The following is a 57,671-nucleotide window of genomic DNA, read 5'->3' as shown; positions in this document are numbered from 1 at the left end:
CGCCCTCACGGATCAACGTCTTGGTCAGGGCGAAGGCGAGGGTCGGGCCGTTGGCCAGACGCGTCGCCAGATCGAGGGTGCGGGCGTGCAGTTGATCGTCAGCGACCACTTCGCCCACCAGCCCTGCCGCCAGGGCGCGCTCGGCGCTCCACAGCTCGTCGAGGAACAGCAGCCGCTTGGCTTGTTCGTTGCCAATCAGGCGCGGCAAGTGCCAGCTGGCACCGGCGTCCGGGGAGTAGGCCATGCTGGTGTAGCCGGCCTTGAAGCGCGCCGCTTGGCCGGCGATGCGCAGGTCGCAACACAGGGTCAGGTCCATGCCGGCGCCGACGGCGGTGCCGTTGATCGCGGCAATCGTAGGTTTGTCGAGGGTGTACAGGCGGGTCATCAGGGCGTGGGCGGTTTCGGTCCAACCGTAGGTTTCCAGGGCGCCACGAGCATCTGCCTCGGCCCATTCGGCGAGGTCGGCGCCGGCGCAGAAGCTGCGACCGCTGCCGGTCAATACCACCGCGCGCACAGCCGGGTCGCGGTTGAAGCCGTCGAGCAAGGCCTGCAGGTATTTGAGCGTGGGGATATCCAATGCATTGCGCTGGGGACCCCGATTAAGGGTGATCCAGGCAATGCCGGCTTGCACTTGGGTGAGCACGGGCGCATCGGCAGTCATGGCTTCCTCGAATTATTTTAATTGGCTTGAGGGGTGCGACATGGGGCGATACTAAACGAGTGTTCAGCAAGGTTGCAATTGGCAGGCTGTAAAATTTTCCAAAGGCCAATACCCACCCGGACATTGCATCCAGGCGGCGCGAAAACTCAGGGTTTGAGCAGGTAGCGCTGGCGACCGGCGCCTTGCAGGCCGTCGACCCAGGCTTCACAGATCTGGATGCCCTGCTCCGGCGTGAAGGTGCCGGGGTTGAGCCCCGACTCCAGCCACAGCCCGTCAAGCAAGGCACTCAGGCCGATGGCCGCAAGGTCGGCGTCGAACGGCTCCCACCCCTCCTCCCGGGCCATGTCGGCCAGGGCTGAACGCATGATGGTGCGGTACTCGGCATAGGAATGTTCGTGGGCCAGGTTGATGGCCGGCGCAGTCTTGACCGCGCCCCAGAACACCAGCCAGGCGTCGAGCAATTGCGGGTCGAGCAGCTCAGCGGAAAACGAGCCACGGAACAACGCCGACAACCGCTCACGGGGGCTGGACGGGGCCTTGGCCATGGTCTCGCGCAGCAGGTCCATGACCTGGCCGGTGACGGTGCGGTAGGCCTCGGCCACCAACTCATCCTTGCCGGAGTAGTGATGGCTGATCAGCCCCACCGATACCCCGGCCTCGGCGCTGATCTTGCGGATCGAAGCGCCCTGGAAACCATCGCGCTTGAGACAGGTGAGCGTGGCCTGGACCAGATGGGCCTTGCGCAACTCCGGGTCCATCCGGGAGAAACGGGTTTCCTGGGTCATGGGGGTATCCTTCGGTTGAGTCGGCCGCACGACTCTACATCAGTCGCGGTAGCCCGGCGACAGCCGATCCAGCGTGCGCAGCAACGCCGCCCACGCTTGTCGCCCAGGGCCACGGCTCACGCCCTTGCCCAACCATCAACCGGAAATGCTGCATTCGTGACTTGCAGTCAAGACTCCTTTTCGGATTCAACGGTTTTTCCGAAGGAACGACGGGCGGATACTCGGCGCCATTGTTTACCCCCTTCAGGAGTCACTGATGTCTATCCCCACGCACACCGTACCCGCCTTCGGCCTCGGCACCTTCCGCCTGCAAGGCCAGGTGGTGATCGACTCGGTCAGCACCGGCCTTGAACTGGGCTATCGCGCCATCGACACCGCGCAAATCTACGAAAACGAAGCCGACGTCGGCCAGGCGATCGCCAACAGCGGCATCCCCCGTGAAGAGCTGTTCCTCACCAGCAAGATCTGGATCGCCAATTTCGCCGAAGGCCAGTTGATCCCGAGCCTCCAGGAGAGCCTGCGCAAGCTCAAGACCGATTATCTGGACCTGACATTGATCCACTGGCCATCGCCGGAAGACCAGGTACCCGTCACCGAATTCATGGGCCAGTTGCTGGAAGCCAAGCGCCTGGGCCTGACACGCCAGATCGGGATTTCCAACTTCACCATCGACTTGATGAAGCAGGCCATCGCGGCGGTCGGCGCCGACAACATCGCCACCAATCAAATTGAACTGCACCCCTACCTGCAAAACCGCAAGGTGGTGGCGTTCGCGACAGCCCAGGGTATCCCGCTCACCTCCTACATGACCCTGGCCTACGGCGAGGTGCTGAAAGACCCGGTGATCCAGCAGATCGCCGAACGCCACCATGCGACCCCGGCGCAAGTAACCCTGGCGTGGGCCATGCAGAGCGGCTATGCAGTGATCCCATCGTCGACCAAGCGCGCCAATCTGGAGAGCAACCTCAAGGCCCTGGAGCTGACCTTGAGCGATGCCGACATGGCACAGATTGCTGGGCTGGAGCGCGGCCATCGCCTGACCAGCCCCAAGGGCATCGCACCGAAGTGGGACTAGACCCCAGCCACCGGCACGCGGGACAACTCCCGCAGCCACGGCAATACCCGAAGGCCCGTAGTGGCCTCGGGTGGATCAATGATGTCCATGAAATGTTCAAGGTTGATGGGGTCCGGCACGCCGGGCAGGCGAACCAGCACCGCCGGTGTGGCGCCGGTCGGTTGGCCCAGGTCCTGGTGGTCGTAGACCAGCACATGGCGTACCTGGGGTTGCGGCTCGCTGGCATGGGCCGCCAGCCCCGCATTGATGATCAGCACATCAAAGGGCTCGGCCGGAATGGCGGTGAGAATCTTGACTTCTTCGAAGGTCTGCACCGGAACGATCCGGTGGTACCCCAGCTGATTGAGCATTTTTTCGATGTATAGGCGTTGCAGGTGCTGTTCATCGGCAATAAGGATAGTCAGTGCTTTATTCGGCATGGCGAACCCCTGGCAGTCAGTCAGTGCTCGTCAGTGAGCGCCGCCCATTTTCCAGACATATCCCGAAGACAAAATCAGGCATATTCCCTCTTCACGTAGGATTTCTCCCAAACCCACCGAGTGGCACTCAACCCCAGTCAAGGCTGATTGCAATAACGGCTCAGATGCTGATGCAAATCACCGATCGCTTCCCCGACCGCTTGCGTCGCCGCCTCCAGTGCAGTGTGATCGCGCTGCTCACACACCCTCTCCAGCGTCTCGCAGACCTCGATCAGCGCCTGTGCCTTGACCATCCGCGCGCCACCCTTGGCGCGGTGCGCAAGGTCGTGCAGCCCGGAAAAGTCAGCCTGGTGCTGCAGGGACGACAACCGTGCACGATCGGTTTCCAAACTCTCGAGTAACGGTATCAATAGCTCTTTCAGGGCGGCGTGATCATCGCCCGTCAAGGCGATCAGCGCGCTCAGATCAAACAGGGGTTCAGCCTCCGGCGGGGAAAAGCTGGCGCTGCGCACGGCCAACGCCGCGCGCAGATCTTCCAGGCCGGTGGGCTTGAACAGGCATCCGTCCATGCCCGCCTGGCGACAACGCTCGACCTCCTCAGGCTGGGCATTGGCGGTAAACCCCAGCAGCAGGCACGGCACCAACCCACGCTCACGCTCTTGCGCACGAATATCCCGCGCCAATGTGTAACCGTCCTTCAGGGGCATATTGCAATCGGTGATCACTCCGTCGAAGTGACCGGTCTGCCACAGCGCAAGCCCCTGTACGCCGTCTTCCGCCGTGGTAATGCGATGCCCGAGGAAACTCAATTGCCGAGTCAGCAGCACGCGATTGGCCGGGTAGTCATCCACCACCAGGATGCTCAAGGCACACGCCGGCGGCAGGTGCGCGGCGGGTGCCAATCCCGGGGCCGGCATGGCGTCGGTGGTGACCAGTGGCAGGCTCACATCCACCCGTGTGCCCTGCCCCAGCACGCTGGTCAAGTGCAATTGCCCCCCCATCATTTCGCACAAGTTACGGCTGATCACCAACCCCAGGCCAGACCCGCTGCGCGCCGATTGCTCAGTGTTGCTACCTTGGATAAACGGGTTGAACAAGCGCTGCTGGTCTTCGGCACTGATACCGATACCGGTGTCCTGCACCCAGAGTTTGAGGGTCAGTTGCTCGCCCGCTAACAGCCCTTGAGCGCCGAGCTGCACCTGGCCTTGGGCGGTGAACTTGATGGCATTGCTCAACAGGTTCGACACCACCTGCTTGAAGCGCAGCGGGTCGATCAGCACCGGGCGATCGAGCGCCGGATCGAGCTCCACTTTCAACGCCAGGCCCTTGGCTCGCGCCAGCCCTTCGAACACCCGCGCCACCGACGCCAGCAACTCATGCAGGTTGGCCGGCGCCTGGTCCAGGGACAGATGGCCGGACTCGATGCGGGCAATATCGAGAATGTCGCCAATCAACTCCAACATGCCGCGCGACGCCACCGACGCCACCTCCAGCGCATCACGGTCGGCCCGGCCCTGCTCAGCGTTTTTCAGGGCCAGCTCGATCATGCCGATCACTGCATTCATCGGCGTGCGGATCTCATGGCTCATCGTTGCCAGGAAGGTGGTCTTGGCGCGGTTGGCGGCGTCGGCTTCGTCCTTGGCTTCCTGCAACTGGCCGAGCAGGCGCTGGCGTTCGCTCACGTCCACCCAGCCGGCGATCATGCCCACCACATGGTCGTCGCCATCACGATACGGCAACATCCATTGATAAATGGTCAGGACCTCACCACTGGGCACCCGGAGTATGCGGTCATGAATCTGCGGCTCGCCCCGCGCCATCAGCCGCAGGTAATCGTCATGATAGGACTGGGCTTGCGGCCGATTACCCGTATCGGTTTCCACCACGGTCTTGCCGATCACGTCTTCCAGCTTGAAGCCGAATACCTCGAGGTAGGCGTTATTGCAGGCCATCAACCGCCCCTGGCGATCGCGCACATAAATCGGATGGGGCGTACCGTCGATCAATACACTCATAAAGCGCATCTGGTCGCTCAACGCCCGTTCGGCCTGGACCCGCTTGCGAATCAGATTGCGCAGGTACATGGCCCAGCCCAGGGTGACCAGCAACAACAATGCGGCCAGCCCGAACCCCTGGATGATTGCATTGCGATGGCGCAGCCAATAGCTGTCTTCGATGATCACTTCACTGCGCCAATGGTTGGTCAGTTCGTCCATTTCCTCGGGCGTGATGCTCAACAACGCCTTGTCGAGGATCGAGTACAGCTCCAACTGGCTACGGTTCACGCCAAAGGTGATGCGTGCCGGTTCGGCGCCGACCGTGCTGGTCACCCGCAGGCGGTCGCGGTAATAGCGCGCGATCATGTAGCGCGCGCTGATCAATGACAGCACGGTCGCGTCGGCGGCGCCGCTGGCCACCATCGCCATGGCTTGTTCAGGGTTCTCGGTGTCGACGAACTCGACGCGCGGGAAGTCGCGGGCAATACGCTCGCCCAGCGTATTGCCTCCGATAAAGGCCAGGCGTTTTCCAGCCATGTCCTCCAGGGTGAGCGGGCTTTTTCCATCAAGACGGCTGACCAGCACATAGGGATTGGTCAGGTAAGGTCGGGTAAAACGGACCTTTTCGGCGCGCTCATTGCTGGGGGTGATCACCGCGATCATATCCACGTCGCCCATGCTGGCCGCGTCGATCTGGCGAGGCAGCGAACTGCCTTTCACCACATCGAATTTCAAGCCGGTGCGCAGGCTGATCCGCGACAGCACTTCGGCGCTCAACCCCTCGAATTCGCCCTTGGCATTGAAAAACGACAGGGGCAGGAACTTGTCGAGCACCGCGACTTTCACTCGGGGATGTTTCTCCAGCCAGCGTTGCTCACCCCGGCTCAGGCGCAGCCGGTCGGCCTCCAGGAAACCACTGCTGCCCGCACTCCAGCGGCGCAGGATCTCCAGCTGCGTATTGACGGGGATGGTCGCCAGTGCCGCATTGAGGATGCGCAGCAATCGATCATCGCCCCTGGCCACGGCAAACGCGAACGGGTTGACCTCCAGGGCGGAAAAATCCGCCATGCGCACATTGTTGAGGTGGTTCTTGCTGATCAGATACCGGGTGCTGATGGCATCGCCCAGGTACACATCCGCTTGCTCGAAGGCCACGGCGCCAATGGCTTCGAAGGTCGAGGCAAACAGCTGCAGGTGGGCCCGAGGGTAAAACGCCTGCACGGCGGCGGGCTGCATGTAGTGATAGAGCATGGCCACGCGCTTGCCGGCCAGGTCGGCACTCAGGGCCTGGCTGTCCCCGGTACGCGTGACCAGGGTCGGCTGATCATTGGCATAGGAGCGCGACAGCACCAGTTGCGGGTCTGCGGCCTCGTAACCATTGGCCGAACCGAGGAAATCCACCTGACCTTGCTTAAGGGCTTCGATCACCTCATCGCGCGTGTCATAGCGCCGTACCTCGACGGTGATATTCAGCGCCTGGGCCACCAGCGCCGCATAATCGGCGGTAATCCCCTCAAGCTCGTCATTATTGTTGCTCAGGTCGAACGGCGCGTAGTCCGGCGCGGAGACGCCCATCAACACGCTGCGCCGCTCGCGCAGCCAGCGCCAATCGGCTTCGTCCAGCTCAACGCCGGGGTTTTCAAGGTGGGAGTGGCCCAGCAGCCGCAACGGGTGCGCTTCATCCAGGGCCACCGCGAACAGGGGCAACAGGGCCGCCAACAGAATGGCCGCGAGTCGGGCAAACGCGGAGGCGATCATTTCAAATCAGATGATTGCGCTGGGCAAATTTGGACAGATGCACCACCGATGACATACGCAGTTTCTCCTTGAGACGCGTCTTGTAGGTGCTTATGGTCTTGTGGCTCAGCAGCATGTCTTCGGCGATTTCCTTGTTGCCCAGGCCCAGGGCCAGTTTCTGCAACACCGTCAACTCACGATCCGAGAGCGCCTCCACCATTGCTTGCTCGGTAGATTGCAAATCATCGCGCCGTACCGAACTGGTGGGCAAGCTGGGGAAGCAGCTGTAGTTGGACATCACCGCCTTGATAGCCTTCTGCAGTTCGTCCAGCTCGCCGGTCTTGGCGACAAACCCCATGGCCCCGGCGCGCATGCAGCGGGTGGAAAAAAACACCGCCAGGTAGGAGGTCAGCACAAGGATCTTGCACGGCAGGCCAAGCGCCTTGATCCGAGCGATCACCTCCAGCCCGCCCAGCTTCGGCATTGCCAGGTCGAGGATCACCAGATCCGGGCGCCCTTCCCTGGCCTTCTGCACAGCATCTGCACCGTTGCCCGCCTCATCGATCTCAGTAAAGCCTTCCTGCTTCAACAGATACCGGACCGTGGCCCGGATAAATGGATGATCATCGACAATTAACGCTTTACTCATATAACTCCCCTGGGAGGACAAAGTACGCTGACACATCACACGGGACTCGGGTACCTGTGAGAAATGACAGTTCCGACAAGCGGTACTGCCTTTCCCCTAAGGACGCCAGCCAGGCAGTGCCTGGTCCCTTCAATTGAAAAACACCTTGACCCTATAAAGCCGTACCTTTGCCGCCGGCCAGCCGCAAGCGCGCAACCTTAGCAATGAGGTGGCGTATTATTTGAAGGGATACTCCTGACTGAATGTAGGACTTTTCCTCACAAAAAAGCATAGCCCCGTGGGCCTGGCTATGCCTGGCGGGGGGTCAGTCAGTGGTACTCGGGCTCCAGAAGGCCTGTACCACCAGCGTCGAGGTGGAAATGCGCGCAACCAGGGCATCCAGCTCGTCGCCGTCTACCGAGGTGGCCACCAGCGTGGCCTCGATTTCCACTTCGTCGCTGCCGAACGGCCGGACGTCGACGTCGCTGGCCGGGTAGTTGCAGCGCGCCAATTCGGCCTCCAGCAAAACCATGACTGCCTGCTGCTGGCTACGCCGCGCAATGACATAGAGGATATTGGTCACCTCCGCCGACACCACGTCCAACGGCTGGCGGTTGATGTTGTTCACGATCGGGCGCAGCAACGTGTTGGCCGCCAGTACAAACAGCGTCCCCAGCAGCGCTTCGAGGATCAGGTCGGCGCCGGCACATGCCCCCACCGCCGCCGAGGCCCAAAGCGTGGCGGCGGTGTTGAGCCCGCGCACATTGCCTTCTTCGCGCATGATCACGCCGGCACCCAGAAAGCCGATACCCGATACCACATACGCGACCACTCGCACCGCGCCCTCCGCGCCGCCCAGGCGGTTGGCCATGTCGACAAATATCGCTGCGCCCACCGCCACCAGCACATTGGTGCGTAAACCCGCCGTACGCTGGCGATATTGGCGCTCGAAGCCGATCAGCCCACCGAGGATAAACGCGGCGGTGAGGCTGACCAGGGTATCGATCAGGGAATTGAGGTTGATGTTGTTGATTGCCTGCATAAAAAACTCCATGAATGCCTGAGCAAATTGAAACCACCGTTGCTCCCGGTGGAGGCCCGTCAGCCGTCCCCCACAAGGGCCAGGGGTGGTCGATACAGCGTGTTACTGCCAGCCAAACTTACGGATGCGGCCCCCCTTTACTACCGGGGCCAGGCCCCTATACGCCAGCAGAATCAGCGGCAGGAACACAACGTACAGCGACGGCAGCACCTGTAATGCCAGGCGACGGAAGTGCCGGGCGATATGCCGGGTCTCGCAGGAAGTCGGCGAAAAACGCTTTCAACAGAGTGAGGTTCATGGTGTGACTCCTGCGTGAGGAAAAAACCGTCATGCAGGTACTGCCCATCCGCGCCACGCCTGTCAGACAGGCATAGCCGGCGGGGCCCGCCTGCCGTAACAGGCAGGCGCGTCCGTAGCATCCCGAGTCAACTCAGGTGCAGGTCAGCGTCGATGAGAGGGATCAGGCAGGCGCCAGGACTGGCTACTGCCGGGATGCCGCTTCTCGCTAGGTGGCGAGACAACGGCATCTGGAAAATGCGCGTTACCTTGCCAAGTATGGGCCGGTTACCGAGACCGGCTGACAACTGTCACTCGAACAAGTACCCACTGAGGGTCTCCGCTATTGATGAAAACGCGCGAAGCTTACGCGCCGATTACAGGAGAGTAAACCGTAGGAAATTTTCCGCATGGGGAATAAGAATATTCTTCAGGACGGGTTCAGGAAGCGATTTTCAACCCTCCCCAAAGCCCGCTCCCACAATGGAAGAGTGGACCACCATGGCTACTGCGCATCGGCCCGGTCCCGCGCCACGCGCCTCAAGTAATCATCGACCTGCCCACCGGCCAGGGCCTTCACCTGGATCGCCACGCGGTTCACCTGGCGCCCCATCCTGATCCCCTCCCGAGTCCGCACCGTCACGTACCCCAGCTTGGGCCAGAAGCGCTCAGCCTTGGCATTGCCAAGTACCACGGTCAGCCGTAGCCACTCGGCGCCCTGTGTCACCGCCCATGCCTCAAGATCCACATGCAGCCGCTGCGCCAGCCCTGTGCCGTGCAGGCGCGAGTCCACCAGCAGCAAACCGATATGCCACACGCCCAACGCGAGCAGGTCCGCAGCGATATTGACCACGGCGACGAGTTGGCCTTGCCCATCACGGTAGCCCAGCCAGTACATCCGGCGGCAACGCCAGCCTGGCGGCAACTGGCCCTGCAGTTCCTCGCGGGCCTCGTTGGGCGTGGCCGGTTCACCGTTGACCGCCAGGAAGTAATCCGGCGCCTGCGCAAAAAACCGTTGCAGCTCAGCCTCATCGCGGCCCTGCAATTCAACCACCCGAATGCCCTCGATGGAGCAACCCGGTAACGCCTGTGGATCAACGTCCCTGTTCATGGCCTTTCAATCATCGCGCGTCAGTACTTCCAGCAATTCAATCTCAAAGCGCAAATCGCTATGGGGTTTGATATGCGCGCCCATCGAGCGCTCGCCGTAGGCCAGGTGCGCCGGCACGAACAACTGGCGCACGCCCCCCACCTGCATGCCCATCAGGCCCTGGTCCCAGCCCTTGATCACCCGCCCGGTGCCAATCACGCACTGGAACGGCTTGCCGCGCGCCCAGGACGAATCGAACACCGTGCCATCGACCAGGGTGCCAGTGTATTGGGTGGTGATCAGCGCGCCCTTGACCACGGCCTTGCCGGTGCCTGGGCGGATATCGGTGACTTGGAGGGTGTCGTCGCTCATGGAGGCTCTCGTTGAATGCGCAAAGGCTGGGGTTTTCCCAGAATCAAACGCGTTTGGCAAGGCTGATCGCCAGCCGCCCACTGCGCGAACGATGCACCAGCAAGGTCTCCCGTGGATACATGCACGCGCTGTAAATGCAGCGGCCCCACGCGGGCGGGCTGCTTCGGCAACAGCGATGCTGCCTGCTCGAACAACTGTGGGCCGATCGCGCTCAGGTAACCCTCGACTTCACTGAACGAAGGCGCGGGGTCGATGGGTTGAACGTGCTCATGGCACTGGCTCCATGTTGATGAAAGAGGCATCAACATGGAGAGCGACAGAGGTTATTCGGTGTTAGACAGATAGCGTGGCAATGCGCCCTTCACGACACCAGACACTCCCCTCCTCAAGGCTCGAGCATGGCCAAAAAGGTCTTCGACTTTGCCAGCATCCCCAGGTCCTGCAGTACATCATTGACGGCATCGAGGGTCCCCAGGTCCTCTGGACTGCCGGCCCCATCGACCACATGTTTCAACGCGGTCAAAAACGCCACCCTGCCCGAATCCATGCGGTCTGACTTGGTCATCTTGGACGAGATTCGCTTACGGGCAGCAGCCATTTTTTCCTCAAGATGAACGCTAAACTCATTTTTTGTCACGGCCAGGCTCCTTACTCATCTATGCGGTGGACACATGCACCAGCCTACGGTGGGTGTAAGGGCTTGCCTACTGTCAGAGTTCACAGGTCCATACCAGTTGGTTTTTAGATACGTAGCGTCGTGAGCGACTACGTTAATTGATAATAACGTGTCGAACACATTCCGTTGTGGCAAGGAGGCTTACTATCAGGAGCATGTCACGCCAACTACCCTTAATTGAATGGCATGTTGGTGCAGTCCCTCATAACAAGGTGTAAATCCCACTCATAGCTTTGCTTCCCGACCGTGACTTTCAGATCAAGTAGTTTTCACCTACAAAACAACGCGACCTTCCTTAGCCAAAAATTACAACCTGCCTATTCCCGCCCCGCGAAATCACGTTCACGCTGTAAAAAGCCAATCAATTATTAATGGACAATACCAAAATGACTATCGGATCAGACTTCAATTACCCTGCAGACATCGCCACAAAACTCCATAGAAAAAAACGCTCTTCCAAAAGTAAGTGGACGGCAACCTTTCCAAACCCGCCAGATCTGTGTTTTGACTACCGCACTCTATTAGAACAAAAAAACGGAGTGGCACAAGCAACAGAGCCCCGTCATAAAATCTGTGTGATAGGCGCAGGAATTACAGGCCTAACAACCGCACGAGAATTACACAGGTGCGGGTTCACCCATATCACCCTGATTGAAAAATCAACGCGTATTGGCGGAAGACACCTTACCGCACTTGGAAGCAACAACACCAACACCCTTGGCAGACCCCCATTTGAAATGGGTGCAATGAGAATGCCTTTCTTCAACAAATCAAATGAACAACCAAAAGATGGGCGCTCGCTTATGGCGTATTACGCAAATGAGTTCGAACTGGCCCACTCAAATTTCCCGAACCCTGGTAGTCCATGGGTCCGATCAACTGGAATCTACCTCCAAGAAGGATGCATAGATGACAACGATCAACCAATAATGCTGATCTGGAAAAACACGGATGGAAGAACACCACCCCCAGGCAAGACCTTAGGGGTTGTCTTCGCAAAATGGACAGCATTCGCCGAGCACATGACATCAACAATCGCCCACTACTACGGCACTGACAAGTGGGAAGACTATTGGGCAGCTATCGTAAAGAGATACGAAGGCATTACATTTCGCGACCTTGTCAAAACACCAACGATTAACGCTTGGAACGCTAACGATCCTGGTAATTTTGGAGGTATGGGAATGACGGCAGAAGAATCAGCAATTTTTTACTCTATCGGAATCGGTGACGGTAGCTGGGGAGCATTCTATGACATATGTTCTCTTTATCCGATACGCACAGCCATATTCGGATTCAGCAGTCATCTCCAATTAATTCATGGGCGTGTAAATCCCGATGGCACGCCTATACCGTCCCCCTATTTGAATGCTCCTGAAGTTGTCGATTCAAAAGGACTAAAATTCAATAAGCCAAATTATATAGGCCTTGCATCTCTGGCAGAGTCTTTACTATTTATAAAACCGACCGAAACCCAGGAGTCTCTATACGAACACTTGATAAAACGAGAATCCGGATTACTCACCAGCAGTTCAGTAACGAAACTGGAAAAACTAAAAAACGGGCAAATCCGAGTTCACTACACCTGGCATCCCATTCAATCAAAAATCACAAACTCATATTTTATCGACTTCGACTCAGTGGTAATGACGCTACCTTCATGGATAATAGAGACGCAGATTCTTCTTGAAAACTTCAATCAGGACATGCTTCCACTTGAAATTATTGCAGCGTACAAAACCGCGCACTGGGAGACCAGTTGCAAGGTCTACGCCCCCCTCAAAAAAACGTTCCTATCAAATAACAAAAACATCCCACAAGCGATAGTTACCGACAGTTTCATACATGACGTATACACTTACCGCTACAACGAAAACAGCACCTATGATTGCATACTTCTCAGCTACACATGGGAAGACGACGCCACAAAATTGTCTTCATTCAGCGACAACGAACTCGTCGAAAAATGCATAGAAGAACTTGACAGAATCCTCCTGAAATCAACAAACATAAAAGAACGAATATCTCCCTACATAGGGCACAAACAAGCACTTGTTCAACGCTGGATGAAAGACAAGCACTCCTTGGGTTGCGCAAAACTCTATCGTGCGGGCACGTATTATGATGCTGTCAGCCTTATGAAATACAACAGAGACTTTTCATACACGTCGGGACTGTATCTTTGCGGCGAGTCATTTTCCGTTGACGCGGGCTGGACAGAGCCATGCTTCAGAGGCGCTATAGACACAGTGATAAATATTTGCAACAAAACCCACGCAAACTTCAACGGCGATTTCACAATGCAAGATTACCCCGAGTATATAAATAAAAATTAAAGACTCAACAGAATCAGACTACATCACGACAGGAATCATCTGACTTCCATTTAAACACTTCATCACTTCTTATAAACATTCAACCATCCCGGTTGCATAATAAGAGGTCACCCCCATGCAAGAACCGACAAGCCCTACCCGCGTTGCTGTTATTCAATTTGCTCCGCAAGTCGGCGTTTTCAATAGAGCCGAAAACCTGCGTCAGAGCCTCGAACTAGCAAACGAAGCAGTGAACGGTGGCGCCAACCTGATCGTTCTGCCCGAACTCTCCAACTGCGGGTATTTTTTCTGCAGTCGCAAAGACGCGTTCGATCACGCTGAAGCGATACCGGACGGGCCAAGCGTGCGGGCGTGGATTGATTTTGCATGCAGGCATCAGGTTTATCTGGTGGCAGGCCTGAGTGAGATTGAAGGGGTGCAGTTGTTCAACACTGCCGTGCTGTTGGGACCCGACGGATTCATAGGCAAATATCGGAAAGCACATTTGTGGAACCTGGAAAAGCTTTGGTTCACTCCTGGCGATACAGGCTTTCCGGTATTTGAAACCCCGATCGGCCGAATCGGTCTGCTGATTTGTTGGGATATCTGGTTCCCGGAGGTGCCGCGAATTCTCAGCCAACAGGGCGCCGATATCATTTGCAGCCTGAACAACTGGGTGTGGACGCCACCACCGCTTTTTGACGAGGCAGGCAAATGCATGGCGTCGTACCTGACCATGACTGCAGCCCATGTAAACAACGTGTTTATCGCCGCAGCCAGCCGCATCGGTGAAGAACGGGATGCTCGCTACCTCGGATGCTCGTTGATTGCTGGAACCAACGGTTGGCCGATTGGCGCCGTAGCTTCGGCCAATCGGCAGGAAATTCTGTTTGCCGACATTGACCTCACGAGTGCCCGTAGCGCCCCTATATGGAACAGCCTCAATGACCTGCAACGGGACCGGCGCAATGACTTATACGATCAGATGCTCGGGTATTCCCGACACCCAGCCCTGCCGCGCTGATCAGAGGGGACGTCATGGAAACTTCATTTACCAAGACAGCTCGCCCCCGTTCGTGGACAGATATAACAGTCCTTAGCCTCGCGTTGACCAGCATTCTATTGGTGATATGGGTTGTATTCAGTTATCGGGGGTCATGGCCTGGATACGATGAGATGGTCGTCAGCTTGCCGCATCCAGCAGCCTGGCTGCGCTGGGTGCTGGGAGATATCAGCGAGGTTGCCTTCTACAAGCATGAACTTGCTTCACTTGGTCTATTAGGCGGTGCTTACCTGGCTTGGTGGGCGAGCAAGCGCAATAAAGCCTGGCAGGGTTTTCCCATTTCCTATGGCACTGGATTGTGGCCTTGGCTTGTGACCAGCTCCCTGTTAGGGCTGCTGTTGAGCAATCTGCTATGGGGTTGGAGCATCACGGCAGAAACATGGCAACCGACGTTTGCAGCATTCGTTTCGTTGCCGGCAGCGATGGTGCTGATGTTTGGCGGTGGCTGGAAGGTCACACTCAACGCCGCGGTGCTTGGGGCATTGCTGGTTACGCCGATGTGCTTGTTGATCGTCAACTTTGTATGCGTGCCACTCGGCTTGCCGGTGGTCATCGGTAATGTGCTGGGCATGGCGGTGGGCAGCGTCATCGCGTTCATGCTGCTTCGCCGAGCCCCCTCAATAGTGCGCTCGGATTACGTCGCCCCGACCAAACCATTGCCGACCAGTCCACACCACTTATGGTGTCGTATGGAGTCTGCGCCGAGTACTAGCAGACTTCTCCGAAGCACCATTCTTTGGGAATGAACTTGCCAGTCTTGGTCTGTTGGCGGGAGTGTTGCTGGCCTATGCCCTGAACCCCATGAGCCCGGCGTACGGATCGGGACTGGTGTTGCACATGGTCGCCGCACAGGCTCTGACGTCAGCGCTGGGTGTAGTGATATGGAGGCATCAATGGATCAAGCAAGGCTGGTATCCGACTTACGTTCCACTGGTCTCGGTGGTGCCTGCAGCAGTATTGACCCACGGCGGTAGCGGCGCCGTGATTGCCTTAAGTGCAACACTGGGTGCGTTAATCGCACCGCCGTTGGCGTGTGCTATCACCCAGCGGTTACCTGGACACTTTCACCCCTATATCGGCAATGTAATTTCAATGGCGATCAGTACGCTATTGGTTGTGCCTCTGATCGGTAAATTAATCACATAAGCTTGAGTGGTGAGGGGGTTCTACACCCCCCTCCCCTGAAATGGCGTAGATCCCCCCTGTCAGCAACCGACAGACCTTTACCGACCACATTGCCGAAGGTCCTGCTCGATCCTTTCCGCGCAATTGATCATTTGAGCCTGGCGAACAGCGTGCACGTCGTCCTCGCAAAAATGCACCACCCCCTCTAGTGCATTCGCACTCCGTGACGGGCAATTGATCTGCACTATCTTTAAGCCCGAGTGTCGTACTTCCCATGCGCCCCTCCCCCGCCCGGGACACGGATCGCCAACCACGGAGAAACCATGAGCCAGGACGTCTTAGCCAAAGAAACCAACCGCCGCCAACTGCAGCAGATCATTTCCGGTCTGTCCGACGGTGTGATACTGGCCGAGGTCGACCAGACCATCCTCTGGGCCAATGAAGCCGCGCTGACCATGCACGGTGTCAGCGACGTCCTGGCGCTGGGCGCCAACACCGAGCAGTACGCCAAGCGCTTCGCCCTGCGTTATCGCAACAACCACCCGCTGCCGCTGGACAGCTACCCGCTGAGCCGTGTGGCAGCCGGTGAAGAGTTCAGTGATGTGGTGGTGGAAGTCACGCCCCTCGACGACGACCACCGCAGTTGGGTGCACCGCCTGCGCAGCCTGGTGCTGACCGACGCGCGCGGGGAGCCGGAGTTGCTGGTGCTGATCCTCAGCGATGCCACCGAATGGGCCAGCGCCGAACAACGCTTCGAGAAAACCTTCAACGCCAACCCGGCGCCCGCCGTAATCTGCCGCCTGAGCGACCTGCGCTATATCAAGGTCAATCAGGGGTTCCTGGAGATGACCGGCTACAACCGCGACCAGGTGATCGGCCGCTCGGTGTATGAACTGGATGTGCTGGAACAGGCCGAGCGCAAGGACCTGGCCATCCAACGCCTGAGCGAAGGGGCGACCATCCCGCAGATGCAAGCCGAACTGCGCCTGCCCGAAGGCGGCAGCAAGTTGGTGATCGTCGCTGGCCAGCCGTTGGACATGAATGAGGAAGACTGCATGCTGTTTTCCTTCACCGACCTGGAGCCACGACGCAAGGCGGAAATCGCCCTGCGCCAGAGTGAAGAACGCTTCGCCAAGTCGTTTCGACTGACCCCGGTGCCCACCCTGGTATGCAGCGCCGCCAACCGCCAGGTGGTGGATATCAACGAGGCGTTCATGAACATCACGGGCTACATCAGTGAAGAGTTGATCGGCAAGGCCATCGAAGACATCGACTTTATCGACAGCGCCCAGGCCTGCGCGCAGCTGTTCACTACCTTGGAAAAAGCCGGCAACCTCGATGGGCTGGACCTGAAGGTGCGCAAGAAAGGCGATGAGGTGATCGACTGCGTAGTCTCCGCCGACACCGTGATCATCCAGGACGTGCCCTGCTACCTGATGGTGTTGATGAACATCACCGAACGTAAACGCTCGGAGCTGGAACTGGTGGCGGCCATCGAAGAAGTGATGCAGGACGCTTCCTGGTTCAGCCAGACCCTGATCGAAAAACTGGCCAATGCCAAGAGCGTCAACAGCCCCAACCTGCCAAACGTTACCTTCACCGACCTCACTGCCCGCGAGCGCGATGTGCTCGGATTGATCTGCGAAGGCCTGGCCGACAAGGAGATCGCCTCACGCCTTAAACTGGCGCCGAATACCGTGCGTAACCATGTGGCGACGGTGTACTCCAAGCTGGGGGTGCACAGCCGTAGTGCAGCCATCGTCTGGGCCCGTGAACGCGGGTTGTTTGCCGGAGAAATGCGGGTCAAGAACAAGCGCTAAAAGTGCAAATGCACTAGTGAGGCTAGTGCGAATTCGCCTTATCGCGTGTCGTTGCAGTCCTTAACCTTTCAGGGTGAGCACAGGTCTTTGAACCTGTGCAGTCGCAAAACGACCCCCTTGAAGGAACCCACATGTTCACCCTCTCTCAACTGCGAAATTGCATCGAAGAAGGCCTGGCGCCGCTGACCTGCGAATTCACACTGTGCCGGGACGCATCGCTGACCCTCAAGGTCTACGACGCTCAAACCGGTCGGGTCGACCTGGTCGTGACCGGCATCAACACCAATCGGCTGCAGACCCCACAAGAAGTGGAAAAGATGGTCGAAGAGCTGCGCTACGAACTGCAAAGCAACAACATGGGCAAGCTCATGATCGATGACTTGCCTTCAACGACGAACCAATGAAATAGAACACCCCACCCGCGACGATAAACGCACCGAGCATGTAGAACATGTAGTGTGCCGGCAGGCTGGCCAGCACCAGCCCACACAATACCGGCCCCAGGGCGGCACCGAGGTTCGACAGGTTCTGCGCGCCGTAGTACATGCCCCGCAGGTGGTCCGGGGCAATCCGATCGATAAACATATACTCGGCCGGGAACACGATGATTTCCCCAATGGTGAACACCGCCATCGCCAGCACCCACCACCACACGCTGGTGGACAGCGCGAAACCGACCAAGCCCAGCATGAACATGCTCAGGCCGAAGATCAGCCAGCGGCTCAGGTGACGGTGGGAAATACGTCGGCCAATCACATACTGCAAGGCAATCACCAGCACGGCATTGGTGGTGAGTACGGCGCTGATCACGGTGTAGGTATATTCCGCCGTGGTGGTGGTCACCAGGTACTGCGACAGGTACGCGGTGAACTGGCCGAACACCACCGCACTGAGCAGGCCACCCAGGGTGAAGCACACCAGGCGATGGTCGCGCAGCAGCACGCCGCCAACGGCCAGGAATGACACCGGTTTTTGCATCGCATCGGCGGTAGCCAATGAGCGATCACCCCAGCGCCAGTACAGCAGGAAAAACCCCACCCCCAACAGGGCCGACAGAATGAACGGCAGGCTGATATCCAGCTTGGCCACCATCGCGCCAAACCACGGCCCCACCGCATAGCCGATATTGGTCAGGGTGTACTTGATGGAAAACACTTCACTGCGCGCCTCTTCCGGCAACAGGCTGGCGAAACCGGCCTTGACGGCAATGTCGATCACCGCATAAGCAATGTTGATCAGGATCAGGCAGCTGTAGAACGTCCAGATATTCTGCGCGAGTACCGTGCCGACAAAGCCCAGCGCAAATAGCACGCTCAACCCGAGCAGCAGCCGATAGCTGTTGATGCGATCGACCAGAAACCCGCCATAGACGCTGAGCAGCGAACCGACAATCAGCGAACTGCCGATGACCAGGCCGACCTGGCTGATGTCCAGTGCAAAGTGGCTGGTCAGGTAGATCACGAGGTAGGGGAAGGTGATGGCTTTGGCCAGCGTCAGCATCAAGGTAGCCGACAGCAGCAGGTTCACGGTGCGGGGGTAGTTTCTTATTGTGGCAAGCATCCTGCTCTTTTCCTTGAAGGTAACGCGACCATTTCAGCCGGTTACCTTAACCCAGGAATCTCGAAAAAAGCAGGTGCTGCCACCGGCTTATTTCTTGACTGGGGTGATCTCGAGAATGGTGCCGTTGGTGGTTTTGAGCAGCACGAACTTGTCACCCACCCGTGCCCACTGGCTGTCTTCTTCGGGTTGCTTGAGGCCGCGCTTTTTCCAGTCGCTGACGGCCGACTCCTTGCGCATCAGGATATCCGGAGCGCGGTCGCCCTCTTTCAAGTCGCGGGTGTTGATGTTGGACGGCTGCACAGTTTCCTGCGGGGTATCTCCAGCCTGCACGACAAAGCTGGCGGTGGACAGGCTGGCGGCGACCAGCAGGCAAGCAGCGAGTGTTCTGGACTTCATGGGGGCTCCTTCAATGAATGACACGTACCCAGGTTCCGACCGCAGGCACGGGGAATCATTCAGCCAGAAAACGAACTCTTGGCGCCGTCGAGGGCGAACAAACACCGCTCCGACTGCATGGGCATTGCCTGCGTGAAATTAATCCTGTAATTTTTCATGAAATTATTCGACATAAATTTCATGAGCCAACAAGAAGAACTCGCCACCCTGGCTGCGCTGATCCACGACCTGCGTAAGCACAAGAAGCTCACCCTCGCCCAATTGGCGCGAAAAATCGAGCGCTCGGTGGGCTTCCTGTCCCAGGTTGAGCGTGGCCTGTCGCGCCCGACCGTGGCGGATCTGACCGCCATCAGCCACGCCCTCGATGTGCCAACCACTTACTTCTACAGCCGGCCCAAACCCAAGGCCGTGGACTGGGTGACCCGCCCGAATGAGCGGCGCACGGTGTATTACGCCAACGGCATCACCGACATCCTCGTCTCGCCCAGCATGAACGGCGCGTTCTCGATGCTCGACAGCCTGCTGGCCCCCGGCGCCAACAGCGGCGAACAGAGCATGAGCGACCGCGCCGAGCAGGCCGGTTTTGTACTGGAAGGCGAGTTGACGCTGTGGGTGGAAGGCGAAGCCGAATCGGTGACCCTGGGCCCCGGCGACAGCTTCCACCTGGCCAGTTACGCCCATTGTCGCTATGCCAACCTGACCGATCTGCCCGCCCGCGTGCTGTGGGTCTACAACTAGGAGCAACACCCGTGAAAAGCCATGCCTCCACGTTACTGGCCGAAGTACGGACCTTTCGCCAGAACCATCCCGACGTGCGTTACGTCGACCTGATCGCCCTGGACATCCCCGGGCATTTCTACGGCAAGCGCTACCCGGTGGAGATGCTGGAAAAAGTCGCCGCCGGCGGCCCATTGAAATTGCCGCAAAATGCCGTGCTGCTGGGAACTCAGGGCGGGCTGTTCAAGATCGGCGACTACTGCTTCAACGACGGCGACCCCGACGCCAACCGCCGCCTGGTGCCAGGCACGCTCAAGCCAGTGAGCTGGGAGAGCCAGCCCCTGGGGCAGATGCTGATCACCTCGGACGGCACCGAGGCGCCCATCGAATTCGAGCCTCGGGAAGTGTTGGCCAAGGTGCTGGAGCGTCTGCACCACAAAGGCATTCACCCGGTGGTCGCGTTTGAGCTGGAGTTCTACCTGTTCGACCGCAAGCTCGACAATGGCCTGCCGCAATATGCCCGTGACCCGTTGAGCGACGACGCCGATGACCAGCCCAACCTGCATATCGAACGGCTGTCACGTTTCTCGCAAGTGCTCGACGATATGGCGCAAACCGCCAAGGACCAGGGCATCGACATCACGGTGATCACCGCCGAACTCGGCCCTGGCCAGTTCGAGATCAACTTCGGCCACTTGGACGATGGCCTGCGTGCCGCCGACTGGGCCGCCCTGTTCTGCCGCAGCACCCGTGGCGTCGCGCTCAAGCATGGCTACCGCGCCAGCTTCATGGCCAAGCCCTACCTGCAATTTCCCGGCAGCGGCATGCATGTGCATGTCAGCCTCTATGACGGCGCCGGCAATAACTTGCTCGCGGCGCACCAGCAGCAACCCCTGCGCCATGCCGTTGCCGGCTGCCTGGAGTTACTGCCGCACTGCATGCCGATATTCTCACCGAACCACAACGCCTTTCGCCGCCTGGGCGGTACGGTCAACGCGGCAACCCGTGCGAGCTGGGGCTTTGAAGACCGCGATGCGTGCGTGCGCATTCCCGAGTCCGACCCACGCAACCTGCGCATCGAACACCGCCTGGCCAGCGCCGATGCCAACCCGTACCTGGTGCTGGCGGCGATCCTGGCCGGGCTGGAACATGGGCTGGAGGCCAAGCGCGAACCCATCACACCGCTGAACGAGGACCGCACCAGCGGCGCCGACTTCCCCCTGGAAATGCTCGACGCCGTGCGCGCCATGCAACATCACCCCGTGGTACGCGATAAGCTGGGGGCGGAATTTGTCGACGTGTACTGCGAAAACAAGCGTCAGGATCACTTGGCGTTTCAGCAAGAGATCAACGCGCGGGAGTACCGCTGGTTTCTCTAACCCCCACAGGAATCACCGATGACCGACCAAAGCGCCCCGGCCCTCAAGGAAATCTTCAACGTCGAACGCCTGCAACACATCGCCACCGAAATGAGCGCGGTGTATCCGGCGTTCGACGCCAAGGGTTTCCTCAAGCATGCGAAGGCCGGGTTGGCCGAGTTGTCGGTGATGCAGCGCATGGCGCGGGTCAGCGAGAGCCTGCACGCGGTAATCGCGCTGGATTACCCGCAGACCCTGAAATTGCTCTACGCCTTGGCGCCGCGCCTGAACAGCGGGTTTGTCAGCCTGTTCCTGCCGCACTACGTGGCGAGTTACGGCCGGGATGACTTCAAGCGCTCCATGGCCGCGCTCAAATACTTCACCACGTTCGGTTCGGCCGAATTCGCTATCCGGCACTTCCTGTTGCACGATTTCCACCGCACCCTGGCGGTGATGCAACAGTGGTCGCGGGATACCAACGAACACGTACGTCGCCTCGCCAGCGAGGGCTCGCGGCCACGCCTGCCCTGGTCGTTTCGCCTGGCCGAAGTGCAGGCCAACCCCGAGCTGTGCGCGTCGATCCTAGACAACCTCAAGGCCGACAGCAGCCTCTACGTGCGCAAGTCCGTGGCCAACCATCTCAACGACATCACCAAGGACCACCCGGACTGGGTGCTCAGCCTGATTGAAGGCTGGAACCTCGACAACCCCCACACCGCCTGGATTGCCCGCCATGCACTGCGCAGCCTGATCAAGCAAGGCAACACCCGGGCACTGACGATCATGGGCGCAGGGGCCAAGGCCGAGGTGAAGATTCATCATTTGAGCGTCTCCCCGGCGGTCATCAAACTGGGCGAGCGCATCAACCTGTCGTTCAGCCTGGAGTCCACCGCCGCCACCGCGCAAAAGCTGGTGGTGGACTACGCCATCGACTATGTCAAAAGCGCCGGCCACAGCGCGGCCAAGGTGTTCAAGCTCAAGGCCTTCACGCTGGCGGCGGGTGAACATCAACGCATCAGCCGCGAGCAGCACATCCGCGAACTGACCACGCGTAAGCACTACCCTGGCAGGCATAAGGTGCATGTGCTGGTGAATGGGGAGCGATTGGGCAGTGCGGAATTCGTATTGCGCGATTGACTCGACTTAACCACCACCACAAATCAAAAGTGGGAAGAGGCTGCCCCCATGACCGCATTTTTGCGGCGAACGGGCTGTTGTGGCGAGCGGGCTTGCCCCGCGTTGGGCTGCGAAGCAGCCCCAATAAAGCAGAATGCGGTGTATCAGATATTGCCGGGGCGGCTGGTCTTGGGGCTGCTTCGCAGCCCAACGCGGGGCAAGCCCTAATGCCGTTCAGTTAAGGCTTTTTTGTAGGAGCGAGCTTGCTCGCGAAGAACTCACAGGCGCCGCGTTCACTCAGGAAACACGCGTTATCGTTGACGTTTTTCGCGAGCAAGCTCGCTCCTACAGAAGGCGATGTACGCTTAACTGAACGGCATTAGGGCAAGCCCGCTCGCCACAACAAGCCTACTAGCCACAACAAGCCCGCTCGCCACAGGGGTTCCAGTTTGCTGCGCGACAGCGCCAAGTTGGAGATTTAGCGGAGCCTCCCACATTGTTGATCCGGTTTCTTCAGTTGGATTCGCCGAGCAGCAGCGGCTGCTCCCGCGCGCACAACTCCACCACGTAATCCCACAACACCCGCAGCCGCACCGACTTGTGCAACTCCCTGCGCGAGCTGATCCAGTAGCTGCGCTGAATCCCCTCCCCCGGCAGCAACGGCACCAGGTCGGGGTCGCCGGCGGCCATGAAGCACGGCAACACGGCAATCCCCAACCCCGAGCGTGCCGCCTGGTGCTGGGCGATCACGCTGGTGCTGTGGAACACCACCTTGGGGTTACGGCAGAAACTGCTAAGGAACTTCAATTCCTGGCTGAACAGCAGGTCGTCGACGTAATCGATCCATGAATGGGCCGCGAGGTCTTCGCGTTTTTCAATCGGTGGCGTGCGCGCCAGGTAGGCGCGGCTGGCGTAGAGGGCCAGGCGGTAGTCGGTGAGCTTGCGCGTTACCAGTTGGTCGACGCTGGGGCGTTCGAGGTGAATACTGATTTCCGCTTCGCGGTTGAGAATGCTGACAAAGCGCGGCACCGCCACCAGCTCGACTTCCAACCCTGGGTAGCGCTCGAACAGCCCGCCCATGCGGCTGGCGAGGAACATCACGCCCAGGCCCTCGGCCACGCCCAGGCGGATCTTGCCTAGCGGGGCGGCGCTGTGGGTGAGTTCGTCTTCGGCCAGCAGCGCGACGTTTTCCATGGCTTCGGCGTGCTTGAGCAAGGCTTCGCCAGCAGGCGTCAGCTCGTAGCCCTGGGCGTGCTGCACAAACAACGCCGTACCCAGGCTTTTCTCGATGGCCTCGATATGCCGCGCCACCGTGGCGTGGGTAGTTTTCAGGCGCTGTGCGGCAGTCAGCAGGCGGCCGCTGCGCTGCAACTCCAGGAAATACCGCAGGTCATTCCAGTCGAACATGTCGCCTTTCTCCCTTGGGCATAAATAATGACTTAAGCCTCGCCACAACAAGCTCGTTCGCCAAAGGGGCTGGCGCCTACCGGCAGCGCTGTTTAAAAACGCACAGCAGCTGGGTAAAAACTAACATTTTTAAGACGAAAACTAACAACTAGGATGGAGCCAATAAGAAAAACAAGCGAGACCTCAGATGCCCATTGCAGCTGCGCAATACGATTACGTGGTAGTAGGCGCCGGCCCCGCGGGTTGCCTGCTGGCCAATCGACTGTCCGCCAACCCCGCCCACCGCGTGCTGCTGCTCGAAGCCGGTGGTCGCGACAATTACCCCTGGATCCATATCCCCGTCGGCTACCTGTTCTGTATCGGTAACCCGCGCACCGACTGGTGCTTCAAGACCGAAGCCCAGGAGGGCCTGCAAGGCCGCGCCCTGAGTTATCCACGCGGCAAGGTGCTGGGGGGCTGTTCCTCCATCAACGGCATGATCTACATGCGCGGCCAGGCCCAGGACTATGACGGCTGGGCGGCGGCAGGCAACGCCGGCTGGGCCTGGAAAGACGTGCTGCCGCTGTTCAAGCAGAGCGAAAACCATTTTGCCGGCGGCTCGGAATTCCACAGCGATGGCGGCGAATGGCGGGTAGAACAACAACGATTGTCGTGGCCGATCCTGGATGCGTTTCGCGACGCCGCGGCGCAGAGCGGCATTGCCAACATCAGCGACTTCAACCAAGGCGATAACGAAGGCTGCGGCTACTTTCAGGTCAATCAGAAGGCCGGGGTACGCTGGAATGCGGCCAAGGCATTTCTCAAGCCGATCCGCCAACGGCCTAACCTGACCGTGCTGACCGAGGTGGAGGTCGACCGTGTGCTGCTGGAGAACGGCCGCGCCTCCAAGGTACTCGGGCGCCAGCACGGCCAGCAGGTCAGTTGGGAAGCCCGCAAGGAGATCGTGCTATGCGCCGGCTCCGTCGGTTCGCCGGGTATCCTGCAACGCTCGGGAATCGGCCCCGCCCATGTGCTCAAGCCGCTGGGCATTGACGTGGTGCATGAACTGCCGGGTGTCGGCGGCAACCTGCAAGACCACTTGCAACTGCGGCTGATCTACAAGCTGGAAAACGCCCGCACCTTGAACCAGATCGCCGGCACCGTGTGGGGCAAGATGGGCATGGGCCTGCGCTACCTGTATGACCGCAGCGGCCCGCTGTCGATGGCGCCCAGCCAGCTCGGTGCGTTTGCCCGCTCCGGCCCGGAACAGACCTCGGCCAACCTTGAATACCATGTACAGCCGCTGTCCCTGGAGCGTTTTGGCGAGCCGCTGCATGCCTTCCCGGCCTTTACCGCGTCGGTCTGCGACCTGCGCCCGCACAGCCGTGGCCGCATCGATATCCGCTCAGCCAACCCGGCGGATGCACCGCTGATCCAGCCCAATTACCTCAGCCATCCGGAAGACTTGCGCGTCGCTGCCGATGCCATTCGCCTGACCCGGCGCATTGTGGCGGCGCCGGCCCTCAGCCAGTTCAAACCCGTGGAGTACCTGCCCGGCGATGCGCTGCAAACCGAAGAGCAACTGCACGAAGCCGCCGCGCGCATCGGAACGACTATCTTCCATCCCGTGGGCACCTGCCGCATGGGCGATGACAAGGACGCGGTGGTCGACGCGCAACTGCGCGTGCATGGCGTGCCCGGCCTGCGCATCGCCGATGCCTCGATCATGCCGCGCATTACGTCCGGCAATACCTGTTCACCGACGCTGATGATCGCCGAGAAAGCCGCGCAGTTGATCCTTTCACCGAATACTGCAGGAGCCAGCAGCCAACTCGAGAAAAATGCAAAGGCGCCACGTTCAGCCAGGTTTCCCGCGTAATCGTTGACGATTTTCGCGAGCAAGTCCGCTCCTGCTGAGGAACGGAAAACAGACCGGCGCCGAGGTTGGCGCCGACAGTGGAACAACAATAAATAATCACTGTGAGGGATACCCGATGTCAGAACATGCTCAAGTCCTGGGCTCGGCGGTCAGCCCGAGTACCGCCAGCGAATCAAGGAAAGTCATTTTCGCCTCGTCCCTGGGGACGGTGTTCGAGTGGTATGACTTCTTCCTCTACGGCGCCCTGGCGGCGGTGATCAGCAAACAGTTCTTTGCCGGGGTCAACGACACCACGGCGTTTATCTTTGCCCTGATGGCCTTTGCTGCCGGCTTCGTCGTACGACCGTTCGGCGCCCTGGTATTCGGTCGCCTGGGCGACATGATCGGACGCAAATACACCTTTCTCGTCACCATCATCCTGATGGGCGTCGCGACCTTTTGCGTCGGGCTGTTGCCCACTTACGCCAGCATCGGCATCGCGGCGCCGATCATCCTGATCGTGCTGCGCATGCTGCAAGGCCTGGCGCTGGGTGGTGAATATGGCGGTGCGGCCACCTATGTCGCCGAACATGCGCCGGTCGGCAAACGCGGTCTCCACACCAGCTGGATTCAATCCACTGCCACCCTCGGCCTGCTGCTCTCGCTGCTGGTGGTGCTGGCATGCCGTTACTTCACCGGTGACCAGTTCGAAGTCTGGGGCTGGCGCATTCCGTTCCTGTTTTCCATCGTACTGCTGGGCATTTCCACCTGGATCCGCATGAGCCTGCATGAGTCACCCGCCTTCCTGAAGATGAAAGAGGAAGGCAAGGCGAGCAAGGCGCCGATCCGTGAGTCCTTCGGCAAATGGGAAAACCTCAAGGTGGTGCTGATTGCGCTGTTCAGCATCAACGGCGGGCAAGCGGTGACCTTCTACGCGGCGCAGTTTTATGTGCTGTTCTTCCTCACGCAGTTCCTGAAGATGGACCCGGCCCTGGCCAACATGCTGTTGATCATCAGCGTCGTGATCGGGGCGCCGTTCTTTATCTTCTTTGGCTGGCTCTCGGACAAGGTTGGACGCAAGCCGGTGCTGATGCTCGGCCTGCTGCTGGCCACCGCGTTGTACTTCCCGATCTTCAAGAGCCTGGCGCACTACACCAACCCGGCGATGGACCAGGCCAGCCACCAGGCGCCAATCACCGTACTGGCCGACCCGGCCACCTGCACCTTCCAGTTCGACCCGGTAGGCAAGGCGCGTTTCGACAGCCCCTGCGACAAGGTCAAGACCTTCCTGGTCAAGCAAGGCCTGCCCTACAGCAGCGCCGCCGCCCCGGCCGGCAGCCCGGTGCAAGTGAGCGTGGGTGAAGTGCGTATCGATGGTTTTGACGAAGCCGCCCTGCGTGGCGCGGTGGCGCTGGCGGGTTATCCGACTTCGGCGGATGTGGCCCAGGTCAACAAGGTGATGGTGGTGGTGCTGATCGTCGCGCTGATCCTGATCGCAGCCATGTGCTACGGCCCGCTGGCGGCACTGATGGTGGAACTGTTCCCGACGCGCATCCGCTACACCTCGATGTCCCTGCCTTACCACATCGGTAACGGCTGGTTTGGTGGGTTCCTGCCAACCGTGTCGTTTGCCCTGGTGGTGTACACCGGCGATATCTTCTATGGCCTGTGGTACCCGGTAGCGGTGACTGGCGTTAGCCTGATCGTGGGGATGTTCTGCCTCAAGGAAACGCGGCATGTGGATATCGATAACAACTAAACCGATCTTCTGAACACAGGAGATCCCCTGTGGGAGGCTGCCCCTCCCACATTTTTTCCAGCGCCACACAAATAGCTGTATATCCATCCAGATAAAGGTTGATCATTTCCCGTCTTTTGCCCATCCTGCTCCCCATTCAACTCTGTATCGAATGGGCTGACCATGCGGCTGTTCCTCTGTGAAAAACCCTCCCAGGCCAAGGATATCGCGGCCGTGCTCGGCGCCAGTCGCCGTGGCGACGGTTGCTGGCTGGGCAGCGGAGTCACCGTCACCTGGTGCATCGGCCACCTGCTGGAAACCGCCCCGCCCGACGCCTACGACGCCAAGTACAAACGCTGGGTGCTCGCCGATCTGCCGATCGTCCCGCAAACATGGAAAATGCGGGTCAAGCCCAAGACCGCCAGCCAATTCAAGGCGGTCAAGCGCCTGCTGGGGGAAGCCCAGGAACTGGTGATCGCCACCGACGCCGACCGTGAAGGCGAAATGATCGCCCGGGAGCTGGTGGAACATTGCCGTTATCGCGGGCCGATCCAGCGGCTATGGTTGTCGGCGCTGGACGACGCCTCCATTCGCAAGGCCCTGGCCGCACTCAAGCCCGGTGCCGAGACCTTCAGCCTGTATCACTCGGCGTTGGGCCGCTCCCGCGCCGACTGGCTGATCGGCATGAACATGAGCCGCCTGTTTACCTTGCTCGGCCGTCAATCCGGCTACCAAGGCGTGCTGCCAGTGGGGCGCGTGCAAACCCCGACGTTGCGCCTGGTGGTGGACCGCGACCGCAGCATCGCCGACTTCGTGCCGGTGGCGTACTGGGCGATCGATGTCGACCTGCGTCATGAGCACATGACGTTCACCGCCCAATGGCGCGCCGCCGAGGACGCCTGTGACGACCAGGGCCGCTGCCTCAACCCGCAACTCGCCCGGGACGCCGCCGACGCCATGACCCAGGCCGCCCGCGCACAGTTGGTGAAGTTGCGCACCGAACGCATGCGCGAAGTGGCCCCCCTGCCCTTCGACCTGGGCACCCTGCAGGAAATCTGCTCGAAGAAGCTCGGGCTCGGCGCCCAGGAAACCCTGGATATCGCCCAATCCCTCTACGAAACCTACAAGGTCATCACCTACCCGCGCAGTGACTGCGGCTACCTGCCATTGAGCCAGCACAGCGAAGCGCCGAAGATTCTCGCCGCGCTGGGCCGCGCGGATGCGGCAGTGAACGAGTTGATGCCGCATATCGACCCCCAGCGCCGCTCACGAGCCTGGAATGATGCCAAGGTCAGCGCCCACCACGGCATCATTCCCACCGGGGCCGGCAAGGACGTTGGCCAACTCACCGGCAAGCACCGCGCGGTCTACACCCTTATTCGCGCGCGCTACCTGGCGCAGTTTCTGCCCAACCACGAATACGATCGCACCCAGGCGGATTTCGACTGCGCGGGCCAGGCGTTACGCGCGGTGGGCAAAGTCGTGATCGAAGCGGGGTGGAAACGGGCCTTGCCCGAAGCCCTCGCACCGGCCAAGGGGCGCGAAGCCCCGGCCCCCCAGGCCTTGCCAACACTGGTGCAAGGCCAGGAATACGCAGTGGCCAAGGTCAACCTGAAGGACCTGTGGACCCAACCGCCCAAACCCTTCACCGAAGGCGACCTGATCAAGGCGATGAAAAACGTCGCGAAACTGGTGGAAGACCCACTGCTCAAGCAAAAACTCAAGGACACCACCGGCATCGGCACCGAGGCCACCCGCGCCGGCATTATCCAAGGGTTGCTCGACCGGGGTTACCTGGTGAAGAACGGCAAGGCCTTGTCGGCAACCCCGGCAGCCTTCAGCCTGATCGACGCGGTACCCCGCGCCATCGCCGACCCCGGCACCACCGCGATCTGGGAGCAGGCGTTGGACATGGTGCAAAGCGGCGAGATGAGCCTGGAAGAATTCGTCGCCAAACAGGCGGCCTGGATGAGCAAGCAGGTGGCGCGCTGCAACGGCATGCGCATGACCATCATGGGGCCGGCCAGCCCGGCGGGCCGAGGCGCCGCACCGTGGAAAAAGAAGCGCAAGGCCGCACCCCGCAAGACCGCCGGCAGCCCCAAGCGCGGCAAAAAGCCAGCGAATGCGGGATGAAAGGTAAAAAAAACCGGCGAATGACGTTTTTCGACGGGTTTAACGCCGCTTTGGACCTTGCCGCCGCGCGGGCCGTCTAGGATTCTGTAGGGGGAGCCAGACTAACTAAAAAAAACCGGAGTGGTCGCCATGAAAACCGTTGCACAAGTGCTCAAAGCCAAGGACCAGAAAAACCAGGAAGTCCATGTCATCAAACACGACCACACCGTGTTTGAAGCACTGGTCCGGATGTCGGAGAAAAACGTCGGGGCCTTGCCGGTCGTTAAGGATGGCGTGGTGGTAGGCATCATCAGCGAACGTGATTACGCGCGCAAAATCATGCTCAAGGGTCTGTCGTCGGTCACTACAAAGGTCCATGAGGTGATGAGCTCTCCGGTGATCACCGTCGACACCCATAAAAAGGTCGATGAGTGCATGAACATCATGACCGACAGTCACCTGCGCCACCTGCCGGTGGTCGAAGACGGCAAACTGCTGGGCCTGCTCTCCATCGGTGACTTGGTAAAAGAAGCCATTGCCGACCAGGCCGACCTGATCAAACAGCTGGAGCAATACATCCGCGGCGAATAGGGGACCCCATGCTCGACACGCTGGAACATCAAGAGGATCACCTCGACACCCTGCACCGGGCCCTGGCCGAACGGCGCTTTCTGGTGTTGACCGGTGCAGGGATCAGTACGTCGTCGGGGATACCCGATTACCGTGACAGCGAAGGCGTACGCCGGGGCAAGGCGCCGATGATGTACCAGGAGTTCCTGGCCACACCGCAAGCGCGACGCCGTTACTGGGCGCGGGCAATGCTGGGTTGGCCGCGAGTACGTATCGCCCAACCGAACAACGCCCACCGCGCGCTGGCGACCCTGCAGCAACGCCAGCGCATCAGTGGCCTGATCACGCAAAACGTCGACACCCTGCATGATCAGGCCGGTAGCCACGATGTCATCGAACTGCATGGCAGCCTGCATCGAGTACTGTGCCTGGATTGCCAGCTACGCAGCCCCCGCGATGGCGTTCAGCGGCAAATGGAAATCGCCAATCCCTACCTGGCGCAGGTGCATGCCGTCCAGGCGCCTGATGGCGACACCTTGCTTGACCCGACCTTCGAAGAGCAGTTCCAGGTACCCCACTGCCCCCATTGCGATGGCGAACGACTGAAGCCGGATGTGGTGTTTTTTGGCGAGAACGTCGCGCCGGCCACTGCGGCCAGGGCGATGGCCGCAGTGGCGCAGGCCGAGGGCTTGCTGGTGGTAGGCTCTTCGCTGATGGCCTATTCGGCATTTCGCCTGTGCAAGGCGATGGTCGAACAGGGCAAGCCGGTGATCGCCATTAACCTGGGCAAGACCCGAGGGGATGAGCTCTTGCAGGTGAAAATCCAAGCCTCTTGTGAGCGGTTGTTGCCTTTGCTGGCCGAGCGGCTGGGAGCCTAAAGACACCACAGATCAACCCGTCGAAGGGGGCGGTGCGACGATTCGACTTACCCCCTCCCACCAGGGTCAAGTGCTGAATGGCCACTTGGCGCCGGCGACTAATCAGCACAAAAAATGACGCCCAAGTCACCTTCTCCTGCATCCTCCCGTCCCCACGGCGATTTATGTAGTGATCGAAAATAATCACTACATAACCGTTGACGTAACCTTTTTGTCCTTGCATGATCTAGACGTCTCCCGGATCGGGAGCGTTGGCAACAAGCGTTTTGAACAAGCTCGTCTGACCGCCGAGCTGTTTTTTCCGGATGTGCACTGCCCACAAGGCAGATTGATGAAGCTGACCGGCCCGAAAGGATCGGTACAAGGAGCTCAAACGCTGCTTGTCTTCGTTATGAAACCATTGCGTAGCAGTTCATCAGCAAGACTACATGCATCAGGTTCAAGACCCTGCCCGTATTCGGCAGACAGTCGCTGACGCCCGGTTTTCGGAACCGGAGACAACTTAAACGTGTATTAACGAATCAATTGATAGATCGCCAACTGGTCAAGGGGCTTACACATGAATCTGAACAACCAACCAACTATCGATGAATTGGCTGATATGTTCGCAGCGCAGAAAGACAAACTCGACGACCATATCCTGTGGATTGGTAAATCGGGCGAAGTCAAAATTGACTGCCTGGCGCCCCACACCGAAGAAGCGGAGTTCGACCGCAATAACCGTGAACTGGCGGCGCGCCTGCGGATGTACCGCCGCGGCCAGGGTTATGTCGGTAAAAAAGCGGCTGCCGATCGTAACTTTATCGAGCAGGTGTTCCATACACTTAATACCGAATGGCAGAACATCAAGGGCCAATCGCAAGTTAAAGTGATTGATAAATACTGCTGATAAAAAATCATTACAACATTAAGTCCGCCCGGTTAGCCGAGCGGACTTTTTTATGCGCGCGATTATTTTTTATTCATATAAACCGGCGCTGACGCAAGCGTCACAGCGGGAACCGGCCCTTCCCCGCCTCATCGCGAAAGATGTCAAACAACGCCTGCGCGGCGGCTGACAGTTCATACCCCGGCTTGGTCAACACCCCAATCGGCCGCTCTATCACCGGGTCGGTCAAGGTAATGCAATGGGCTCCCGCCTCCCGCATCTGCTGCGCACATAACGCCGGTACCGCGCTGACGCCCAAGCCGCTGGCAACCATCTTGCCCACGGTTGCCAATTGGTGGCTCTCCAATGCCACCGGTAGCTTGCGTTTTAAAGCGCCCAGGTGTTCTTCGAGCATCACCCGTACCGTAGAGGGCCGCTGCAAGGTAATAAACGGTTGCTCCAGCAGGGTTTGCCAATCGATCTCGGCGTACTGCGCCAGCGGTGAATCGCCAGGCACCACGGCAATGAAGCGGTCCAGGTACAGCGGGGTAAAGACCAGTGACGAGCCTTCCGCCGGCTCAAACGCCACGCCCAGCTCCACCTGGCGGTCGCGCACCATTTCCAGCACCTGTTCGTTGATCAGGTCGTGTACCGTCACATTCACCTGGGGGTAACGTGCGCGGAATATCTTCAGGATCGGCGGCAACAGGTTACCGGCGAACGACGGCATCGCGGCCACCGTTACCCGCCCCCGCTGCAGGGTGAACAACTGGCGCAGTTCGTCCTCGGCATTGTCCCAGTCAGCCATCAGCCGGCGTGCCAGGGGCAGCAGGGATTCGCCCTCGGGTGTCAGCGCGACATTGCGTGTATTACGGCTGAACAAGCGCCCGCCCAGCCCTTCTTCCAGGCCCTTGATGGTCAGGCTCAAGGCCGATTGGGAGAGGTGCAGGCGTTCGCAGGCAGCGGCAAAACTCAGGCTCTGGGCCACGGCAAGAAAGGCACGCATCTGTTTAACTGTCATGAGGCTACTCCGTAGACGGCTCGACTATGCTGTTTTCTAAATCAATCAACCTTAAAAAACAACTTAACAAATCAATCCGTCGGCGCAACACTTCGTTCAATGGCTGGACCACAAACAATAAAAGAGGTGCATATGGCAGGTTTCGATAAACGCGTGGCGTCCTATGAAGAAGCGCTGGCAGGCCTGGAAGACGGCATGACCGTGCTCGCGGGTGGTTTTGGCCTGTGCGGCATTCCGGAAAACCTCATCGCCGAAATCAAGCGCAAAGGCACCCGCGACCTGACCGTGGTTTCCAATAACTGCGGTGTCGACGGTTTCGGCCTGGGCGTGCTGCTGGAAGAAAAACAGATCCGCAAAGTGATCGCCTCCTACGTCGGTGAAAACGCGCTGTTCGAGAAGCAATTGCTCAGCGGCGAAATCGAAGTGGTGCTGACTCCCCAAGGCACCCTGGCGGAAAAAATGCGCGCAGGCGGTGCTGGCATCCCAGCGTTCTTCACTGCCACCGGTGTCGGCACGCCCGTCGCAGAAGGCAAGGAAACCCGTGAATTCAATGGCCGCCCCTACCTGATGGAAGAGTCCATCACCGGTGATTTTGCCATCGTCAAGGGATGGAAAGCCGACCACTTCGGCAACGTCATCTACCGCCACACGGCCCAGAACTTCAACCCGCTGGCCGCCACCGCCGGCAAGATCACGGTGGTCGAAGTCGAGGAAATCGTCGAACCGGGCGAGCTGGAACCGTCGCAGATCCACACCCCTGGCATCTACGTCGACCGGATCATCTGCGGCACCTTCGAGAAGCGCATCGAACAGCGCACCGTCCGCAAATAATCCACGTCCAGAACAATAAGAGGAAGTCACCATGGCTCTCACCCGCGAACAAATGGCTCAACGCGTCGCCCGCGAAATGCAGGATGGTTTTTACGTCAACCTCGGCATCGGCATTCCGACCCTGGTGGCCAACTACATCCCCGAAGGCATGGAAGTGATGCTGCAATCGGAAAACGGCCTGCTTGGCATGGGCCCGTTTCCCACCGAAGAAACCATTGATGCCGACATGATCAACGCCGGCAAGCAAACCGTGACCGCGCGTATCGGCGCCTCGATCTTCTCCTCCGCCGAGTCCTTTGCAATGATTCGCGGCGGCCACGTCGACCTGACCGTGCTGGGTGCGTTTGAAGTCGACGTCCACGGCAACATCGCCTCGTGGATGATCCCCGGCAAGCTGGTCAAAGGCATGGGCGGCGCCATGGACCTGGTGGCCGGCGCAGAAAACATCATCGTGATCATGACCCACGCGTCCAAGGACGGTGAGTCCAAGCTGCTCAGCCAATGCAGCCTGCCGCTGACCGGTGCGAACTGCATCAAGCGTGTACTGACGGACCTGGCCTACCTGGAAATCGAAAATGGCGCTTTTGTCCTCAAGGAACGCGCACCTGGCGTCAGCGTTGAAGAGATTGTGAGCAAGACCGCCGGTAAACTGATCGTCCCGGACAACGTTCCAGAAATGCACTTCCAGTGAGGACTGATTCCATGCAAGACGTCGTGATTGTCGCTGCCACCCGCACCGCCGTGGGCAGCTTTCAAGGTTCGCTGGCCAGCATCCCGGCACCGGAACTGGGCGCTGCCGTGATCCGTCGCCTGCTGGAGCAGACCGGCCTGGACCCGGCCGAAGTCGATGAAGTGATCCTCGGCCAGGTGCTCACCGCCGGCTCAGGCCAGAACCCGGCGCGCCAGGCCTCGATCCTGGCCGGCCTGCCCCATGCCGTACCCGCCCTGACCCTGAACAAGGTCTGCGGTTCGGGCCTCAAGGCCCTGCACCTGGGCGCCCAGGCCATCCGCTGCGGGGACGCCGAGGTGATCATCGCTGGCGGCATGGAGAACATGAGCCTTGCTCCCTACGTGTTGCCTGCTGCGCGCACCGGCTTGCGCATGGGCCACGCCAAGATGATCGACAGCATGATCACCGATGGCTTGTGGGATGCGTTCAATGACTACCACATGGGCATCACCGCCGAAAACCTGGTGGACAAATACGGTATCAGCCGTGAAGCCCAGGACGCCTTCGCCGCCGCGTCCCAGCAAAAAGCCGCGGCCGCCATTGAAGCCGGGCGCTTTGCCGATGAGATCACGCCGATCCTGATTCCCCAGCGCAAGGGCGACCCGATTGCCTTTGCAGTGGATGAACAGCCGCGCGCCGGCACCACCGCCGAATCCCTGGCCAAGCTCAAGCCGGCGTTCAAGAAAGACGGCAGTGTCACCGCCGGCAACGCCTCCAGCCTCAACGACGGCGCTGCTGCGGTGCTGCTGATGAGCGCGGACAAAGCCAAGGCCCTGGGCCTGCCGGTGCTGGCCCGTATCGCCAGCTACGCCAATGCTGGCGTCGACCCGGCAATCATGGGCATCGGCCCGGTCTCGGCGACCCGTCGTTGCCTGGACAAGGCCGGCTGGAAACTGGGCGACCTGGACCTGATCGAAGCCAACGAGGCCTTCGCCGCACAATCCCTGGCGGTGGGCAAAGAGCTGGAATGGGACGCCGACAAGGTCAACGTCAACGGCGGCGCCATCGCCATCGGCCACCCGATCGGTGCTTCAGGCTGCCGCGTACTGGTGACCCTGCTGCATGAAATGATCAAGCGCGACGCCAAGAAAGGCCTGGCGACGCTGTGCATCGGTGGCGGCCAAGGCGTGGCCCTGGCACTCGAACGCAGCTGATAAAAGAGCAACACTGAAAAGGCCCGGCTCCACGAAAAGCCAGGCCTTTTCTTTACGCGGTTTCCCTGAAGAAACACAGTCCTACTGTGGAAGGGGGCTTGCTCCCGATAGAAGCGGGTCAGCTACAGATGTATTAACTGACCCACCCTCATCGGGGGCAAGCCCCCTCCCACATCAGCTCTTCATTGCCTGTCAGATTGAGGCACGGCAAACACCGCATTAGCCCGTGCGACTACCTTCTCCCCCACCCGCAAACCCACGGTGGCAAACGCCATCTGCCGCCCCCGCTTGTGATGCTCCAAGCGCACGGTGATCCACTCCCCCACCTGTACCGCTCCCAGGTAATCAACCGTCATGCTCGCCGTAATCAACGGCAACGGCGGCTCACTGGAAAACGCCATGGCATACCCCATGCCGATATCCGCCAGCGTCGCCAACACCCCGCCATGCACCGTGCCGCGTCCATTGGCGTGACGGTTGTCGGCACGCAAGCCGATCTCCAGTTGCAGGCCCTCCCCCCGGCAATACGCCGGGCCCAGCAGGTCAAGGAGTGGACTGCTTCGGGGCAGCGAGACAAAACCTTCGGGCACAGCGTGAGCGATCATGGCGAGTACGTCCCTGGAATAAGGCTTGAGGTGTACGCCGGGTCCGAAACGACGGCCATCACCATCAGCGCTGCAAATCCCCTGGGATGCTTTGCGTTAATTGGCCAGACCCGCTTTAATCGCCACCAATGTCTCCTGCACACCTCAAGGAATCGCAATGCGCCACCTGGACGGCAACTCCCACCCGCTCCGCATGCCTCTGATGATCTTGTTCGCCGGCCTCGCCCTGGCCGGCTGTTCGCCCAAGGACCACTCCCGCGCCACGGTGATCAGCGGCGAACAAGGCCGGGCCGGCGCGCAACTGGCCTATGAACATGAGTTGACCCTGGCCCTGCCTGGCGCCTTGCTCGCCCCACGCATGCAGGCCACTCGCGAAGCCTGCGAGTCCGCGCGGTTTGGCGCCTGCAATATCCTCGGCATCACCGAAGACGGTAATGGCGGCGAGATCATCCTGCGCATCGCGCCTGGCGGCGTGGAACCGATGGTCACCCTGGCTGCCGAAGGCGGCAAACTCGGGCAGCGCATCACCCGCGCCGAAGACCTGGCCGATGCGGTCGCCGATGTGCGCCGTCGCCAGGATCGGCTGCAAGCCCAGCAGCAACGCCTCGACGAACTGGCCAAGCGCAAAGACATCACCGTCAGCGACCTGATCGCCTTGAGCAAGGAGCAAGCGGGCATCGAAAACGAGTTGCAGGCATTGGCCCAGGTCGCTGCCGGCCAGCAACATCGCCTCGATACCAACCGCGTAACGCTGAACTTCCGCTCCTCCGACGGCGCGAATCCAGCGTCACGCTTCAGCCGGATGTTCAGCAACCTGGGCACGAACCTGGTGGACGGCACCGCAGACGCCCTGGAGCGCGCCAGCTACGTGCTGCCGTTCGTGATCCTGGCGTTTCCGGTGGTGTGGTTGTGGGTGTGGCTATGGCGCAGATTCGTTGTGTCGCACAGGCTTGCTGTGGCGAGCGGGCTTGCCCCGCGTCGGGCTGCGAAGCAGCCCCGGAATCAGGAGCCAAAAGATACCTGATACACCGCATTCTGCTTTATTGGGGCTGCTTCGCAGCCCGACGCGGGGCAAGCCCGCTCGCCACGACAAGCCTACTAGCCAGAGCAAGCCTACTGGCCAGAGCAAGCCCGCTCGCCACAGTGATTCGGTGTCAGCGCTTCATACAACGCTGATACCGCTCATCCACGCGCTTGGCAAACCACGCCGTGGTCAGGTTACGGGTGATCTTCGGGCTCTTGAGCACAATGCCCGGCAGGATCGCCCGGGGCAGCGGCTTGCCAGCAGCTTTGTCGGCCAGGGCAAACACCCGTGTGTAGAGGGTCGTCTCTTCAAAATCCAGCTGCTCACCCTGCTCCAGTTGGCTACGGATGCTGGGGTTGCGCATGTCAAGCTTCGCGCCCAATGAGCGCACCGCCAGTTCGGTGGTGCCGGGCAACAAGGAACCGTAGTTGATCAGGTCGCCATCCAGCGCCAGTTCTTTACCCGAGACACGGCTGACAGCAGCCTGGAACGCCGCATTACGGCTGGCGTACCAACCCGCATTGAAGTCGGCGAAGCGGTACAGCGGCTGCTCGTAGCTCACCGGATACCCCAGTAAATGGGCGATACCGAAATACAGGCCGCCACGCCGGGTAAAGACCTCGCGGCGAATCGTCCCCTCCACCGTGTAGGGATAACCCCGCGCGTGTTTTTGCGCAAAATCGATGCTGACCTGCATGGGCCCAGCAGTGTGCACTGGGTTGAAACCGCCAAACAGCGTGTTGCCCAAAGGCACCATGCTGATGAAATCGTCGAAAATACCGCTGAGGTCTTTCTCCGTGCGCGCGGCGTTCAAGCGATCGGCGTAGGACTTGCCGGTGGGTGAACGCAATTGCAGCGCACTGCGTACGACAAATGCCGGCACATGGACCTTACCGGCACGGCGCAGGATTTCATCCTGGGCGATCTTGCCCATGCCGGGTACTGCCGGGTCGACCTGGTAGGTGGACTCTTGCTCGGTCACCGCCAACACAGCGCAGATATTTTCAGTACTGGGGTAGATATTCTGGGTGTCGAAGGCCGTGTAAATGTCTTGGGCCCACCCATTCCGGTCCGCCACCGTTGAGGGCAGCAGTCGCACGATCTGCGCTTTCACCTCAGCCTCGCTGCGCTCCGGCTGTTGCGGGGTCCGCGATGTAGAGCAGCCGGCCAGCACCAGCAAGGGGGTGAGGCACAGGATCAGGCAGCGTACGGACATGGGGCTTCCTTGAAAGACAATGGTCAGGCATTGCGGGGTTCGACCGGTAAGTCTAACGCGGGTTCGCCAATCGCCCCTCTCGCCCTCCCAGGTCGAACGTGACAGGATCTATCAACGACCATTCCTACACGGAGTTTGAATGCCATGCTTAGCCTGAACTTTTTCGTCACCTGCCTGATTGTCGTGCTGATTCCCGGCACCGGCGTGATCTTCACCGTGTCCACAGGCCTCACGGCCGGCAAGCGCGCCAGCGTCTTCGCCGCCCTGGGCTGCACGGCGGGCATCCTTCCCCATCTGCTGGCGTCGGTGCTTGGCCTGTCCGCGCTGCTGCACACCAGTGCGCTGGCCTTCGAAGCGTTGAAGTACGCCGGCGTCGCCTACCTGTTGTACCTGGCGTATGCCACCTGGCGGGATCGCTCGGCCTTCGCCATGAACGACGCGCCAACGGTCGCGACTGCACGCAGTTTGATGGTCCGCGGTTTCCTGCTGAATATTCTCAACCCCAAGCTGACCATTTTCTTCCTGGCCTTCCTGCCCCAGTTCGTCACCCCAGGCAGCACCGCGCCCGCCCTGCAAATGCTGGTGCTGAGCGGCGTGTTCATGGCGATGACCTTTGCGGTGTTTGTGGTCTATGGCCTGCTGGCCAACGGGTTCCGCCGTACGGTGGTCGAGTCGCCACGGGTGCAGAACTGGTTGCGGCGCAGTTTTGCGGCGGCGTTTGCGGGGTTGGGGCTGAACCTGGCATTTGCGCAGCGTTGAAAGCTTACATTCGCCGGGCCGCCAAGCCCTTTCGAGCTGGGCAGAAAGAAGACGAAACGTCCCACCCAATCGCCGGATAACCTCTACTCCCCTTCCCTGAGAACATCTGCAAAGTCCCTCGCCTGAATACACAGTGCGAGGGATTGCAGATGGCGTTTTTTATTGAGGCCCCGATGGCGGGGGCTGCCGCTTGAACCCGGCCATTGGCAGGTTAGTCCTGACCCCAATGGACGTGAAGACGGTCGACGTTGAAGGCGTCTTCCGCGACTTTCGTGAATGCCTCAACACCTTTGACACCTGGGCGGCGAGCTTCTGGAGCTTTTCGGCACTCGATGTCGAGCAGGTATTCAAGGTAGGGGATGAGGTGGCGCTGGTCGCACCGACGACCCGTTCCCTCTATCCGAGCAGCACCGTCGCCACATGCCGGGCCGATGGCACGCTGACGCTGGTGCATATGTTCCAGAGCACGCGCTTCGTCCCCATCGGCAATACACCGGTGGTGCTGCAACGCGTTGATCCAAACGGCGGCCCGCTGGGTGAACCGATCCACAAAACCATCGGCGCGAGCGGCATCCTCGAAATCACCGAGTGCGATCGCAACCAGCAGTACCAAATCACCTTCTATCCCAACGTTTCCAAGGATCACGTCAAGGCGCTGTATGCGTCTTATCAGTCGGTGATCGCCGAGCTGGAAGCGCGCCTGCGTGAAGAGTGGGCCGGCGCTTTCCAAGCTCAGTGGCAAGGCTATACGGACGCCAGCCCACTGGACCGGCGCAGGCTGCTGGAGACTGCGTTCCTAAGTGGTATCGGCAAAGCGCTCTACAGCCTGTGGGACAACATTACGCAGCTGTATGAGCTGCTGAAAGACATCAAGCCCAACAGCGAAAAGCTGCTGCAATACCTCTCCCAGGCCGAGCTCGATGAGCTGTTGAAGCTGGGCAACGACAAGATCGCCCATGGCCTGCTGATGCTCAGCGATGAGCCGCTGCTGTTCATCTATGTGTCGGCGATGGTCAGTTGGATGCGCCTGCTGCCGCCCCCGCAAATGCATGAACTGTGGGGCGAGATCACCGGTGAGGTGCTGATCAACCTGCTGCTGATTCGGGTGACGGCCGGGATGGGGGTTGCGGTGCGCCTGGGCTCCCAGGTGCTGAGCCAGGTCAAGTCCGGACGGGCGCGGGAGCTGCTGCAGTTGCTCGCCAAGCAGGTTGCAGGACCGACGTTGGAGCCCCATGTGGCAGCGGCGAAACCGTTGTTGCTCGGCGGCTCGATGATCTCGAAGTCTGTACCTGTTGCACCGCTGAAGGCGGGTGAGAACCTGGTTTCAAACTCGGTGCCGGCAGTTCGAAACAAGAGCCAGCAAACGGTATTGGTCCGGCAAGAGCACGTGGATGATGCGCCTGTTTCGGGGAAAAACCCTGCGGGGGATGCTGCCGCGTCTTCGGATAAAACCGTCACCAACGGCTGCCCGGTGTCGATGGTTACCGGCGAGGAGCTGCTCACCCTCACCGATGGCACGCTGGACGGGATCTTGCCGTTCGAGTGGACCCGGTTGTACCGCACCAGTGCGGTGGAAGTGGATTGCGGGCTGGGCTTTGGCTGGAGTCACGCGCTGGCGCACAGGCTTTCTGTGGTGGGCGATTCAGTCGTCTGGATTGACCATGAAAACCGCACGACTGAGTTTCCACTGCCCACCGCCGCTCGCCCCGCGATCACCAACAGCCTGGCTGAAGCGGCGATCTATCTAGGCGCTTCGCCGGATGAACTGGTGCTGGCCCAGGCGGCGCGGTTTTATCACTTTCGCGACGGTGTATTGGTCTCGATCAGTGACGCGTATGACAACCGCCTGCGAATTTTCCGCGACGTATTGGGGCGCATTGAGCGGTTGGATAACGGCGCGGGCCGGTCGCTGTTTTTGCGCTATGAACGGGGCCGCATTGTGGCGGTGGACTACCAGGTTCAGCGCGCCAAGGGGCATGAACCCTACGTCTGGGTGACGGAGCAGCACGTTGTTGCCTACGCCTATGACGACGATGGACGGCTGGTCTCGGCGACCAATGCCGTCGGCGAAAGCGAGGTTTACCGCTACGACGATAAGCACGTCATTCTCGAGCGGCAATTGGCCGGTGGGGCGAGTTTCTTTTGGGCGTGGGAACGGTCTGGCAAGGCGGCGCGATGTGTCCGGCATTGGGCCAGCTTTTCGCAGATGGACACGCGCTATGTGTGGAGTGAGGACGGGCGCGTCACGGTGCACAACGCCGATGGCAGTCAGGAAGTGTATGTCCATGACGACCGGGCGCGGCTGGTGCAGCGGATTGATCCGGACGGTGCGCAGCACTTCAAATCCTACGATGACAAAGGTCGGCTGACGGTCGAGCAGGACCCGTTGGGGGCGGTGACGGCGTATCAGTACGATGAAGCCGGGCGCTTGGTCGCGCTGTTTCCGGGGGATGACGAGCCGACGTCCTACGAGCATGACAATGGCTTCGTACGGGTTGTAAGACGGGGTCTGGCGGTCTGGAAGTACGAGCGCAATGACCAGGGCGATGTCATTCGTAAGATCGATCCCGACGGCCATGTCACTGACTACAGCTACGACCAATACGGACAACTGGTGGGGGTTTGGCACCCGGATCACAGCTGCCAACGGCTGGTGTGGAATGAGCACGGGCAACTGCTGGAGCAGACGCTGCCCAATGGCGGTGTGCGGCGCTATCGCTATGACGACTTGGGTCGACAGATTGCCCGCGAGGATGAGCATGGCGCGCTGACCCAGTACCAATGGGATGCCGCCGGGCGCCTGGTCAAGCTAACCCAAGCGGGCGGCGCCACGCGGGAATACAGCTACAACCCCTACGGAAAAATCACCGCCGAACGCGATGAACTCGGGCGTGTCACCCGCTACGAATACGCCGACGGCTTGCACCTGATCAGCCGCCGTATCAATGCCGATGGCACCCAGGTCCACTACCGCTACGACAACGCCCGGTTACTGCTGACCGAGATCGAAAACGAGGTTGGCGAGACCTACCGGCTCGACTACCACCCCAACGGGCTGATCCAGCAGGAAGTCGGGTTTGATGGGCAGCGTACGGCTTATGCCTACGACCTCAACGGCAACCTGCAGGAAAAGACCGAACACGGCGACGATGGCAGTCAGCTCGTTACTCGTTATGAGCGAGACCACGCCGGACGCCTCGTACGAAAAACCCTGCCCGACGGCAACCTTGTTGAATATACCTACGACCGCCAAGGCAACCTCCTCAGCGTCGACGACGGTCACTGGGCGTTAGCCTACGAATACGACAGCCAAAACCGCCTGACCGCCGAACACCAAGGCTGGGGCACCTTGCGCTATGGCTACGACGCCTGCGGTCAGCTTCAAAACCTGCGCCTGCCCGACAACAACCGCGTGGTGTTCAACCACAGCAAAGGCGGCCACCTCGCCACCGTCGAGTTAAATGGCGCACTGCTGACCTCTCATCTATTCAAGGCCGGCCAAGAACACCAACGCCAACAGGGCCAGCTCCTCAGCCACTACCACTACGACGAACAACACCGCCTGCACGCCCACACCGTCGCGCAACAGGACACCCACCTTTACCAGCGCCACTACGACTACGACAAAACCGGCAACCTCACCCGTTTAGTCGACAGCCGCAAAGGCGAACACCACTACCACTACGACCCCCTCGCCCGCCTCACCCACGTCGACCACTCGCAAGACCCGCAGGAACGCTTCGCCCACGACCCGGCCGGCAACCTGCTGATGCAAGACCGCCCCGGCCCCGACATCGTCGCCGGCAACCGCCTGATGATCCAGGGCGACCGCCATTACGACTACGACGCCTTCGGCAACCTGATCCGCGAACGCCGCGGCAAAGACCATCAACTCGTCACCGAGTATCGCTACGACTGCCAGCATCGGCTGATCGGCCTCACCCAACCCAACGGCCAAACCGCGAGCTATCGCTATGACCCGTTTGGGCGACGAATCAGCAAGACGGTCGACAACATCACCACGGAGCTTTTCTGGCAAGGCGACAAACTGGTTGCCGAACACCACGCCGAAAAGCATCGCAGCTACCTCTACGAACCGGACAACTTTCGCCCGCTCGCCCTGCTGGAAGGCTTCGGTCCAAAAGAAACGAAGCCTTATCACTACCAACTCGACCACCTCGGCACACCCCAGGAGCTCACCACCCCCGACGGTGAAATCGTCTGGTCTGCCCACAACCGCGCCTACGGCGAAATCACCCGACTCGACATCGGAACAGTCGACAACCCACTGCGTTTTCAGGGTCAGTACTTCGATCAGGAAAGCGGGCTGCACTACAACCGCCATCGCTACTACAATCCGGATGTTGGTCGTTACCTGACACCGGATCCGGTGAAGTTGGCGGGTGGGATCAATGGATACCAGTACGTGCCCAATCCTACGGGGTGGGTGGATCCACTAGGTTTAAGCACCTGCCCTGGTGACGAATGCAAGCCTGGCGCTCCTCCTATCCTTCCGAAGTCTAGCGTTAATGAAGGCGCGCCAGCTCTACCTCAACTGACGCGCACTCAACGACAGGCGAGAATAGATGAACTGAAAGAGGCAAATGCAAAACAAAAAGTACTGGGTTGGGAACAGAAATACGATATGCACTCGGTTGAAAAGCATGGCCCGGAGATACCAGACAACGCTTTAAAGCAACGATCTATTGATGGAACAAGTCCAACCACTGGAAAAAGAGAAACTATCAATTCCAGCTCCCAATTTAAAACCTGGGGAATGCAGCTTCACGCTATAAATAAAGCCATGGGCAGGATGCAAGGCAATTCACCATTTCCTACAGGTCTTGATAGAGGAGGTAACCCCGTGGTTATAGTCGAGCTACCCGGAGCCGGACGCGGCTACAAACCTAACCGCCGAGACGTAAACGATCCTAAGTACATTGAAAACATGGACAGAGCAGAGGTCAGATTTGATAGAAACAATCCAACTCGACCATTTACCGCATTCCCTAAGTGAGCAGACGATGCTGAAGTGCCCATTCATGAATACTCCCTACGCCCCTAACATCTCTCATATATTAGGAGCTTTATCGATATACGACCTTGAGAACACGGTCGAAAAAGAATTACGACAGTACAACCCTAACAATGAAAAAGACAGAGAAATAATTATAATTTCTTATATTCTTAAGGATCTTATGTATCTCTCCTACAGGCATCGCTTCGTGTTGATGTCTGCACTCAGGAGTGTGCTAGACAAACCCGACTTTGACTTTGCGAGAGAATTCGAAAGTGATTACGACGAACACATAACTATGGCTTGGGACGAAACGGAAATCGCCGACCCTAGAGGCTTCTTCGCCGATATCTACCGGCTAGCCAATGAGGTATGGAAAGACGACCTGCAAAAAGCCAGCCTCGAAGACCAGTCAACGTGGTAACACCACCACTTTCCCTGACAGCCCAAAACGCTGTGGCGAGCGAGCTTGCTCGCGTTGGGCCGCGAAGCGGCACCAGTCAGGGCAATGCGGGGTTTCAAGTAGTTCGGCGGTGTCGGTTATGGGGCTGCTACGCAGCCCAACGCGAGGCAAGCTCGCTCGCCACAGGAACTCGCTTGCCTCAAGAGATGGGTCACCACGGAGTTTCGCCTGGCCTTGAAAAAATGCGGGAAAATGGGACAGAACTATTAATAGGCTTAAGTTAAAACTCACTGCTTTCAGTCAAATAAATCCGTCCCTTTGTCCCTAGTCACAGGGATCAATTGAACTCGATATATCGAGCACAGCTGATCTTCAGAAGAAACGGAGACATGGGAAAAATTATTGGTGAAGGGTATTCCAGCGACGAAATCAAATATAGTCAACAACGCAAAGCTCGAGTAACACTGGACAAAAATGGAAATCCCAAAACGGCTTACACCGAGGAATAAAAATGAAAAATAAACCAAGCATGTCAATAATTCGCGGACTACTGTTCACTTATGACATTGAAAATACGGATGATTTAAAAAGAGAAAATCTTATTTCGTCAAAAAACATAAACAATGAAAAAGAGCTTATTGAACTACTTGACGAACTGACCAAACCGGAATTCCTATCATACACCAAACAGGAGCAAGAGTGGTTCATTGACTCGATCGAACACTATTTATCCATCGGAGACAACTTCGACTCAATATTCAAAACAATGGCAACTTATTTCAGTGAACCTGTAATTAATCAGCAAATGTTCATGAGAACGCTGCTCGGTCGATTGAGGCAATACCGTAACACTCAGTAATCGCAAAAAGCAGCAATTAAACAAATCCACCGCCCTTTGTCTCGAACGGATAAACACTAAAGATACCTTATATGCCCCCCACTTCACGATAACGGCACACATAAAGGCTATTCGCCAATCAATCCAAATAGACAATAAAAAATGAAAAGCATAGAAATAGCCATAATTAATAATTCTCTTAGAGAAATGGCCACCATTGAATATGACAGAAGCATACCCTCCCTCTCCATAACATTTAGCAATGGTGCAAAAAGAACATATAGCGATACAGATATTTTCATCTGTTTTGGTTTATTAAGAAAAGAGTTCAGCGACATAACCTTCCTGTGCAAAGGCTCTAAAATAAATGTCTACCCGTCCGCAATGGCATCCCAAATGTCAAGTGGATTCGTGGCATACGAAGTTGAAATGGGCGACCCAGAGGCCAAGCTGGTCCGCATATTCGATTATGAAGAAAACGAACTGACTAACGATGTTAACGAGCAAATTCTTTATCGTAACAAATGGGCTAAATCAATTTAGACAAACCATAAATCACTCACCCGAGAAGGCTCAGCAGAAATAAAAAATGGAATACCAAAAAATTCAGGTCATACGTAATAATATAAAAATCGAAACAACCGTAAAATATGACCCCGTAAATAGGCTGATGTGGTTTTCAGAATCCAATAACTTCAGAAAACTTTATCAAGGAAAAGACATATACGTGTGCTTGGCAAAAGTCAGAGCGGAATTCCCACACATGACATTTTTGTGCAAGGGCGCAAAGATAAACGTCATGCCTTCAAGAATGGCTTCTCAGATGAGCGCGGGACTCGTCGCATACGAGATGACACTAGGCAAACACGCAGATCAAGACAATATAGTTCATTTATTTGACTACGAAGAAAACAACCTAACAAACGATCCGCAAGTACAAATTGATTTTTTCAAGACTTGGCTAGCCTCAATAGGCGCGAAAGACTATGAAAAACTCAATTAAACCTTTTTAAATAAGTCGAAAGAACAACTTTTCAGATCATGCCTACGACCTGTGGCGAGCAGGCTTTGCTCGCACTGGACGGCGAAGCGACCCCAGTCATGCAAGACCAGAAAGGGAACAGAAAAATGGGGACAAAACTATTAATAGGCTTAAGTTCAAACTCACTGTTCTCAATCAAATAAATCCATCCCTCTGCCTCCCCTTTGTCTCGCAATATAAAAATGAACAAAACCTCAACAGAACTTCAACATTTTTTTGGCGCCTACTTTAATCAGGACTGGACAGAAAATCATGCCTCTGCTGACGAGGTCATTGATAGCTTTCTACTCGAGTCGCCTACCGATGTAGTATTGACTGTAAGAAATCAAATTTTAGACCTAATTACTTCTTACACAAACGAGTCAGGTTTCCAAGAAAATCTGTTACATAAGCAGTATTGTTACTATTATTATCCAAATCAATGGGCTTCAGGACCACTATGGCTGGATCACGTACTCCAAAAACTCGAAAATCACTTACTCGGGGAATAAAATTGAGAACCCGCCTCACCGAAACTGACACGTGCGGAGCGACAGGTAAAGCTTGATAAGCTTACGACCAGATAGTTATCAGAAAGGGGGGCAGTACTATTTATAGGCTAATTTTTTTGTGCCGAGACAACATATAGACGTACCAACTTCGAAACATCTCGCGATCCCACGGACATGGGGAAAAAATCGGAGAGGGCTATAAAAAAGACACATTTGAATATGGAAAACAACGAAAAGCAACAGTAATACTAGATACAGACGGAAACCCAATTACCGCCTATACGGACTACTGATATGAAACATCAGCCTAAACTTTCAATTCTCCGCAGCCTTTTATTCACCTACAACATCGAAAACCTTGACGACTCCGAAAGAGAGATCTTCATTGCATCAAAAAATATAAACAATGACAAAGAACTCGCCGAGTTATTTGACACACTTACCAAACCTGAATTTATCAAATACAAGAAAGACGAAAGGGAATGGCATATCAACACCATCCGGCACTTCTTAAATACAGACGAAAACTTCGAGTCCGTATTTTATCTTTTTGATACTTATTTCAACGACGAAATAACTGACAAAAGGCAATTCATGAAAGTCTTGCTTGACTGCCTTGACAAATACAATGCAGAAGCTATGAACAACAAATAAAAACTAATTATACAGCCGAAATAAACAAATAAAATTCAGACCAACGATTGAAGAAAATCTCATTCACCCAATCACAAAATTCAAATGCCACAGAATGCAGTTAGTCAGGGAGATGAAGTATTTAAGGTAAATCAGGGGTTTAGGGCTGCTACGCAGCCCAACGCGAGCAAGCTCGCTCGCCACAGGGTTTGCACTGTTCTCAGATACCGGCCAACGCCAAGTCCATCGCGAAGTAGGTGAAGATCAAATCCGCACCCGCGCGTTTGATCGAGCCGAGGGTTTCACGCACCACCCGATCCTCATCAATCGCCCCCGCCTGGGCACCGAACTTGATCATCGCGTATTCGCCGCTGACCTGATACGCCGCCACCGGCAGGCGCGAGGCTTCGCGGATGTCGCGGATGATGTCGAGGTAGGCACCGGCCGGTTTGACCATCAGCGCGTCCGCGCCTTCCTGTTCGTCGAGCAGCGATTCGCGCACGGCTTCGCGGCGGTTCATCGGGTTCATCTGGTAGCTCTTGCGGTCGCCCTTGAGCGCGCTGCCACCGGCTTCGCGGAACGGGCCGTAGAGGGCCGAGGCGAATTTGGTGGAGTAGGCCATGATCGGGATATGGGTGAACCCGGCGTCATCCAGGGCGCGGCGAATCGCCTGGACCTGGCCGTCCATCGCCGCCGACGGTGCAATCACATCGGCTCCGGCGCGGGCGGCGGCAACGGCTTGCTTGCCCAGGTTGACCAGGGTCGCGTCGTTGTCGACGTGGGCACCGTGCATTACGCCGCAGTGGCCGTGGTCGGTGTATTCACAGAAGCAGGTGTCGGACATCACGATCATTTCCGGCACAGCGTCCTTGATGATCGAGGACATGCGCGAGACCAGCCCGCGTTCCTTCCAGGTGTCACTGCCACTGGCGTCCAGGTGGTGGGACACGCCAAAGGTCATCACCGACTTGATCCCCGCACGGGCATAGCGCTCGACCTCATGGGCCAGCTTCTTCTCGGGAATACGCAACACCCCCGGCATGCTGGTGATCGGCACGAAGTCGTCGATTTCTTCTTCGACGAAAATCGGCAATACCAGATCGTTGAGGGTGAACTCGGTTTCCTGGAACAAGCTGCGCAGCTCCGGGGAGCGGCGCAGGCGACGTGGGCGGGCTTGAGGGAACTGGCTGGTCATGGCTTTCCTGACTGAAGACTGAAAACTTTGGGGCGAAAGCTTATGCCCCTTGGCCCCGGCAGCACAAATGCCCAGGGGCCAATAGTGTATTGCCAGGCTCGTAATAATTCATTGATCTAGAGCAGTAGACGCCCTTCGATGCATACCGCCACTGCCCCACCGACCCAGATTTCATCGCCCTGGCGCTCGATGTGAATGCGCCCCGCACGCCCTATGGCCGTGCCCTGGCTGACCACATAACGCTCCGGCGCCAGCCTCTCGCTCAGTAGCCATTGCGCAATGCCGGCATTCAAGCTGCCGGTGGCCGGATCTTCCTGGGCGCCATCGCCTGCGACAAAGGCACGCACTTCAAAGTGCGCCTCCACGTCATCGTGGGCTGGGTTGCAAGGGGCGATGACACCCACGGCCAAACCGAGCAGTTGCGAATAGTCTGGCTGCAAGCCCAGGACTTGATTGCGATCGGCCAACATTATCGCCAGCCAATCGGCCCCGTTATCAACCCATTGGCTGCGCACAATCGCTTGCGGCTCCAGGCCCAAGGCCAGGCGCACGCGCTCGACCAATGGCGCTTCCACCGGGCCGTCGCGCAATAACGGCGGCGCAATAAACGCCAGTTCATCCCCTTGACGGCGGACACGCACCAGGCCGATTTCACATTCCTGGATGATCTCCTCGCCCTTGGGGATACCTCCGGCTTGGAGCCACGCATGGCAACTGCCCAATGTGGGGTGCCCGGCGAATGGCAGCTCCTTCAAGGTAGTGAAAATTCGTACGCGGTAGTCGGCCCGTGGATCACGGGGTGTCAGCAAAAACGTGGTCTCACTGAGATTGGTCCACCGGGCAAAGTCGGCCATTTGCTGGTCGCTGAGGCTATCGGCGCCCAGCACCACGGCCAGCGGATTACCTTTGAGCGACTCGCGGCTAAATACATCCAGTTGTTTGAAATCGAAAGTCGGCATGCTCAGCTCGGAATGTTCAAGCCACGGATCACGGCTGGCCGGGCAACAAAACCGTCCAGTGCGCGCAGTACATTGGGGAAGTCGGCAATGCCGACCAGATCGCCCGCTTCGTAGAAGCCGATCAGGTTGCGAATCCACGGGAAAGTGGCGATGTCGGCGATGCTGTAGTCGTCGCCCATGATCCAGGTACGCCCCAGCAAGCGTTTCTCCAGCACCGCCAACAAGCGTCGGGATTCGGCGACGTAGCGGTCGCGCGGGCGTTTGTCTTCGTAGGCCTTACCGGCGAATTTGTTGAAGAACCCCACCTGGCCGAACATCGGACCGATGCCGGCCATCTGAAACATCAGCCACTGAAGGGTTTCGTAGCGGGTGGCCGGATCTTCCGAGAGCAGTTGGCTGGTCTTTTCCGCCAGGTAAATCAAGATCGCGCCGGACTCGAACAGCGCCAACGGCTGGCCGCTGGGGCCATTGGGGTCGATGATCGCGGGAATCTTGTTGTTGGGGTTCAGGGACATGAACTCGGGCGACAGCTGGTCCTGGGTGTCGAAACTGACCTTGTGCGCTTCATAGGGCAGGCCCAGCTCTTCGAGCATGATCGAGACCTTGACTCCGTTAGGCGTGGGCAGCGAGTACAGCTGCAGGCGCTCAGGGTGCTGGGCGGGCCATTTGCTGTTGATCGGGAAGGCAGCGAGCGAATTCATCGGGAAACCCCAAGGCAGAAAGTCACCATGATAGCCACCCGCCTGCCGTCGTGCATAAGTCATCATTGCGCAACATTGGCGGGCTAATGTCCCGCACGGGCGAACCAAAGTGCCCAAGCGCACTCTTACATGCGCCCGAACGGTAAATGGAGGCACCTCGCTGTATCGACAGGGAACACACCGCAGGACGCCATCGGCGTGACTGGGGCCAGGCTTGTCCGCCTTAACCTGACGCATGAAGACTCGAACCTACAATGAAGATCAAGCCTCTGCGCCATGTACAACGACTGAAACGCTATTCCTACATTACGCTGCCGCTGCTGCTGGTCAGCGCCGCCATGGTCGCCGCCCTCGACGCTCGCGAAAGCCGCGCCCAACCGGTGGATGGCGTGCAAACCCTGGTTTTCCTGCGCCACGGCGAAAAACCCGCCGGCGGCCTGGGCCAGCTCAATTGCCAGGGCCTGAACCGTGCGATGAACCTGGCCACCGTATTGCCGGAAAAATTCGGCAGGGCCAACTTCGTGTTTGCCGCCAACCCCACGCGCAATATCGAAGAAGGCGAGAAAGATAACTCGTACAGCTACATTCGCCCCCTGATGACCATCAGCCCCAGCGCGATCAAGCTCGGCCTGCCGGTGAACATCAAGTTTTCGGCCAATGACACCAGCGCCCTCGCCGACGAACTGGTGGAAGACAAGTACCACAACGCCATCATCTACACCGCCTGGTCCCACGGTTACCTGCCGGAGTTGATCAACAAGGTGGCCAGTGAAGCGGTGGGCGAAAAGCACACCATCACCAATGACTGGTCCGGCAGCGACTACGACACGCTGTATGTGCTGACGCTGACCTGGCACAACGGCAAGGCCTCGTTGCTGAGCCGTAACTACAAGCAAGGGCTGAATAACGGCGACGAAACTTGCCCGCAGGCGACCCAGGCCAGCGCCGATCTCTGAAGCGCAGCGTTTCGGCTTGAGCCTGGCGCACGCAGGAGCGTGGGTATGATCGAAGGCAAGAGCGTATGATGCTGCGTTCTTGACTCGCCTGCGGAACCTTTCCATGCCCAACCTCACCTCCACCCAGCCCAACCGAGGCTGGTCATTCTGGTGGAAACCAACGTTATTCCTGCTGGTGGCCTGCGTGGGCCTCTACTACGTGAAGTGGTCGCCTTATTACCTCAAGGCATTTGTGGCCGCCGATAACCACAGCATCGGCGCCTCGATTCTCAATGACCAGCAAAGCTCGCCGCTGGCCGCGGCGCTGGCCTATGCCCAGGTGTATTTCCTGGCGATCTGGAAAGCCGCTGTGTTGGCGGTGATCCTTGGTTCCTTGCTGCAAGTCCTGATCCCTCGCGATTGGCTGTTGCGCCTGTTCGGCCGCGCCGGGCTGGGTTCGACCTTGCGCGGCGGGCTGTTCGCCTTGCCGGGGATGATGTGCAGTTGCTGCGCGGCACCGGTCGCGGCAGGCATGCGCCGCCAGCGGGTGTCGGTGGGCGCCGCGCTGGCGTTCTGGATCGCCAACCCGGTGCTGAACCCGGCCACGCTGGTGTTCATGGGGTTTGTGCTGGGCTGGGGGTTTACGGCGTTGCGGCTGGTGGCGGGGATTGTGCTGGTGGTGGGGGTGTCGATGGTGGCACAGCGCATCGCCCGGCCTGAACAGGTGCCGGAAGCGGCATTGGAGGCTGTAGCCGAAGCCAGCAGCACGGAGTCGCAACCGTTCCTGAGCCGCTGGCTGCGTACCCTGTGGCAGCTCTTCTGGAGCACGATACCGATCTATATCCTGGCGGTGCTGGTGCTCGGTGCAGCGCGGGTCTGGCTGTTTCCCCATGTGGACGGCGCCATGGCCAACAGCCTGGTGTGGCTGGTACCGCTGGCGATTGTCGGCACGCTGTTTGTGATTCCTACAGCGGCAGAGATCCCCATCGTACAAACCATGATGACCCTGGGCATGGGCACCGGCCCCGCCGTGGCCTTGCTGATGACCTTGCCGAGCGTGAGCCTGCCGTCGCTGTTGATGCTGCGCAAGGATTTCGATGCGCGGGTGCTGGTGACGGTGGCCGGCTTGACCATGCTGGTGGGCGTGGTGTGCGGATTGATCGGTGCGGTGATCCTCTAACGCTTCGTTGAGGCTGACGGCCCTATCGCGAGCAAGCCCGCGATGAGGCACCTGAAACCCACCTGTCAACCGCGCCGGGCGCTACGCTCGCGCAAGTACGCCAGCACCGCGCCCTGCTCGCCGGAGAACTCGATCCGTGCGCCTTTCTTTTCACGCTGGAAGGCGTACATCGGATCGTAGTACTCGCACAGCAAACCTTCGATCCACAGCCGATGCAAATCCACGACGCCGGTGCGTGCCTGTTCGGCCAGGGCCTCCTGCAGAATCACCTGTAATCGCTGGAAGCGCTCGCCCCCCAGGCGCTTGTAGATATTGGCCAGGCCCTGGGTCAAGCGCTCGGCAAACAGCGCCTGGCCCTGCTCGCCAAACACCTCGATAAATTCCGCGCTCAGATCGACGACGTAATCGTTGAGGATTCGCTCGACGCGCCCTTCGATACTGTCCTCCAACCACACCATCGGAAAGGACTGCATGCCTTTGTGCAAGGGCAACGGCAGTGCGCAACTGCCGATCATGCGGCTTTCATCCTCGACGACGAACTGCTCGATGCCCGCCGTGCGCTTTTTCAGCAGGTCTACCGCCAGACGGTTTTCAAAGTCGATATTGGACGGCTGCGCCGTGGCCCGCTTGCCGAAGCTGGAACCCCGGTGGTTGGCGTGGCCTTCCAGGTCCAAGGCATTGCGCAACTGGCCCAGGACCTCGGTTTTGCCCGCGCCGGTCATGCCCCCCAGCAGCACGAAATCACACTCGGCGGTGGCGCGCTCGACGGTGTCGAGCAGAAAGGAGCGCATCGCTTTGTAGCCGCCGCCGACACGGGGGTACTCAATACCGGCCTCGGTTTTCAACCATTGCTGCACAATCTGCGAGCGCAGCCCGCCACGAAAGCAGTACAGGTAACCGTCGGGATGGGCCTGGGCAAATCGTGCCCACTGTTCGATGCGTTCGGCCTTGATCGCTCCCGACACCAGTTCATGGCCCAGCACGATTGCCGCCTGCTGGCCCTGTTGCTTGTAGCAGGTGCCGACGCGCTGGCGCTCGTCGTCGGTCATCAACGGCAGGTTGATCACCCCGGGAAACGCGCCTTTGCTGAATTCGATCGGCGCGCGGGTATCCATCATGGGTCGGTCGTTGAGGAAGATATCGCGGTAATCGGTGATGTCAGTGGCCATCAAGACACCTCTACCGCGTTGGTCTGTCGCTCCACCAACTGGCCAATCGGCTCAAGAGCCAGGCCCAGTTCAGCCGCGACCGCGTGAAACTCGGCATCACCGTCGGGGCTGACAGCGATCAGCAGGCCACCGCTGGTTTGGGGGTCGCACAGCACGCGCTTGTGCAGTTCCTGCAGGCGCCCGAGCTTGCTGGCGTAGCTGTCGAAGTTGCGCAAGGTGCCGCCAGGGACGCAGCCTTGGTCAAGGTAGTACTCCACGCCAGGCAGGCGTGGGACCTTTTCGTACTCGATGCGCGCAGTCAGGCCACTGCCGTCAGCCATTTCCACCAGATGCCCCAGCAGGCCGAAACCGGTGACATCGGTCATCGCGGTCACGCCAGCCAACTTGCCGAAGCGACTGCCAGGCTTGTTGAGGGTGCACATCCAGTCACGGGCCAGGCCGATATCCGCCTCACGCAATTTGCCCTTCTTTTCGGCAGTGGTGAGGATACCGATGCCCAGAGGCTTGGTCAGGTACAGCTGGCACCCAGCAGTGGCCGTGTCGTTGCGCTTCATATGGCGCTTTTGCACGATGCCGGTCACGGCCAGGCCGAAGATCGGCTCCGGGGCATCGATGGAGTGCCCACCCGCCAACGGAATGCCGGCTTCGTCACACACCGAGCGCCCGCCTCGGATGACTTCGCGGGCGATCTCCGGGGCCAGCACGTTGACCGGCCAGCCGAGAATGGCGATGGCCATCAGCGGGTCGCCGCCCATGGCGTAGATATCGCTGATGGCATTCGTGGCGGCAATGCGACCGAAATCGAAGGGATCATCGACAATCGGCATGAAAAAATCCGTGGTGGAGACGACTCCACGCTCATCATCGATGGCATACACCGCCGCATCATCGCGCGAGGCGTTACCCACCCACAGCTTGGGGTCAAGGTTCTGTGCTCCGCTGCCGGCCAGGATCACTTCCAGCACCTGGGGGGAAATCTTGCAGCCGCAACCCGCACCGTGGCTGTACTGGGTAAGTCGAATCGGCTCGTTCATGGTGGACCTCAAGCTATCAAGTGGGCCGATTCTAGCAGACAGCAAAAGGCCGGCTGGGCTCGGATGAGCGCAGCCGGCCTGTTTGTTCCAGCCGTTACTGACGGGCAGCGAGCAAACGCTTGTGCCGGTTACGCCGCGCGATGTTCAAGCATTCGATTGCCGCCGAGAACGCCATCGCCGCATATACATAGCCTTTTGGCACATGGGCACCGAAACCTTCGGCGATCAGCGTCATGCCGATCATGATCAGGAAGCCCAGGGCCAGCATCACCACAGTCGGGTTGTCGTTGATGAACTTGGCCAGCGGTTCAGCCGCCACCAGCATCACGATGACCGATGTCACCACGGCAATGATCATGATCGGCAAGTGCTCGGTCATGCCCACGGCAGTGATGATGCTGTCGATGGAAAATACCAGGTCAAGCAACAGGATCTGCCCGATGGCGGCGGCAAAACCGATGGCCACGACATTGCTGGTGCTGGCCTTCTCTTCCGGCTCCGGGTCCATGCTGTGATGGATTTCGGTCGTCGCCTTCCATACCAGGAACAGGCCGCCGGCGATCAGGATCATGTCTTTCCACGAAAACGCCTGGCCGAATATCTCGAACACCGGGGCAGTCAACTGCACGATGAACGCGATGGTACTCAGCAGGCCCAGGCGCAGCACCAGCGCCATGCTGATGCCGATGCGACGAGCCTTGGCCCGGTGCTTCTCCGGCAATTTGTTGGTGAGGATCGAGATAAAGATCAGGTTATCGATGCCCAGCACGATTTCCATGACGATCAAGGTGGCCAGGGCGACCCAGGCGGTGGGGCTGGCGGCCAGTTGTAAAAGGTAATCCATAGGTCAGTCCTGACGTTGTTCGGGGGGAGTTAAGCTTCTTTACTGTCCGATTGCGGCGCGTTTTCTGGCTGGTCATCCTTTTTTTCCGGGCTGATCAGACCCTGGGTCGCTTCGCTCAAGGCCTGTTCGGCGGCCTTGTGGGTTTCATCGATGACTTGTTTGGCCTGCTCGGTGGCCTTGCCCATCACTTGCTGCGCGCTTTTTTCGACTTGATCACAACCGCTGACCACCACCAATGAAAGCGCAAGCAGCGATGCAGCGCACAGGGAGTTGAGTTTCATGATGTCTTCCTCGTTAGAACCATTGGGTCCAAATAGTGGCCCCGCGATAGCGAGGCATTCTATGCAGGCGAACAGTTCAGGAAAATTCGTATTTTTCTCGCGTATACTTCGACTTTTACGAAGTGTAGGGTGCCATGCTCAATTACCGACAACTGCATTACTTTTGGGTGGTAGCCAAGACCGGCAGCATCGTGCGCGCCTGCGAGCAACTGAACCTCACGCCGCAGACCATCAGCGGGCAGATCAGCCTGCTGGAACAAACCTTTGGTGTCGCATTGTTTCAACGGGTAGGCCGCCAGTTGGAGCTGACCGAAGCGGGTCGCCAGGCCCTGCCCTATGCCGAGCAGATGTTCCAGACGGGCAATGAACTGGAAGCGATGCTGCGCGCGCAACCCAATGAACAGCAGATTGTGTTCCGGGTCGGGGTAGCGGATGTGGTGCCCAAGTCCATCGTCTACCGGCTGATCGCACCGACCATGGAGCTAAGCGAACCGATCCGCATCACCTGCCGTGAAGACAAACTCGAACGTTTATTGGCCGACCTGGCGATCCAGCGCCTGGACCTGGTCATTTCCGATAGCCCTATGCCAACGCACTTGGACATCAAGGGTTACAGCCAGAAACTGGGGGAATGTGGCATCAGTTTCTTCGCCACCCAGGCACTGGCTGACCGGCATGGCGGCGATTTCCCACAATGCTTGCATGGCGCGCCGCTCTTGATTCCGGGGGCGGAGACGGTGGTGCGCAGCCGCTTGCAGCGCTGGTTTGCCGAGCAGAAGATCCAGCCAAAGATCATCGGCGAGTTCGACGACAGCGCGTTGATGCAGGCATTCGGCCAATCCGGCAGCGGTATCTTTATCGCCCCCAGCGTGATCGCCGATGAGGTCGTGCGCCAGTACGGCGTGGCGCTGATCGGCCAGACTGATGCGGTGAGCGAGTCGTTCTACGCGATCTCGGTGGAGCGCAAGGTCAAGCACCCCGGCATCGTGGCGATTACCGAGGGTGCGCGGCGAGAATTGTTCACCGCCCTGCCCTGACAGCTCAGGCGTTGGAGGCAGCGGGCTGCTTGGCCGTCATCAGCCACAGCGCCAGCAGGATCGACACCAGGATAAACCCGGAGGCGGCAAAGCCCAGGCTGCCCAGGCCCAAGGTGTCGATGACATGCCCACCGACCATGGCCCCCAGGCCGATACCCAGGTTGGCCCCGGCGATATTCAGCGACGCGGCAAACGCCGGCGCATGGGGCGCGGCCTTCATCAGGCGGACATGGCTGACCAGGAACATCGCCGCCTGGGTCACGCCCCACACCGCCATCGCCGCCGCCAGCCCGATTGTCGAATGAATGGCGGGCACCACGGCCACCATGCCAGCGATCATAAACCCGCAAAACACCATGGAGGCGATCAACGGGTGACGATCCACCGCGCGCCCGCCGAGGGAGTTGCCGATCAGGCCGACCGCGCCGAACCCCATCAGGCACCAGCCCACCAGCGTACCGTCGAACCCGGCCAGGCGCTCGAGGATGTCCGCCAGGTAGGTGTAGGCGGTGAACATGCCGCTGAACACCAGGATCGACAGCAGGATATGCCCCTGCATCAGCGGGCTGCGCAGGATCTTGAACTGTGAGCGCGAGGTGACCTGCTCGTTCTTGGCGTTCGTGACGGGCAGGTAGATGTACAGCAGCAAGGCCTTGGCCAGCGCAATGGCCGCTAGCAGGGCAAACGCCGTACGCCAGCCGAACATATCGGAAATCAGCGTGCCGACCGGGATGCCAAACACCGTGGCGCAGACAATCCCGAAGCCGATCTTCTCAATGGCGCGCCCGGCGAATTCGGGGCCGACGATATCCACCGCGGTTTCACTGGCCAGGGCCCAGAACACCGGCAACCCCAAGGCCGGGATCAAGCGGGCCAGGGACATGACCCAGATATTCGGCGCCAGCGCGGCCACGCTATTGGCCACGGCGAACAT

General features: G+C 58.9%; 52 protein-coding genes and 1 pseudogene (2 of these 53 running past the window's edge). 30 read left to right on the top strand and 23 right to left on the bottom strand.

Annotation, left to right across the window (positions count from 1 at the left end; genetic code table 11):
- Positions 1–661 carry the 5' portion of an enoyl-CoA hydratase/isomerase family protein gene (locus QU606_RS14495; RefSeq protein ID WP_193690415.1) on the bottom strand. Its footprint begins 131 nt before the window's first position, so only the first 661 of its 792 coding nucleotides appear in the window; the start codon lies at positions 659–661; the stop codon falls past the left edge of the window.
- A 146-nt stretch (positions 662–807) separates the two neighbouring features.
- The gene (locus QU606_RS14490) at positions 808–1,446 is read right to left on the bottom strand and encodes a TetR family transcriptional regulator C-terminal domain-containing protein (RefSeq protein WP_024074530.1); all 639 of its coding nucleotides are present in this window, start codon (positions 1,444–1,446) and stop codon (positions 808–810) included.
- 256 nt (positions 1,447–1,702) lie between these two features.
- On the opposite strand from QU606_RS14490, the gene dkgB reads away from it, so the two are divergent.
- On the top strand, positions 1,703–2,521 hold the full coding sequence (gene dkgB, locus QU606_RS14485) for a 2,5-didehydrogluconate reductase DkgB (RefSeq protein ID WP_304998491.1): 819 nt from the start codon (positions 1,703–1,705) through the stop codon (positions 2,519–2,521).
- On the opposite strand, the gene QU606_RS14480 is transcribed toward dkgB, so the two are convergent.
- The 7 genes from QU606_RS14480 to QU606_RS14450 form a co-directional block, all read right to left on the bottom strand.
- Complete coding sequence (locus QU606_RS14480; RefSeq protein WP_024074528.1) at positions 2,518–2,940, bottom strand: hypothetical protein; 423 nt, start codon at positions 2,938–2,940, stop codon at positions 2,518–2,520. The genes dkgB and QU606_RS14480 overlap by 4 nt on opposite strands.
- A 137-nt stretch (positions 2,941–3,077) precedes the next feature.
- Positions 3,078–6,695 (bottom strand): transporter substrate-binding domain-containing protein, encoded by a 3,618-nt coding sequence (locus QU606_RS14475; RefSeq protein WP_069076234.1) that lies wholly within the window; start codon positions 6,693–6,695, stop codon positions 3,078–3,080.
- A gap of 1 nt (position 6,696) precedes the next feature.
- Positions 6,697–7,323: a response regulator transcription factor gene (locus QU606_RS14470; protein ID WP_024074526.1), complete on the bottom strand. Its 627-nt coding sequence runs from the start codon at positions 7,321–7,323 to the stop codon at positions 6,697–6,699.
- A 304-nt stretch (positions 7,324–7,627) separates the two neighbouring features.
- On the bottom strand, positions 7,628–8,344 hold the full coding sequence (locus tag QU606_RS14465) for an MgtC/SapB family protein (RefSeq protein WP_024074525.1): 717 nt from the start codon (positions 8,342–8,344) through the stop codon (positions 7,628–7,630).
- 781 nt (positions 8,345–9,125) lie between these two features.
- Positions 9,126–9,731 carry a GNAT family N-acetyltransferase gene (locus tag QU606_RS14460; protein WP_150054679.1) on the bottom strand — a complete coding sequence of 202 codons (606 nt, stop codon included), beginning with the start codon at positions 9,729–9,731 and terminating at the stop codon, positions 9,126–9,128.
- 6 nt (positions 9,732–9,737) lie between these two features.
- Positions 9,738–10,082, bottom strand: coding sequence for an FKBP-type peptidyl-prolyl cis-trans isomerase (locus QU606_RS14455; protein WP_069076237.1), 345 nt, complete (start codon positions 10,080–10,082; stop codon positions 9,738–9,740).
- A gap of 385 nt (positions 10,083–10,467) precedes the next feature.
- Complete coding sequence (locus tag QU606_RS14450; RefSeq protein ID WP_069076238.1) at positions 10,468–10,719, bottom strand: hypothetical protein; 252 nt, start codon at positions 10,717–10,719, stop codon at positions 10,468–10,470.
- 425 nt (positions 10,720–11,144) lie between these two features.
- Here QU606_RS14450 and QU606_RS14445 point away from each other — a divergent pair, with 425 nt between their 5' ends.
- The 5 genes and pseudogenes from QU606_RS14445 (at position 11,145) to QU606_RS14425 (ending at position 17,485) form a co-directional block, all read left to right on the top strand.
- Entirely contained in the window at positions 11,145–13,094 is a 1,950-nt protein-coding gene (locus QU606_RS14445) for an FAD-dependent oxidoreductase (protein WP_277379384.1), read from the top strand.
- Between the two features lie 115 nt (positions 13,095–13,209).
- Entirely contained in the window at positions 13,210–14,097 is an 888-nt protein-coding gene (locus tag QU606_RS14440; protein WP_024074520.1) for a nitrilase family protein, read from the top strand.
- A 14-nt stretch (positions 14,098–14,111) separates the two neighbouring features.
- Positions 14,112–15,282 (top strand): annotated as a pseudogene (locus QU606_RS14435) (hypothetical protein).
- A 302-nt stretch (positions 15,283–15,584) separates the two neighbouring features.
- The gene (locus QU606_RS14430) at positions 15,585–17,081 is read left to right on the top strand and encodes a PAS domain S-box protein (RefSeq protein WP_024074518.1); all 1,497 of its coding nucleotides are present in this window, start codon (positions 15,585–15,587) and stop codon (positions 17,079–17,081) included.
- A 131-nt stretch (positions 17,082–17,212) separates the two neighbouring features.
- Entirely contained in the window at positions 17,213–17,485 is a 273-nt protein-coding gene (locus tag QU606_RS14425) for a DUF1652 domain-containing protein (protein ID WP_024074517.1), read from the top strand.
- On the opposite strand, the gene QU606_RS14420 is transcribed toward QU606_RS14425, so the two are convergent.
- Together QU606_RS14420 and QU606_RS14415 are read right to left on the bottom strand one after the other, a co-directional pair.
- On the bottom strand, positions 17,448–18,641 hold the full coding sequence (locus tag QU606_RS14420) for an MFS transporter (protein ID WP_304998490.1): 1,194 nt from the start codon (positions 18,639–18,641) through the stop codon (positions 17,448–17,450). The genes QU606_RS14425 and QU606_RS14420 overlap by 38 nt on opposite strands.
- Positions 18,642–18,728: 87 nt before the next feature.
- Positions 18,729–19,037, bottom strand: coding sequence for an RcnB family protein (locus tag QU606_RS14415; RefSeq protein ID WP_024074515.1), 309 nt, complete (start codon positions 19,035–19,037; stop codon positions 18,729–18,731).
- A 180-nt stretch (positions 19,038–19,217) separates the two neighbouring features.
- On the opposite strand from QU606_RS14415, the gene QU606_RS14410 reads away from it, so the two are divergent.
- The 3 genes from QU606_RS14410 to QU606_RS14400 are packed head-to-tail and all read left to right on the top strand — an operon-like array spanning position 19,218 to position 22,249.
- On the top strand, positions 19,218–19,775 hold the full coding sequence (locus tag QU606_RS14410) for a helix-turn-helix domain-containing protein (protein ID WP_041160891.1): 558 nt from the start codon (positions 19,218–19,220) through the stop codon (positions 19,773–19,775).
- An 11-nt stretch (positions 19,776–19,786) separates the two neighbouring features.
- On the top strand, positions 19,787–21,133 hold the full coding sequence (locus tag QU606_RS14405) for a glutamine synthetase family protein (protein ID WP_024074513.1): 1,347 nt from the start codon (positions 19,787–19,789) through the stop codon (positions 21,131–21,133).
- An 18-nt stretch (positions 21,134–21,151) separates the two neighbouring features.
- Positions 21,152–22,249 carry a DNA alkylation repair protein gene (locus QU606_RS14400; protein WP_304998489.1) on the top strand — a complete coding sequence of 366 codons (1,098 nt, stop codon included), beginning with the start codon at positions 21,152–21,154 and terminating at the stop codon, positions 22,247–22,249.
- Between the two features lie 492 nt (positions 22,250–22,741).
- Here the strand turns inward: QU606_RS14400 and QU606_RS14395 are convergent, their stop codons facing one another.
- A complete protein-coding gene (locus tag QU606_RS14395; protein WP_069076241.1) occupies positions 22,742–23,635 on the bottom strand; it encodes a LysR family transcriptional regulator in 894 nt (297 codons plus the stop codon).
- Between the two features lie 187 nt (positions 23,636–23,822).
- Here QU606_RS14395 and QU606_RS14390 point away from each other — a divergent pair, with 187 nt between their 5' ends.
- The 6 genes from QU606_RS14390 to QU606_RS14365 all read left to right on the top strand — a co-directional run bounded on the left by QU606_RS14390 (position 23,823) and on the right by QU606_RS14365 (position 31,659).
- Positions 23,823–25,493: a GMC family oxidoreductase gene (locus QU606_RS14390; RefSeq protein WP_069076242.1), complete on the top strand. Its 1,671-nt coding sequence runs from the start codon at positions 23,823–23,825 to the stop codon at positions 25,491–25,493.
- A 115-nt stretch (positions 25,494–25,608) separates the two neighbouring features.
- Positions 25,609–27,231: an MFS transporter gene (locus tag QU606_RS14385; protein WP_024074509.1), complete on the top strand. Its 1,623-nt coding sequence runs from the start codon at positions 25,609–25,611 to the stop codon at positions 27,229–27,231.
- A 162-nt stretch (positions 27,232–27,393) separates the two neighbouring features.
- Positions 27,394–29,343, top strand: coding sequence for a DNA topoisomerase III (locus tag QU606_RS14380; protein ID WP_102625478.1), 1,950 nt, complete (start codon positions 27,394–27,396; stop codon positions 29,341–29,343).
- A gap of 129 nt (positions 29,344–29,472) precedes the next feature.
- A complete protein-coding gene (locus tag QU606_RS14375; RefSeq protein WP_024074507.1) occupies positions 29,473–29,913 on the top strand; it encodes a CBS domain-containing protein in 441 nt (146 codons plus the stop codon).
- An 8-nt stretch (positions 29,914–29,921) separates the two neighbouring features.
- On the top strand, positions 29,922–30,770 hold the full coding sequence (locus QU606_RS14370) for an NAD-dependent protein deacetylase (RefSeq protein ID WP_069076245.1): 849 nt from the start codon (positions 29,922–29,924) through the stop codon (positions 30,768–30,770).
- A gap of 559 nt (positions 30,771–31,329) precedes the next feature.
- Positions 31,330–31,659, top strand: coding sequence for a hypothetical protein (locus QU606_RS14365; RefSeq protein ID WP_069076246.1), 330 nt, complete (start codon positions 31,330–31,332; stop codon positions 31,657–31,659).
- A gap of 100 nt (positions 31,660–31,759) precedes the next feature.
- On the opposite strand, the gene QU606_RS14360 is transcribed toward QU606_RS14365, so the two are convergent.
- The gene (locus QU606_RS14360; protein ID WP_069076247.1) at positions 31,760–32,659 is read right to left on the bottom strand and encodes a LysR family transcriptional regulator; all 900 of its coding nucleotides are present in this window, start codon (positions 32,657–32,659) and stop codon (positions 31,760–31,762) included.
- 132 nt (positions 32,660–32,791) lie between these two features.
- Here QU606_RS14360 and QU606_RS14355 point away from each other — a divergent pair, with 132 nt between their 5' ends.
- From QU606_RS14355 to QU606_RS14345, 3 genes are read left to right on the top strand one after another with little or no spacing between them, the layout of a single operon-like run.
- Entirely contained in the window at positions 32,792–33,490 is a 699-nt protein-coding gene (locus QU606_RS14355; protein WP_010566044.1) for a CoA transferase subunit A, read from the top strand.
- 31 nt (positions 33,491–33,521) lie between these two features.
- Positions 33,522–34,181 (top strand): CoA transferase subunit B, encoded by a 660-nt coding sequence (locus QU606_RS14350; protein WP_024074503.1) that lies wholly within the window; start codon positions 33,522–33,524, stop codon positions 34,179–34,181.
- An 11-nt stretch (positions 34,182–34,192) separates the two neighbouring features.
- Positions 34,193–35,374, top strand: a complete 1,182-nt coding sequence (locus QU606_RS14345) for an acetyl-CoA C-acetyltransferase (protein WP_024074502.1) — start codon at positions 34,193–34,195, stop codon at positions 35,372–35,374.
- Between the two features lie 182 nt (positions 35,375–35,556).
- Here QU606_RS14345 and QU606_RS14340 read toward each other — a convergent pair whose 3' ends face one another.
- Complete coding sequence (locus QU606_RS14340) at positions 35,557–35,979, bottom strand: PaaI family thioesterase (RefSeq protein WP_024074501.1); 423 nt, start codon at positions 35,977–35,979, stop codon at positions 35,557–35,559.
- Positions 35,980–36,136: 157 nt separating this feature from the next.
- Here QU606_RS14340 and QU606_RS14335 point away from each other — a divergent pair, with 157 nt between their 5' ends.
- Positions 36,137–37,003, top strand: a complete 867-nt coding sequence (locus tag QU606_RS14335) for a DUF4349 domain-containing protein (RefSeq protein ID WP_277379379.1) — start codon at positions 36,137–36,139, stop codon at positions 37,001–37,003.
- A gap of 130 nt (positions 37,004–37,133) precedes the next feature.
- On the opposite strand, the gene QU606_RS14330 is transcribed toward QU606_RS14335, so the two are convergent.
- The gene (locus QU606_RS14330) at positions 37,134–38,219 is read right to left on the bottom strand and encodes a DUF1615 domain-containing protein (RefSeq protein ID WP_304998488.1); all 1,086 of its coding nucleotides are present in this window, start codon (positions 38,217–38,219) and stop codon (positions 37,134–37,136) included.
- Positions 38,220–38,363: 144 nt separating this feature from the next.
- Between QU606_RS14330 and QU606_RS14325 the strand changes: the two genes are divergently transcribed.
- From QU606_RS14325 to QU606_RS14290, 8 genes are all read left to right on the top strand, one after another.
- Positions 38,364–38,978, top strand: a complete 615-nt coding sequence (locus QU606_RS14325) for a LysE family translocator (protein WP_304998487.1) — start codon at positions 38,364–38,366, stop codon at positions 38,976–38,978.
- 226 nt (positions 38,979–39,204) lie between these two features.
- Entirely contained in the window at positions 39,205–43,995 is a 4,791-nt protein-coding gene (locus QU606_RS14320; protein WP_304998486.1) for an RHS repeat-associated core domain-containing protein, read from the top strand.
- A gap of 25 nt (positions 43,996–44,020) precedes the next feature.
- The gene (locus QU606_RS14315; RefSeq protein WP_227496858.1) at positions 44,021–44,419 is read left to right on the top strand and encodes a hypothetical protein; all 399 of its coding nucleotides are present in this window, start codon (positions 44,021–44,023) and stop codon (positions 44,417–44,419) included.
- A gap of 490 nt (positions 44,420–44,909) precedes the next feature.
- A complete protein-coding gene (locus tag QU606_RS14310) occupies positions 44,910–45,257 on the top strand; it encodes a hypothetical protein (protein ID WP_102625778.1) in 348 nt (115 codons plus the stop codon).
- A 141-nt stretch (positions 45,258–45,398) separates the two neighbouring features.
- The gene (locus QU606_RS14305; protein ID WP_102625777.1) at positions 45,399–45,779 is read left to right on the top strand and encodes a hypothetical protein; all 381 of its coding nucleotides are present in this window, start codon (positions 45,399–45,401) and stop codon (positions 45,777–45,779) included.
- Positions 45,780–45,825: 46 nt separating this feature from the next.
- Positions 45,826–46,239 carry a hypothetical protein gene (locus QU606_RS14300; protein ID WP_102642594.1) on the top strand — a complete coding sequence of 138 codons (414 nt, stop codon included), beginning with the start codon at positions 45,826–45,828 and terminating at the stop codon, positions 46,237–46,239.
- Positions 46,240–46,460: 221 nt separating this feature from the next.
- The gene (locus tag QU606_RS14295; RefSeq protein WP_193690405.1) at positions 46,461–46,769 is read left to right on the top strand and encodes a contact-dependent growth inhibition system immunity protein; all 309 of its coding nucleotides are present in this window, start codon (positions 46,461–46,463) and stop codon (positions 46,767–46,769) included.
- Between the two features lie 294 nt (positions 46,770–47,063).
- Positions 47,064–47,423, top strand: coding sequence for a hypothetical protein (locus QU606_RS14290; RefSeq protein WP_193690404.1), 360 nt, complete (start codon positions 47,064–47,066; stop codon positions 47,421–47,423).
- A 199-nt stretch (positions 47,424–47,622) separates the two neighbouring features.
- Here the strand turns inward: QU606_RS14290 and hemB are convergent, their stop codons facing one another.
- The 3 genes from hemB to QU606_RS14275 form a co-directional block, all read right to left on the bottom strand.
- Positions 47,623–48,597 carry a porphobilinogen synthase gene (hemB, locus tag QU606_RS14285; protein ID WP_024074490.1) on the bottom strand — a complete coding sequence of 325 codons (975 nt, stop codon included), beginning with the start codon at positions 48,595–48,597 and terminating at the stop codon, positions 47,623–47,625.
- A 116-nt stretch (positions 48,598–48,713) separates the two neighbouring features.
- On the bottom strand, positions 48,714–49,556 hold the full coding sequence (locus tag QU606_RS14280; RefSeq protein WP_304998485.1) for a PhzF family phenazine biosynthesis protein: 843 nt from the start codon (positions 49,554–49,556) through the stop codon (positions 48,714–48,716).
- Positions 49,557–49,558: 2 nt separating this feature from the next.
- Positions 49,559–50,257: a glutathione S-transferase N-terminal domain-containing protein gene (locus QU606_RS14275; protein ID WP_024074488.1), complete on the bottom strand. Its 699-nt coding sequence runs from the start codon at positions 50,255–50,257 to the stop codon at positions 49,559–49,561.
- 254 nt (positions 50,258–50,511) lie between these two features.
- Between QU606_RS14275 and QU606_RS14270 the strand changes: the two genes are divergently transcribed.
- The gene (locus QU606_RS14270; RefSeq protein WP_304998484.1) at positions 50,512–51,213 is read left to right on the top strand and encodes a histidine phosphatase family protein; all 702 of its coding nucleotides are present in this window, start codon (positions 50,512–50,514) and stop codon (positions 51,211–51,213) included.
- Between the two features lie 103 nt (positions 51,214–51,316).
- On the top strand, positions 51,317–52,372 hold the full coding sequence (locus QU606_RS14265) for a permease (RefSeq protein WP_024074486.1): 1,056 nt from the start codon (positions 51,317–51,319) through the stop codon (positions 52,370–52,372).
- 65 nt (positions 52,373–52,437) lie between these two features.
- On the opposite strand, the gene mnmH is transcribed toward QU606_RS14265, so the two are convergent.
- From mnmH to QU606_RS14245, 4 genes are all read right to left on the bottom strand, one after another.
- The gene (gene mnmH / locus QU606_RS14260; protein WP_304998483.1) at positions 52,438–53,541 is read right to left on the bottom strand and encodes a tRNA 2-selenouridine(34) synthase MnmH; all 1,104 of its coding nucleotides are present in this window, start codon (positions 53,539–53,541) and stop codon (positions 52,438–52,440) included.
- Positions 53,541–54,575 (bottom strand): selenide, water dikinase SelD, encoded by a 1,035-nt coding sequence (gene selD / locus QU606_RS14255; protein WP_024074484.1) that lies wholly within the window; start codon positions 54,573–54,575, stop codon positions 53,541–53,543. The genes mnmH and selD overlap by 1 nt, the downstream gene beginning before the upstream one ends.
- A 94-nt stretch (positions 54,576–54,669) precedes the next feature.
- Positions 54,670–55,419 (bottom strand): TerC family protein, encoded by a 750-nt coding sequence (locus tag QU606_RS14250; protein WP_069075652.1) that lies wholly within the window; start codon positions 55,417–55,419, stop codon positions 54,670–54,672.
- Positions 55,420–55,448: 29 nt separating this feature from the next.
- Positions 55,449–55,700 carry a hypothetical protein gene (locus tag QU606_RS14245; protein ID WP_102625629.1) on the bottom strand — a complete coding sequence of 84 codons (252 nt, stop codon included), beginning with the start codon at positions 55,698–55,700 and terminating at the stop codon, positions 55,449–55,451.
- 134 nt (positions 55,701–55,834) lie between these two features.
- Between QU606_RS14245 and nhaR the strand changes: the two genes are divergently transcribed.
- Complete coding sequence (gene nhaR, locus QU606_RS14240; protein ID WP_024074481.1) at positions 55,835–56,737, top strand: transcriptional activator NhaR; 903 nt, start codon at positions 55,835–55,837, stop codon at positions 56,735–56,737.
- A gap of 4 nt (positions 56,738–56,741) precedes the next feature.
- Here the strand turns inward: nhaR and QU606_RS14235 are convergent, their stop codons facing one another.
- Positions 56,742–57,671, bottom strand: the 3' portion of a protein-coding gene (locus QU606_RS14235) for an MFS transporter (protein ID WP_304998482.1). The gene runs 228 nt beyond the window's last position; the window shows 930 of its 1,158 coding nt (coding positions 229–1,158); its start codon lies beyond the right edge, outside the window; it ends in the stop codon at positions 56,742–56,744.

The sequence above is a fragment of the Pseudomonas sp. OVF7 genome, assembly GCF_030644265.1.
GTDB classification, from domain to species: Bacteria; Pseudomonadota; Gammaproteobacteria; order Pseudomonadales; family Pseudomonadaceae; genus Aquipseudomonas; species Aquipseudomonas gorinensis.
This window is presented reverse-complemented; position numbering and strand designations above follow the sequence as displayed.

What these genes read in the sequence shown, in the direction of transcription:
- QU606_RS14490 (WP_024074530.1), bottom strand. Translation starts at nt 1,446, where the DNA reads ATGACCCAGGAAACCCGTTTCTCCCGGATGGACCCGGAGTTGCGCAAG.
- dkgB (WP_304998491.1), top strand. Translation starts at nt 1,703, where the DNA reads ATGTCTATCCCCACGCACACCGTACCCGCCTTCGGCCTCGGCACCTTC.
- QU606_RS14480 (WP_024074528.1), bottom strand. Translation starts at nt 2,940, where the DNA reads ATGCCGAATAAAGCACTGACTATCCTTATTGCCGATGAACAGCACCTG.
- QU606_RS14475 (WP_069076234.1), bottom strand. Translation starts at nt 6,695, where the DNA reads ATGATCGCCTCCGCGTTTGCCCGACTCGCGGCCATTCTGTTGGCGGCC.
- QU606_RS14470 (WP_024074526.1), bottom strand. Translation starts at nt 7,323, where the DNA reads ATGAGTAAAGCGTTAATTGTCGATGATCATCCATTTATCCGGGCCACG.
- QU606_RS14465 (WP_024074525.1), bottom strand. Translation starts at nt 8,344, where the DNA reads ATGCAGGCAATCAACAACATCAACCTCAATTCCCTGATCGATACCCTG.
- QU606_RS14460 (WP_150054679.1), bottom strand. Translation starts at nt 9,731, where the DNA reads ATGAACAGGGACGTTGATCCACAGGCGTTACCGGGTTGCTCCATCGAG.
- QU606_RS14455 (WP_069076237.1), bottom strand. Translation starts at nt 10,082, where the DNA reads ATGAGCGACGACACCCTCCAAGTCACCGATATCCGCCCAGGCACCGGC.
- QU606_RS14445 (WP_277379384.1), top strand. Translation starts at nt 11,145, where the DNA reads ATGACTATCGGATCAGACTTCAATTACCCTGCAGACATCGCCACAAAA.
- QU606_RS14440 (WP_024074520.1), top strand. Translation starts at nt 13,210, where the DNA reads ATGCAAGAACCGACAAGCCCTACCCGCGTTGCTGTTATTCAATTTGCT.
- QU606_RS14430 (WP_024074518.1), top strand. Translation starts at nt 15,585, where the DNA reads ATGAGCCAGGACGTCTTAGCCAAAGAAACCAACCGCCGCCAACTGCAG.
- QU606_RS14425 (WP_024074517.1), top strand. Translation starts at nt 17,213, where the DNA reads ATGTTCACCCTCTCTCAACTGCGAAATTGCATCGAAGAAGGCCTGGCG.
- QU606_RS14420 (WP_304998490.1), bottom strand. Translation starts at nt 18,641, where the DNA reads ATGCTTGCCACAATAAGAAACTACCCCCGCACCGTGAACCTGCTGCTG.
- QU606_RS14415 (WP_024074515.1), bottom strand. Translation starts at nt 19,037, where the DNA reads ATGAAGTCCAGAACACTCGCTGCTTGCCTGCTGGTCGCCGCCAGCCTG.
- QU606_RS14410 (WP_041160891.1), top strand. Translation starts at nt 19,218, where the DNA reads ATGAGCCAACAAGAAGAACTCGCCACCCTGGCTGCGCTGATCCACGAC.
- QU606_RS14400 (WP_304998489.1), top strand. Translation starts at nt 21,152, where the DNA reads ATGACCGACCAAAGCGCCCCGGCCCTCAAGGAAATCTTCAACGTCGAA.
- QU606_RS14395 (WP_069076241.1), bottom strand. Translation starts at nt 23,635, where the DNA reads ATGTTCGACTGGAATGACCTGCGGTATTTCCTGGAGTTGCAGCGCAGC.
- QU606_RS14390 (WP_069076242.1), top strand. Translation starts at nt 23,823, where the DNA reads ATGCCCATTGCAGCTGCGCAATACGATTACGTGGTAGTAGGCGCCGGC.
- QU606_RS14385 (WP_024074509.1), top strand. Translation starts at nt 25,609, where the DNA reads ATGTCAGAACATGCTCAAGTCCTGGGCTCGGCGGTCAGCCCGAGTACC.
- QU606_RS14380 (WP_102625478.1), top strand. Translation starts at nt 27,394, where the DNA reads ATGCGGCTGTTCCTCTGTGAAAAACCCTCCCAGGCCAAGGATATCGCG.
- QU606_RS14375 (WP_024074507.1), top strand. Translation starts at nt 29,473, where the DNA reads ATGAAAACCGTTGCACAAGTGCTCAAAGCCAAGGACCAGAAAAACCAG.
- QU606_RS14370 (WP_069076245.1), top strand. Translation starts at nt 29,922, where the DNA reads ATGCTCGACACGCTGGAACATCAAGAGGATCACCTCGACACCCTGCAC.
- QU606_RS14365 (WP_069076246.1), top strand. Translation starts at nt 31,330, where the DNA reads ATGAATCTGAACAACCAACCAACTATCGATGAATTGGCTGATATGTTC.
- QU606_RS14360 (WP_069076247.1), bottom strand. Translation starts at nt 32,659, where the DNA reads ATGACAGTTAAACAGATGCGTGCCTTTCTTGCCGTGGCCCAGAGCCTG.
- QU606_RS14355 (WP_010566044.1), top strand. Translation starts at nt 32,792, where the DNA reads ATGGCAGGTTTCGATAAACGCGTGGCGTCCTATGAAGAAGCGCTGGCA.
- QU606_RS14350 (WP_024074503.1), top strand. Translation starts at nt 33,522, where the DNA reads ATGGCTCTCACCCGCGAACAAATGGCTCAACGCGTCGCCCGCGAAATG.
- QU606_RS14345 (WP_024074502.1), top strand. Translation starts at nt 34,193, where the DNA reads ATGCAAGACGTCGTGATTGTCGCTGCCACCCGCACCGCCGTGGGCAGC.
- QU606_RS14340 (WP_024074501.1), bottom strand. Translation starts at nt 35,979, where the DNA reads ATGATCGCTCACGCTGTGCCCGAAGGTTTTGTCTCGCTGCCCCGAAGC.
- QU606_RS14335 (WP_277379379.1), top strand. Translation starts at nt 36,137, where the DNA reads ATGCGCCACCTGGACGGCAACTCCCACCCGCTCCGCATGCCTCTGATG.
- QU606_RS14330 (WP_304998488.1), bottom strand. Translation starts at nt 38,219, where the DNA reads ATGTCCGTACGCTGCCTGATCCTGTGCCTCACCCCCTTGCTGGTGCTG.
- QU606_RS14325 (WP_304998487.1), top strand. Translation starts at nt 38,364, where the DNA reads ATGCTTAGCCTGAACTTTTTCGTCACCTGCCTGATTGTCGTGCTGATT.
- QU606_RS14320 (WP_304998486.1), top strand. Translation starts at nt 39,205, where the DNA reads ATGGACGTGAAGACGGTCGACGTTGAAGGCGTCTTCCGCGACTTTCGT.
- QU606_RS14315 (WP_227496858.1), top strand. Translation starts at nt 44,021, where the DNA reads ATGAATACTCCCTACGCCCCTAACATCTCTCATATATTAGGAGCTTTA.
- QU606_RS14310 (WP_102625778.1), top strand. Translation starts at nt 44,910, where the DNA reads ATGAAAAATAAACCAAGCATGTCAATAATTCGCGGACTACTGTTCACT.
- QU606_RS14305 (WP_102625777.1), top strand. Translation starts at nt 45,399, where the DNA reads ATGAAAAGCATAGAAATAGCCATAATTAATAATTCTCTTAGAGAAATG.
- QU606_RS14300 (WP_102642594.1), top strand. Translation starts at nt 45,826, where the DNA reads ATGGAATACCAAAAAATTCAGGTCATACGTAATAATATAAAAATCGAA.
- QU606_RS14295 (WP_193690405.1), top strand. Translation starts at nt 46,461, where the DNA reads ATGAACAAAACCTCAACAGAACTTCAACATTTTTTTGGCGCCTACTTT.
- QU606_RS14290 (WP_193690404.1), top strand. Translation starts at nt 47,064, where the DNA reads ATGAAACATCAGCCTAAACTTTCAATTCTCCGCAGCCTTTTATTCACC.
- hemB (WP_024074490.1), bottom strand. Translation starts at nt 48,597, where the DNA reads ATGACCAGCCAGTTCCCTCAAGCCCGCCCACGTCGCCTGCGCCGCTCC.
- QU606_RS14280 (WP_304998485.1), bottom strand. Translation starts at nt 49,556, where the DNA reads ATGCCGACTTTCGATTTCAAACAACTGGATGTATTTAGCCGCGAGTCG.
- QU606_RS14275 (WP_024074488.1), bottom strand. Translation starts at nt 50,257, where the DNA reads ATGAATTCGCTCGCTGCCTTCCCGATCAACAGCAAATGGCCCGCCCAG.
- QU606_RS14270 (WP_304998484.1), top strand. Translation starts at nt 50,512, where the DNA reads ATGAAGATCAAGCCTCTGCGCCATGTACAACGACTGAAACGCTATTCC.
- QU606_RS14265 (WP_024074486.1), top strand. Translation starts at nt 51,317, where the DNA reads ATGCCCAACCTCACCTCCACCCAGCCCAACCGAGGCTGGTCATTCTGG.
- mnmH (WP_304998483.1), bottom strand. Translation starts at nt 53,541, where the DNA reads ATGGCCACTGACATCACCGATTACCGCGATATCTTCCTCAACGACCGA.
- selD (WP_024074484.1), bottom strand. Translation starts at nt 54,575, where the DNA reads ATGAACGAGCCGATTCGACTTACCCAGTACAGCCACGGTGCGGGTTGC.
- QU606_RS14250 (WP_069075652.1), bottom strand. Translation starts at nt 55,419, where the DNA reads ATGGATTACCTTTTACAACTGGCCGCCAGCCCCACCGCCTGGGTCGCC.
- QU606_RS14245 (WP_102625629.1), bottom strand. Translation starts at nt 55,700, where the DNA reads ATGAAACTCAACTCCCTGTGCGCTGCATCGCTGCTTGCGCTTTCATTG.
- nhaR (WP_024074481.1), top strand. Translation starts at nt 55,835, where the DNA reads ATGCTCAATTACCGACAACTGCATTACTTTTGGGTGGTAGCCAAGACC.